This window comes from Pseudomonas sp. RA_5y_Pfl1_P24 (assembly GCF_963970945.1).
GTDB classification, from domain to species: domain Bacteria; phylum Pseudomonadota; class Gammaproteobacteria; order Pseudomonadales; family Pseudomonadaceae; genus Aquipseudomonas; species Aquipseudomonas tritici.
Map to the genome: position 1 here is coordinate 287,788 of NZ_CAXAOJ010000007.1, position 57,671 is coordinate 345,458.

47 protein-coding genes and 1 pseudogene (2 of these 48 only partly in view) are annotated in these 57,671 nt (G+C 61.5%); 19 read left to right on the top strand and 29 right to left on the bottom strand.

Features of this window, described 5'->3' with window-relative positions; translation table 11 throughout:
- Positions 1 to 3,514 carry the 3' portion of a DUF4329 domain-containing protein gene (locus AACY30_RS14250; RefSeq protein ID WP_339540512.1) on the top strand. It extends 1,094 nt beyond the left edge of the window, so only the last 3,514 of its 4,608 coding nucleotides appear in the window; the start codon falls outside the window, past its left edge; it ends in the stop codon at positions 3,512 to 3,514.
- A gap of 18 nt (positions 3,515 to 3,532) precedes the next feature.
- On the opposite strand, the gene AACY30_RS14255 is transcribed toward AACY30_RS14250, so the two are convergent.
- The 9 genes from AACY30_RS14255 to cbiE all read right to left on the bottom strand — a co-directional run bounded on the left by AACY30_RS14255 (position 3,533) and on the right by cbiE (position 11,354).
- Entirely contained in the window at positions 3,533 to 4,915 is a 1,383-nt protein-coding gene (locus AACY30_RS14255) for a PepSY-associated TM helix domain-containing protein (protein ID WP_339540513.1), read from the bottom strand.
- 116 nt (positions 4,916 to 5,031) lie between these two features.
- On the bottom strand, positions 5,032 to 7,101 hold the full coding sequence (locus tag AACY30_RS14260; protein ID WP_339540514.1) for a TonB-dependent copper receptor: 2,070 nt from the start codon (positions 7,099 to 7,101) through the stop codon (positions 5,032 to 5,034).
- 93 nt (positions 7,102 to 7,194) lie between these two features.
- Positions 7,195 to 7,596: a DUF2946 domain-containing protein gene (locus AACY30_RS14265; protein ID WP_339471527.1), complete on the bottom strand. Its 402-nt coding sequence runs from the start codon at positions 7,594 to 7,596 to the stop codon at positions 7,195 to 7,197.
- Positions 7,597 to 7,607: 11 nt separating this feature from the next.
- Entirely contained in the window at positions 7,608 to 8,090 is a 483-nt protein-coding gene (locus AACY30_RS14270) for a copper chaperone PCu(A)C (protein WP_339471528.1), read from the bottom strand.
- A gap of 45 nt (positions 8,091 to 8,135) precedes the next feature.
- Positions 8,136 to 8,531 carry a DUF2946 domain-containing protein gene (locus tag AACY30_RS14275; RefSeq protein ID WP_339540515.1) on the bottom strand — a complete coding sequence of 132 codons (396 nt, stop codon included), beginning with the start codon at positions 8,529 to 8,531 and terminating at the stop codon, positions 8,136 to 8,138.
- Positions 8,532 to 8,807: 276 nt separating this feature from the next.
- Entirely contained in the window at positions 8,808 to 9,131 is a 324-nt protein-coding gene (locus AACY30_RS14280) for a helix-turn-helix domain-containing transcriptional regulator (RefSeq protein ID WP_339471530.1), read from the bottom strand.
- A 5-nt stretch (positions 9,132 to 9,136) separates the two neighbouring features.
- Entirely contained in the window at positions 9,137 to 9,370 is a 234-nt protein-coding gene (locus AACY30_RS14285; protein WP_339540516.1) for a type II toxin-antitoxin system RelE/ParE family toxin, read from the bottom strand.
- 56 nt (positions 9,371 to 9,426) lie between these two features.
- Positions 9,427 to 10,152 carry a cobalt-precorrin-6A reductase gene (locus tag AACY30_RS14290; RefSeq protein WP_339471531.1) on the bottom strand — a complete coding sequence of 242 codons (726 nt, stop codon included), beginning with the start codon at positions 10,150 to 10,152 and terminating at the stop codon, positions 9,427 to 9,429.
- Positions 10,149 to 11,354, bottom strand: a complete 1,206-nt coding sequence (gene cbiE, locus AACY30_RS14295; RefSeq protein ID WP_339540517.1) for a precorrin-6y C5,15-methyltransferase (decarboxylating) subunit CbiE — start codon at positions 11,352 to 11,354, stop codon at positions 10,149 to 10,151. The genes AACY30_RS14290 and cbiE overlap by 4 nt, the downstream gene beginning before the upstream one ends.
- Positions 11,355 to 11,392: 38 nt before the next feature.
- Here cbiE and cobG point away from each other — a divergent pair, with 38 nt between their 5' ends.
- The 5 genes from cobG to AACY30_RS14320 all read left to right on the top strand — a co-directional run bounded on the left by cobG (position 11,393) and on the right by AACY30_RS14320 (position 16,742).
- Positions 11,393 to 12,739, top strand: coding sequence for a precorrin-3B synthase (cobG, locus tag AACY30_RS14300; RefSeq protein WP_339540518.1), 1,347 nt, complete (start codon positions 11,393 to 11,395; stop codon positions 12,737 to 12,739).
- Positions 12,732 to 13,358, top strand: coding sequence for a precorrin-8X methylmutase (locus AACY30_RS14305; protein ID WP_065874298.1), 627 nt, complete (start codon positions 12,732 to 12,734; stop codon positions 13,356 to 13,358). The genes cobG and AACY30_RS14305 overlap by 8 nt, the downstream gene beginning before the upstream one ends.
- On the top strand, positions 13,358 to 14,089 hold the full coding sequence (locus AACY30_RS14310; RefSeq protein WP_339540519.1) for a precorrin-2 C(20)-methyltransferase: 732 nt from the start codon (positions 13,358 to 13,360) through the stop codon (positions 14,087 to 14,089). The genes AACY30_RS14305 and AACY30_RS14310 overlap by 1 nt, the downstream gene beginning before the upstream one ends.
- Entirely contained in the window at positions 14,089 to 15,726 is a 1,638-nt protein-coding gene (gene cobJ / locus AACY30_RS14315) for a precorrin-3B C(17)-methyltransferase (protein ID WP_339540520.1), read from the top strand. The genes AACY30_RS14310 and cobJ overlap by 1 nt, the downstream gene beginning before the upstream one ends.
- A 236-nt stretch (positions 15,727 to 15,962) precedes the next feature.
- Positions 15,963 to 16,742, top strand: a complete 780-nt coding sequence (locus AACY30_RS14320; protein WP_339471536.1) for a hypothetical protein — start codon at positions 15,963 to 15,965, stop codon at positions 16,740 to 16,742.
- On the opposite strand, the gene AACY30_RS14325 is transcribed toward AACY30_RS14320, so the two are convergent.
- The 13 genes and pseudogenes from AACY30_RS14325 to AACY30_RS14385 form a co-directional block, all read right to left on the bottom strand.
- Entirely contained in the window at positions 16,739 to 17,335 is a 597-nt protein-coding gene (locus tag AACY30_RS14325) for a MarC family protein (protein WP_003171467.1), read from the bottom strand. The genes AACY30_RS14320 and AACY30_RS14325 overlap by 4 nt on opposite strands.
- A 103-nt stretch (positions 17,336 to 17,438) precedes the next feature.
- Positions 17,439 to 20,210, bottom strand: a complete 2,772-nt coding sequence (locus AACY30_RS14330; RefSeq protein ID WP_339471537.1) for a hybrid sensor histidine kinase/response regulator — start codon at positions 20,208 to 20,210, stop codon at positions 17,439 to 17,441.
- A gap of 114 nt (positions 20,211 to 20,324) precedes the next feature.
- On the bottom strand, positions 20,325 to 21,617 hold the full coding sequence (gene purD, locus AACY30_RS14335) for a phosphoribosylamine--glycine ligase (protein ID WP_339415755.1): 1,293 nt from the start codon (positions 21,615 to 21,617) through the stop codon (positions 20,325 to 20,327).
- Positions 21,618 to 21,795: 178 nt separating this feature from the next.
- Positions 21,796 to 23,403 (bottom strand): bifunctional phosphoribosylaminoimidazolecarboxamide formyltransferase/IMP cyclohydrolase, encoded by a 1,608-nt coding sequence (purH, locus tag AACY30_RS14340; RefSeq protein WP_339471538.1) that lies wholly within the window; start codon positions 23,401 to 23,403, stop codon positions 21,796 to 21,798.
- An 81-nt stretch (positions 23,404 to 23,484) separates the two neighbouring features.
- The gene (gene fis, locus AACY30_RS14345; protein ID WP_002555375.1) at positions 23,485 to 23,805 is read right to left on the bottom strand and encodes a DNA-binding transcriptional regulator Fis; all 321 of its coding nucleotides are present in this window, start codon (positions 23,803 to 23,805) and stop codon (positions 23,485 to 23,487) included.
- Positions 23,802 to 24,815 (bottom strand): tRNA dihydrouridine synthase DusB, encoded by a 1,014-nt coding sequence (dusB, locus tag AACY30_RS14350; protein WP_339415757.1) that lies wholly within the window; start codon positions 24,813 to 24,815, stop codon positions 23,802 to 23,804. Before dusB ends, fis begins: the two co-directional genes overlap by 4 nt.
- Before the next feature lie 175 nt (positions 24,816 to 24,990).
- A complete protein-coding gene (locus tag AACY30_RS14355) occupies positions 24,991 to 26,241 on the bottom strand; it encodes a DUF3426 domain-containing protein (RefSeq protein WP_339540521.1) in 1,251 nt (416 codons plus the stop codon).
- 30 nt (positions 26,242 to 26,271) lie between these two features.
- On the bottom strand, positions 26,272 to 27,150 hold the full coding sequence (gene prmA / locus AACY30_RS14360) for a 50S ribosomal protein L11 methyltransferase (RefSeq protein ID WP_339471540.1): 879 nt from the start codon (positions 27,148 to 27,150) through the stop codon (positions 26,272 to 26,274).
- 182 nt (positions 27,151 to 27,332) lie between these two features.
- Positions 27,333 to 28,694 carry an acetyl-CoA carboxylase biotin carboxylase subunit gene (gene accC, locus AACY30_RS14365; RefSeq protein WP_339471541.1) on the bottom strand — a complete coding sequence of 454 codons (1,362 nt, stop codon included), beginning with the start codon at positions 28,692 to 28,694 and terminating at the stop codon, positions 27,333 to 27,335.
- 17 nt (positions 28,695 to 28,711) lie between these two features.
- Positions 28,712 to 29,173, bottom strand: coding sequence for an acetyl-CoA carboxylase biotin carboxyl carrier protein (gene accB / locus AACY30_RS14370; protein ID WP_339471542.1), 462 nt, complete (start codon positions 29,171 to 29,173; stop codon positions 28,712 to 28,714).
- A gap of 24 nt (positions 29,174 to 29,197) precedes the next feature.
- Entirely contained in the window at positions 29,198 to 29,653 is a 456-nt protein-coding gene (gene aroQ, locus AACY30_RS14375; RefSeq protein WP_012721999.1) for a type II 3-dehydroquinate dehydratase, read from the bottom strand.
- Positions 29,654 to 29,902: 249 nt separating this feature from the next.
- Positions 29,903 to 30,418 (bottom strand): annotated as a pseudogene (locus tag AACY30_RS27485) (methyl-accepting chemotaxis protein); the annotation flags it as partial.
- A 1,499-nt stretch (positions 30,419 to 31,917) separates the two neighbouring features.
- Positions 31,918 to 33,588: a PleD family two-component system response regulator gene (locus AACY30_RS14385; protein ID WP_339540523.1), complete on the bottom strand. Its 1,671-nt coding sequence runs from the start codon at positions 33,586 to 33,588 to the stop codon at positions 31,918 to 31,920.
- A gap of 299 nt (positions 33,589 to 33,887) precedes the next feature.
- On the opposite strand from AACY30_RS14385, the gene AACY30_RS14390 reads away from it, so the two are divergent.
- From AACY30_RS14390 to speA, 4 genes are all read left to right on the top strand, one after another.
- Positions 33,888 to 34,955 carry a DUF2333 family protein gene (locus tag AACY30_RS14390; RefSeq protein ID WP_339471545.1) on the top strand — a complete coding sequence of 356 codons (1,068 nt, stop codon included), beginning with the start codon at positions 33,888 to 33,890 and terminating at the stop codon, positions 34,953 to 34,955.
- 2 nt (positions 34,956 to 34,957) lie between these two features.
- Positions 34,958 to 35,494 carry an NUDIX hydrolase gene (locus tag AACY30_RS14395; protein ID WP_339471551.1) on the top strand — a complete coding sequence of 179 codons (537 nt, stop codon included), beginning with the start codon at positions 34,958 to 34,960 and terminating at the stop codon, positions 35,492 to 35,494.
- An 89-nt stretch (positions 35,495 to 35,583) separates the two neighbouring features.
- Entirely contained in the window at positions 35,584 to 35,955 is a 372-nt protein-coding gene (locus AACY30_RS14400; RefSeq protein WP_339471546.1) for a translation initiation factor Sui1, read from the top strand.
- Between the two features lie 142 nt (positions 35,956 to 36,097).
- Complete coding sequence (gene speA / locus AACY30_RS14405) at positions 36,098 to 38,011, top strand: arginine decarboxylase (protein ID WP_339540524.1); 1,914 nt, start codon at positions 36,098 to 36,100, stop codon at positions 38,009 to 38,011.
- An 80-nt stretch (positions 38,012 to 38,091) separates the two neighbouring features.
- On the opposite strand, the gene AACY30_RS14410 is transcribed toward speA, so the two are convergent.
- Positions 38,092 to 39,435, bottom strand: a complete 1,344-nt coding sequence (locus AACY30_RS14410; RefSeq protein ID WP_339540525.1) for an MATE family efflux transporter — start codon at positions 39,433 to 39,435, stop codon at positions 38,092 to 38,094.
- 235 nt (positions 39,436 to 39,670) lie between these two features.
- Between AACY30_RS14410 and AACY30_RS14415 the strand changes: the two genes are divergently transcribed.
- Positions 39,671 to 44,569, top strand: a complete 4,899-nt coding sequence (locus tag AACY30_RS14415) for an alpha-2-macroglobulin (RefSeq protein WP_339540526.1) — start codon at positions 39,671 to 39,673, stop codon at positions 44,567 to 44,569.
- 77 nt (positions 44,570 to 44,646) lie between these two features.
- Here AACY30_RS14415 and AACY30_RS14420 read toward each other — a convergent pair whose 3' ends face one another.
- Entirely contained in the window at positions 44,647 to 44,940 is a 294-nt protein-coding gene (locus tag AACY30_RS14420) for a hypothetical protein (RefSeq protein WP_339472097.1), read from the bottom strand.
- Between the two features lie 141 nt (positions 44,941 to 45,081).
- Between AACY30_RS14420 and pbpC the strand changes: the two genes are divergently transcribed.
- The 6 genes from pbpC (at position 45,082) to AACY30_RS14450 (ending at position 51,968) form a co-directional block, all read left to right on the top strand.
- On the top strand, positions 45,082 to 47,394 hold the full coding sequence (pbpC, locus tag AACY30_RS14425) for a peptidoglycan glycosyltransferase PbpC (protein ID WP_339472141.1): 2,313 nt from the start codon (positions 45,082 to 45,084) through the stop codon (positions 47,392 to 47,394).
- A gap of 151 nt (positions 47,395 to 47,545) precedes the next feature.
- Positions 47,546 to 47,854, top strand: coding sequence for a MazG-like family protein (locus tag AACY30_RS14430; protein ID WP_010567659.1), 309 nt, complete (start codon positions 47,546 to 47,548; stop codon positions 47,852 to 47,854).
- Positions 47,847 to 48,596 (top strand): methyltransferase, encoded by a 750-nt coding sequence (locus tag AACY30_RS14435; protein WP_339415772.1) that lies wholly within the window; start codon positions 47,847 to 47,849, stop codon positions 48,594 to 48,596. Before AACY30_RS14430 ends, AACY30_RS14435 begins: the two co-directional genes overlap by 8 nt.
- Positions 48,597 to 48,620: 24 nt before the next feature.
- On the top strand, positions 48,621 to 49,223 hold the full coding sequence (locus tag AACY30_RS14440) for a DUF4136 domain-containing protein (protein ID WP_049710206.1): 603 nt from the start codon (positions 48,621 to 48,623) through the stop codon (positions 49,221 to 49,223).
- A gap of 45 nt (positions 49,224 to 49,268) precedes the next feature.
- Complete coding sequence (locus tag AACY30_RS14445) at positions 49,269 to 49,826, top strand: DUF4136 domain-containing protein (RefSeq protein WP_339415773.1); 558 nt, start codon at positions 49,269 to 49,271, stop codon at positions 49,824 to 49,826.
- A gap of 195 nt (positions 49,827 to 50,021) precedes the next feature.
- Positions 50,022 to 51,968: a pilus assembly protein TadG-related protein gene (locus AACY30_RS14450; RefSeq protein WP_339472100.1), complete on the top strand. Its 1,947-nt coding sequence runs from the start codon at positions 50,022 to 50,024 to the stop codon at positions 51,966 to 51,968.
- Here AACY30_RS14450 and AACY30_RS14455 read toward each other — a convergent pair.
- Positions 51,965 to 54,691, bottom strand: a complete 2,727-nt coding sequence (locus AACY30_RS14455; protein WP_339540527.1) for a PAS domain-containing sensor histidine kinase — start codon at positions 54,689 to 54,691, stop codon at positions 51,965 to 51,967. The genes AACY30_RS14450 and AACY30_RS14455 overlap by 4 nt on opposite strands.
- Entirely contained in the window at positions 54,688 to 55,131 is a 444-nt protein-coding gene (locus AACY30_RS14460) for a TadE/TadG family type IV pilus assembly protein (protein ID WP_339472103.1), read from the bottom strand. The genes AACY30_RS14455 and AACY30_RS14460 overlap by 4 nt, the downstream gene beginning before the upstream one ends.
- A 72-nt stretch (positions 55,132 to 55,203) precedes the next feature.
- Between AACY30_RS14460 and AACY30_RS14465 the strand changes: the two genes are divergently transcribed.
- Both AACY30_RS14465 and AACY30_RS14470 read left to right on the top strand, forming a co-directional pair.
- Complete coding sequence (locus AACY30_RS14465) at positions 55,204 to 55,653, top strand: prepilin peptidase (RefSeq protein ID WP_339472105.1); 450 nt, start codon at positions 55,204 to 55,206, stop codon at positions 55,651 to 55,653.
- A gap of 126 nt (positions 55,654 to 55,779) precedes the next feature.
- Positions 55,780 to 56,568, top strand: coding sequence for a response regulator transcription factor (locus tag AACY30_RS14470; RefSeq protein WP_339472106.1), 789 nt, complete (start codon positions 55,780 to 55,782; stop codon positions 56,566 to 56,568).
- A 4-nt stretch (positions 56,569 to 56,572) separates the two neighbouring features.
- Here AACY30_RS14470 and AACY30_RS14475 read toward each other — a convergent pair whose 3' ends face one another.
- The 3 genes in view from AACY30_RS14475 to AACY30_RS14485 are tightly spaced (at most 10 nt apart) and all read right to left on the bottom strand, a layout consistent with a single transcriptional unit that may run on beyond the window.
- Positions 56,573 to 56,842, bottom strand: a complete 270-nt coding sequence (locus AACY30_RS14475; protein ID WP_339415779.1) for a DUF3613 domain-containing protein — start codon at positions 56,840 to 56,842, stop codon at positions 56,573 to 56,575.
- Between the two features lie 10 nt (positions 56,843 to 56,852).
- Positions 56,853 to 57,563, bottom strand: coding sequence for a hypothetical protein (locus AACY30_RS14480; RefSeq protein ID WP_339472108.1), 711 nt, complete (start codon positions 57,561 to 57,563; stop codon positions 56,853 to 56,855).
- A 10-nt stretch (positions 57,564 to 57,573) separates the two neighbouring features.
- Positions 57,574 to 57,671, bottom strand: partial view of a type II secretion system F family protein gene (locus AACY30_RS14485; RefSeq protein WP_339472110.1) — the 3' portion only. The gene runs 790 nt beyond the window's last position; the window shows 98 of its 888 coding nt (coding positions 791-888); its start codon lies beyond the right edge, outside the window — the gene reads right to left on this strand; it ends in the stop codon at positions 57,574 to 57,576.

Consider the following 57,671-nt stretch of genomic DNA (forward strand, 5'->3'; position numbering starts at 1 on the left):
TCTTGACCTCTACATGCGTGCCCATGACGACGCGTTGCTCAAGCTCAAGGTGCCGTCGACAGCACGGGTCACCGAACTGTTCAAGTCAGATAGCGACGGCGTAATCAGTGACAATGGCGCTCAGGCTGCATGGGTCGCCGGTACGCTGACACCGCGCAACTATTTGCGCAGGGTGATCGAAGCCACTGAACTGTGGGTGGTGCAGGCGGGTAAGTTATGGCGTGATGTCGGGCGTGTGGATACGCACTCGCCGCTGTTGGCCCCGGAGTATCCGCTGGCCTTTGAGCGCTCGTTTCTCAGCGCTCGTGATGCGGCTCTGCACGCCCATGAACAAATCGGCAGCCGACGCAGCCTCTATTACGGCGGGTATGTGCTCAAGGGGGCAGACGGCCGTTTCGTGGTCACGCCGCCCCTGGAGAGCATGGGACATCCGTTTTCGTCCACGCTGTTTTTTCCCGCGGGTGACCAAGGGGCGCTGATCCCGATGGAGGATTATGAGCTGCACGCACGCTACGGCTCGCATACCGCGCTGTCGATGGTCCATCCGAACTGGGTCATGCAACGTGGCTGGACGCAGGAAGAAGCGCTGATCAACCTGCAAGTGTTTTCCGATGACGAGATGTACTCGATCATCTCGGATGAAAGGGTGGCCTACTTGTCCGGGGCGCAGGATTGTTTGTTGGAGTTCGCCCCGAACCATTCGCCCCAGGAAAAGTTGCTGCTGGCCAATATTGGCCCACCGGCCGGGGAGAACCGACTCGGGCGGCGACTTGATCGCGGCGAGATCAGGCCGGCCGATTGGGTGCGGCGACTGGCGGTTGCAGGGGAGTTCAAAATCATCCAGGGCAACAAGTTGTGGGGCCCACGTGGGGCTGTCTACAGTGATTGGTCGCCCAACTTCATCTATGCACCCAGGTTCGGACCACTCGATTATGTCCTCTATAGTGCCGTGTTCTCCAGTGGTGATGATGCTGCGCGTAGCCTGCATGCGCGTTTGCAGGGACGCACAGCTCCCGAGCCTGCCTGCTATGCGTACATCCTTAAGCATAAAGACCTGCCGCAGTACATTGCGACCGAAGCGGTAGGCGCCGTCAACGCAGGTGGGCTTTTTAAGTTCAATCGCTTGTTCTCTCGCAACCTACGTAATGAACCGATATTGCCCGAGGGCTATGAGATGCACGCCTTGTTCCGGTCGCAGCATTGGTCGCCGCCGTGGCTGAAGGGGGCGAATGCGTGGTTGACGCAGTATTTTGTAACGCCGGTAGTGTTGCTGGCCGCGTTGACCGAAGGCCTGCGCGATAGAGCACAGAGTCTGCCGGTTTACTTTTCCAACTTGGACGGTGCGCTTTTGCGCTATCAGCCATCATTGATCGACGTGAAAGTCGGTGGCCTGGCGGACAACTTGCTGGGGCTCGCAAGCACGCAGTTGGAGTCCGGCAAGAAAACGGCGTTGGAGTTTGTCCGGGAATGGATCGCCAAGGGCATGCTTTACGTGGTGCGCGGCAGTCAGCTCTGGGATACGAGCGGGCAGGTCAAGCCGACGTGGAGCGGCTATGAAACACTGGCGCCTCGACGCCTGAGCCCGGCGTTTGCCTCGCCGGATGATGCGGCACGCCATGCCGCGGCTGCGGTTGGCAGCAGGCAACGCCGGACCTACGGCGGCGTCATCCTCAGGCTGACCAATGGCCTGTTTGTGGCGACTGAACCGTTGGTGGTCCCGGCTCAAGGTCCAACACTGGACTGGATCTACCCTGACCCTGTGATTGCGACTGGGCTCTATCCAGGGGGCGCGACCCTTGTGGCTTTCTACCAGTCCCGGGTGGAGCAGGAGGTGCAGATAGTGTTGTCGGCTTCTCAAAAAGCCCTTTATCAAAGCATGATCCCCACGGCGGTTTTGGGCCGGCTGCTGGCTCGTGAAGCGCACGTTAAACGCCAGTACGTGTTCGGGCCAAATGGCACGATCCTCAGTTACCAGTTGACGGACGATGTCGAAGAAAGGCTGTTGAGAAACAAGTTAGTCGCTACAACCCCTGGCGCTGGCGACTTGAGTGATAACTCCATCGAACGACAACTGCGCAGTGGAGCACTGTTACCGCAGGCATTTATCGATCAAGTGGCACGGGCCGGCGATTTGCGTGTGGTGGAAGGCAATGCAGTGTGGGGCAGTCCCAGACGGATACAAATCGGGTTTGTGCCGAATCAGTACCGCGCGGCCCCATTGGAGGTGCGCGATGTTGGAGCCGACTCACCGTGCGGTCCGATCTTTACCCGCGCACTCGATGCGGTTCGACATGTCTACCGTAATTGGAACGCACAGGCTCAGGTTGCCTTCGGTTATGTGCTCAAGGCGTTTGGCAAGGAGCTGTACATGACGACCCTGCCGCTTGTCAGAGACCGTTATGACGATTTGAAACCGGTCTTTGTCAAGGGCCAACTCCCCCAAGGCTATGTGTTAGCGGGTTTGTACTTGTGCGCGTCGACCGAAACCATCGCTGCCGCCGACGATGAAATGGCCCAGCACTTCTTTGCGCCCTCGGCCATCTCCAAAGCGTTGTCATTCATGACGACGCGACGCAACGGCGAGGCATTGCCGTTGTACCTGCTATGCGCTGACCGTGCACTGCTTTGGTATACCGTGCCCAAGACCGCGCCCGTGTCCGAATGGGCAAGCAATGTGAGCCACGATTCGGCGCGACTGCGCGATGGCTCGTTAACCGTACACGACTATGTGCGCCGGCTGGCAGCCATGGGGGAGTTGCATATCCGGGTCACCAGTGAAATATGGGGGCGCAAGGAGCGGGTCACGACGCTATGGTGGCCCAAGAGGCCGCCGCATTCGTTCACTGCCGACCCCCATTTCCATTCATTCTGCGGGCCGTTGTTTTTTTATGCCGATGACGCAGCCCGTTACGCTCAGCGATTGATCGCGCCCTTTGCCGGTAAACCGTATTTAGGCGCGGTGCTGATGCCTGCGAAAATGACCGGGTTTGTCGCGATCGATCCCGTGGAGGACCGGCCCGGTTTTGGTAACAGTACGCTGGAGTTGCTGTTCTGGAAGGGGCATGCCGGGTTCGACGTACCGGCTGAGAATGTGCTGCGCACTTACAAAGTTGCGGCGGTGCATGCCTTCTACAAGTCAATCCCGTCGAGACCCCATCTCAAGCCGCTTGACCTCGTCCTGTTACCTAATTTCATCTCCAACGAAGTACTGAACAGCTACCTGTCTGTGGTGCTGAGTAACCAGCCCGACGCCGAGCGTATTTACCTGTCCTGCCAGGGTGGTGCCCTGCTCAAGTACATACCGGCGCTGACGGCGGCCGAGTCGACGATACTCAGCGCCCGGCCCGCGCCTTCCCCGAGTGCGCTGGTCAGTCGCTTGAGGCAACTGGGCAGCCTGTCGGTGCTGGTCACTGATGCTTTCTGGAGAAAGCGTGGGCCATTGGGTGATGAATGGGCAGCGATAGATCCGGATGCAGGCGAGCCCTGGTACGGCCATCAAAAAGATGAGCTTTGATGACGGCGTTTGTGCGCTTCATCGTGAACCTGAGATAGGTTGATGCTGGCCAAAAAAGCGTGACAGCACCAGGCGATCCAGCGCCCACACGACGATCAGCGATGCACCCACCAGCGGAAAAATGATCGCCAGCCCGAGCATGATCACCATCGCGGTTTTCCATTTCGGCAGGTCATGGCGTAACGGCGGAACCCCCAGGCCGCCCTGTGGTCGACGCTTCCACCAGATCACCACACCGCTGACGGCGCTGAGCAGGATCATCAGGCAGATCAGCAACACGATGATCTGGTTGATCGGGCCGAACATCTTGCCTTCGTGCAGCATCACGCCAGTTTCGGTGGCGCGGGCGACCAGGTTGTAGTGCGCCCAACGCACATCGGCGAGCACCTTGCCAGTGTACTGGTCCACATGCAGGGTGGCGTCGTTGCGCGGGTCGTCGGCGAACACCGCAAGGGTGAACACGCCTTCGGCGGTGGTAGGGAAGGTGATGCTGTAGCCGGGCTCGACCTTGCGCGCGGTGGCCAGGTCGACCACCTGTTGCAGGCGCAGGGTCGGCGCTGCCGGCGCTGAGTGCAGCGCGCCGTGGTTCATGTGCTCGGCGTGGTCGCCGGACATGGGCATCGGGGTGTTTTCCAGGGCCCAGGGCACGGTCTGTTGAGTGGCGGTGTTGAGCACGCGCGCCTGTTGATCGGACTGCGGCACGTCGTTCCACATGGCCGCCGGGAATGTGTTCCACAAGTCAGCGTATTGCTTGCCCCAGAAGCCGGTCCAGGTCATGCCGCTGAGCAGCATCACCAGCAACAGTGACGCGCCCCAGAAGCCGGTGACCGCATGCATGTCGCGCCAGAACACCCGGCCACGACGGCTGAAACGCGGCCACAAAACGCCTGCCGAAGACGTGCCGCGCGGCCACCACAGGTACAGGCCCGATACCACCAGCATCACCCCCCAGCCGGCGGCGAGTTCCACCAGGCGGTCGCCGACGGTGCCGATCATCAGCTCGCCGTGCAGCGCACGGGCGATGGCTTGCAGGTTGTATTTCGAGTCCTGCTCACCGAGCACGGTGCCGCGATACGGGTCGACGAACACCGTTACTTCGCGGCCGCCGTTATGCATCACGAACTGCGCGCTGCTGGTGGCGTTGGCCGGCGGCAGGTATTTGCTGATTGAGCCCTGAGGGTAAGCGGCCTTGGCGCGTTGCAGTTGTTCGTCGGCGCTCAGGGCGTGTTCGGCGGCTGGCACGGTGAGCAGGTTGCCGTACATCAGCGGGTCAAGCTGGGGTTTGAACAGGTAGATGATGCCGGTGAGGGCCAGCAGCACCATGAAAGGGGCGACGAAGAGGCCGGCGTAGAAGTGCCAACGCCAGGCCAGGTTGTAAAAGGAGATTTTTTGAGTGCTCATCAGGTGCTCCGCAAAGGCTTTAAAAGTTTTTCTCAGTTGTGCCGCCTTCGCGAGCAAGCCCGCTCCTACATTTGAAATGCATTCCAACTGTGGGAGCGGGCTTGCTCGCGAGGCTTTTAGAAGCTCATGTCCACCTTGGTCCACAGGGTGCGACCAGGCTCCTTGATGGCCTGCGGGTCATTGGCCGGGTAGCCGAACCCGGCGTTGCCGGCCAGGTTCAAGTGCTCGGCGTAGGCCTTGCCAAACAGGTTGTCGACGCCGGTGCTGACCTTGAAGTGCTTGTTGATGCGGTACGCCGCGTTCAACGAGAACACGCCGAAGCCGCCGCTCTTGTCGAAGTCCTTGCCGACCACGTTGCCCTTGTTCTGGTCGATGCGATTTTGCGCGGCGACCACGCGCCACAAGGCGCCGGCACTCCAGTCATCCTCGCTGTAGGTGAGGCCCAGGCGTGTGTCCAGCGGCGGCATTTGCGGCAGCGCCTTGCCGTCGCTGCTGTTCTTGCCCCAGGCGTAGGCGAGGGTGGCGTCGGCTTTCCAGTTGCGTGTCAGCTTGTACGCCGCGCCCAGTTCGCCGCCCATGATGCGAGCGTCGACGTTGCGGGCCTGGGAAGTCGTGCCCATCATCCCTGGCCGGTAGTCGAACAGGATGAAGTCCTGCACCCGGCCGATGTAGCCCGAGGCCCAGGCTTCAAGCGCCTCGGCTTTGTATTGCGCGCCGACGTCGAGCTGGGTGGTTTTCTCCGGCTTTACACCGTCAAAGGCATTCGCCGAACCAGCCGCACCGGTGTTGGGTGAAAACAGCTCCCAATAATCCGGAAAACGCTCCGAGTGGCCCAGGCCCGCGTAGAGGGTGGTAGGGCTGTCGGCCAGGTCGTGTTCATAACGCACGAAGCCCGATGGCAAGGTGTCGGCGCGGGTGTCGTCGGCGGTCGGATTGGCGCGAGTGCTCATGCCGGAGCCGGTGGTTTGCCGGAAGTCCTTGGCCGAGGCACGATCCAGGCGTGCGCCAGTGATCAGGCGGTCGCGGTCGGCGGCGTACCACGTGAGTTCGCCGAACACGCCGTAGTTGTGGAAGTTGGCATCCTTGACCTTGGGCAAATCCTTGTAGGTGTCGATGCCCATGCTGCTGCGCTGGCGGTGTTCGTTGGTCTGCGCGTCCAGGCCGCTGATCAGTTGCACATCGGCCCAGCGCCAGGTGGCCTTGATCCGCGCGCCAAGGGTACGCCGGTCGACGTTGGAGGCCATCGGCCCGGCCATCATGCCGGTGCCCGACGGTGTGCGCAGGCTGTAGTTGTCCATCACGTGGTCAGCGTAGTTGTAGTAGACCTGGGCCTCGACCTTATCCAGCACGTCGCCGATGTTGGATTTTTCGAAACGCAGCCCCAGGCTTTCGCGCAGGAACTGCGAGCCGTCCATGCCGCGCCCGGCGTAGCGTGCCTCGCCATCGCCACGGCCGGCGGTGAGTTCGAGCAGCGTGTCGGCGTCGGGGGTGAAACCGACCGCTACATCACCGTTCCACTTGTCATAGCGCGAGGCGACGGTGTCGTTATTGCCGTCCTTGTAGTCATCGGCATGCGCCTGGTTGCCGATTACCCGTACATAGCCCAGCGGCCCACCGGCTGCGGCATCGATGACCTTGTCGAAGCGTCCGTTGGAACCGGCCAGCACACTGGCGTTGAGGCGCGTGCCCAACTCGCCGAACTGCTCCGGCTCGCGCTCGAACAGCACGGTGCCAGCGGATGCGCCGGGGCCCCAGAGCACGGTTTGCGGGCCTTTGATCACGGTGAGCTTGTCGTAGGTTTCCGGCGAGATGTACGAGGTCGGCGCATCCATGCGGCCGGGGCAGGCGCCGAGCATCATGCTGCCATTGGTGAGGATATTCAGGCGTGAGCCGAACATCCCGCGCAGCACCGGGTCGCCATTGGTGCCGCCGTTGCGCACCAGCGCGAAGCCTGGGATGGTCTTGAGGTAGTCACCGCCGTCACTGGCGGGCACGGGTTGGCGCGGGTCCTTGGGGTTGGTGACCACGGTCAACGGCGAGCTGGGAGCGATTGCGGTGATCACGGTGGGGCTGAGCTCGTGCTCAGCATGCTCATCGGCATACGCCTGTGGAGCCAGGAGTGCGCCGCATAGAACGGCGAACACAGGCGTGCTTCCCAAACGGGTGTCAGCAGAAAACCTGGACATGAAAAATTCCATCAATCAATCGTAAACAACACGGCCAGCAGCCTGCGGCTGTCTGTCTAAAGTCGGCCGGGGTGAAGTAACGGTGTGAAGTGCTTACGAAGCGATGGGCGGCGCGCGGCTGCGGGCGCCGGGGAAGATGCTCTGCCGGGCGTGGCCCAGGCGCGTTGCGGGGACGAGGGCGTTGGCTGGCGGCGGTGTGCCTAGGGTGACGTGAGAAACGCTGCCGGGCAGGGCGGGGCAGCTGAAGAGCAGGTCGCAATAGCCGCACTTTGCCCAGAGTGCGTGGTGTTCTTCAGGGGCCGTTTTGTGATGGGAATCGCCATGGTCGCCTGGCATGTCCATCGACATGCTCATCGACATACCGGCGTGATGATCCATCGGCATCGCTTGGGAAATCAGCGGACCGATAAAGATCATCAGCATGGCGAACAGGCTGATCCAACTGCCGCGCATTACGCGGTGGCGTGGAGACAGCCTGGCGCGAGGGGCGCCCATCTGGAGTCTGCCTATTGGGCGTGTTTATGCGCGTGTGTGGCCATTGGTGGCACTTTCTGTACCGACACTTGCACCTCGACCTTGCCGGCCTTTTCGAAGGTCAGGGTCAGCGGGAATTGCTTGCCGTCGGCCAACAGGCTGCGATCCTTAAGGCCCAGTAGCATCACGTGATACGCCATCGGCGCAAAGGTCAGCTCGCCCTTGGCGGGGACGGCGACGCTGGGCACCTGCTGCATCTTCATCAAGTCGCCCTGCATCACATGCTCATGCAGCTCGGCCTTGTCGGCCACCGGTGTCTCGACGCTGAGCAGACGGTCCGGGGTCACTCCGGTGTTATGAATCACGAAATACGCCGCGACAGTCGGCGCGTTGGGCGGCAACTCCTGGGACCAGGGGTCGCTGACCAGCAAGTCGCCGGCCGTGTAGTCATCGGCATTGGCAGCACTGAACACCGGCAGCAACAACGCGGCCAGAAGCAGGGAAGATTTAAGCATGGCAGTTCTCCAGAACGGTTCTAAACGCAGTTCACTTGCGAAGGATCAGACCGTTGGAGACGCGCGGGGGTTGAGGCTCGGCCATTGCTGGCGCGGGGTAGGGTATTGCAGCTGGGGCGGCGGCAGGCTTTGCACCGCCTCGAACCGCGTGACATACAACTGCGGCACATGCCCCGGCAACGCCACCAACGGCGCCGAGCCCGAGCAACACCAGCAATGCTGCATGGCGGAGTGATCGTCCTGTTGCGGCGCCTGAATTTCCAGCTTGCCCAGGGCGATGGTCTTCAGGCTGGCACCATTGGAGGAGCAGAAACTGCCCCACATCAAGCGTTTGATCGGATCGTCTGATTGCTGCATCGCGCTGACCATCGGCATGGCAAAGGCGTTGAACAGCACTGCCAGGCAGGCGATCCAGGCGATTGCAAAGCGTTGACGGGCCATGGCGGATAATCCGTAGGGTTAAACGATCAGGGGGATATTTAGCCTGATCGGTGGGGATAAGTAAAAAGTGTGGGTGTGGTTTGGTGTCGCAGTGACTGGTTACAGGATAGACGGGAACCACGGATTGCCAATTTTTGCAGATTAGGCGCGATGCTCAAGGCACTGCGCAAACCAGTGGGAGCTTGCTTGCCTGTGATGGCATCGGGATCTGCGCATTTTTTAATGGCTTAAGAGCAATCTGTAGCGTCGACACAATGGGTGACGTAGAGTCGCAAATTATGCAGTGCGAACTCCGTGGACCTGCATATCAACACCCAGGGCTTTTCTAATCACCGCAAAAATTGCCGCGAGGTTATCCATGCTTGGATTGCCACTGGCCGACAGCATTCGGTGCAGGCTTTTACTCGGTTTGGCCGTTTCTTTCGCAAGGCCTTCAAAGCCTACTGTGGCGTTGACCAGATCACGCAGAATGACACGTGAAACTTCCGGCTCACCATTGAGAAACAACGTAGCAGCCTCATCAAGGAGAGCCTGGGCAAATTCAGGGTCGCGCTGAGCACGTTCGGCGATGGTGTGTTTGTAGCTGCGGGTGAGCGCCATGTCGGTTACCTCTGTTGTTTCAATTTCTTGTCACGCTGATGTTCATTGATCAGCGACTTCACGACTTTGATATCGCGTTTTTGACTGGACTTGTCGCCACCACCGAAAAGGATGATTAATCGGTGGGCTTCTTGTATCAGATAGATTCGCAGGCCTGGTCCCCAGTCGATGCGGTATTCGCCCAACCCATCGAACGGGCTGGACTGGTTATCGCGTCGGTATTCTTCAATCTCAATCATTAGCCGTCCTGAAGGTAACAAATAGGTTACTAATCAAGCAAGCGAGCGATCCTGACTTACTGAATGAAATTTGCCAACGCGATGAGGGTTTCATCAGGCGACAGGAATTCCCGATCTACTTGAGCCAGCACGGGCCGCTTCAACACCAGTACCGGTACTCCGCGCTCCCGCGCCACTTCCAGCTTCGGCTCGGTCGCGGTGCTGCCGCTGTTCTTGCTGATCAACACATCGATCTGCCGTCGCTCAAACAACGCCCGTTCGTCTTCGATCAAAAACGGCCCACGCGCCCCGATCACTTCACACCGCTCATTGCCCGGATACACATCCAGCGCGCGCAGCGTCCAGAACTGGTCCTGCGGGATTTCATCGAGGTGTTGCAGCGGTTCGCGACCCACGGTGAAAAGGGGGCGCTTGAAGGGCTTCAACGCTTCGATCAATTCGGTCCAATCACTGACCTCACGCCAATCATCCCCCGCCTGCGGCCGCCACGCCGGTCGGCGCAGGGCCCAACACGGTACACCGCACACCTTTGCAGCCTCGGCGGCATTGCGGCTGATCTGCGCGGCATACGGATGGGTCGCATCGAGCATCAGGCTAATCCCCTCATCCCGAACAAACTTCGCCAAACCTTCAGCGCCACCGTAACCGCCGACCCGCACTTGGCAGGTCAGGTCAGTAGGCACGCGGCCAACGCCGGCCAAACTGTAGATATGCTCCGGGCCCAAGGTACGTGCAATGGCCAGCGCTTCAGTCACGCCGCCCAGCAGCAGGATGCGTTTCATCGCGGCTTGACCACTTCCAGCAAGGTGATCGGCAACGCCTGGCGCCACGTATCGAATTCCCCCAGCGGCTGAGCCTGAGCGACATGGATGCGCGTCAGTTCGCCGCCATGCTGGACGCGCCAGTTCATCAAGGTCATTTCACTTTGCAGGGTCACTGCGTTGGCGACCAACCGGCCGCCAGGACGCAGGTGTTGCCAGCAGGTGTCGAGCACGCCTTCGCGAGTAACGCCGCCGCCGATGAAGATGGCGTCCGGTGCTTCCAGGTCGAGCAACGCATCGGGGGCCTTGCCGCGAATCAGTTGCAGGCCGGGCACGCCAAGGGCGTCGCGGTTGTGTTCGATCAGGCCTTGGCGATCCTCGTCGGCTTCAATCGCCAGCGCACGGCAACTCGGGTGTGCACGCATCCATTCAATCCCGATGGAGCCGCTGCCCGCGCCCACATCCCACAGTAATTCGCCGGGCATCGGCGCAAGGCGGGCGAGGGTCATGGCGCGGACATCGCGTTTGGTCAGTTGGCCGTCGTGTTTGAACGCCGAATCCGGCAGGCCGGCGAGGCGCGACAGGCGGCGTGTGTCGTCAGACACCAGGCAGTCGATGGCGACGAGATTCAAATCGGCGACCGAGGTGTGCTCCCACGACTGCGCCAGCCCGTCGATACGCCGCTCATTCGCGCCGCCCAGGTGTTCAAACACAGACAAACGGCTAGGGCCGAATCCGGACTCACTCAGCAACGAGGCAATCAACGCAGGGCTGCGCCCGTCATTGCTCAACACCAACACGCGCACACCACTGGCCAGGTGCGCCTTCAACGCCGCCAACGGCCGCGCCACCACGGATAGCGTCACCACCTCCTGCAACGGCCAACCCAACCGCGCCGCCGCCAACGATACCGACGAAGGCGCTGGCAAAATCAGCAGCTCATCCGCCGTTACCTGTCGCGCCAAACTCGCCCCCACGCCGTAAAACATCGGGTCGCCACTGGCCAGCACACACACAGGCTCGCCGCGCCGCGCCAGCACAGGCTCCAGCGAGAACGGACTCGGCCACATTTCGCGCTCGCCACGAATACACACCGGCAACAGGTCCAACTGGCGTTGACCCCCTATAATCCGCGAGGCGCGCAACAGGGCATGCCGGGCATTCCTGCCCAGCCCTTTGAAGCCGTCTTCACCGATGCCTACAACCGTCAGCCAGGGCGACATATGAATTCCTTGAACGACATCCGACGGGCAGGCTTTTCATGCCGCCGGACAAAGCAGGCATAATACCGCGCCTTTACCCGCGAACCGGTAGCCCCGTGAACCAGACGCCCGCTGTGAATACCTTGCGCCCCTCGGCTTGTCCGGGGTTGCTGCGTATTGTCCAGGCGCTGGACGGCGGCATTTGCCGGATCAAATTGGCTGGCGGATCAATCACCGCAGCGCAAGCCCACGCGGTGGCCGACGCGGCGCAGGCCTATGCGGGTGGGGTGATCGAGGCGACCAACCGCGCCAACCTACAGATTCGCGGGATCGGCGCCGAGCAGGACGCGTTGATTGCCATGCTCCTGTCCGCCGATCTCGGCCCGAGCAACGCAGCCGGCGACGATGTGCGCAACCTGATGCTCAGCCCCAGCGCCGGTATCGACCCGCAGATGCTGTTCGACACCCGCCCGCTGGCCGATCAGATCCTCGCCACCCTGCAAAACCACCGACGTTTCCATGAGCTGTCGGCCAAGTTCGCTGTGCAGTTGGATGGCGCAGAGGCCCTGGCGATGCTCGAACATCACCATGACCTGTGGCTTTCGGCGTTTGTACGCGATGGTGAGACGCTGCTCGCGTTCGGCCTGGCCGGTTGCCCGGGGCTGGATGCGCCGCTGGCGGCAGTGCCTCTGACGCAAGGCCACGCGCTGGTGGTGGCCGTGCTGGAAGTATTTTTAGACCTTGCTACCCCAGAGCAGACCCGAATGCGCCATCTGCCTGTGGATACTTTGCTGAGCCGTCTAACTCTGCCGCTGCTGCCAGTCGACAGCTTCTATCGCCGGCCCAGCGGCGCTTTGCTGCACCTCGGCACTTATCCACAGGATCAAAAAAATCAGTTCTACGTCGCCGCCATCGCACCCCTGGGTCGCCTGGATTCGACGATGCTCAACGGCGCCGCGCAACTCGCCAGCGAGTACGGCGACGGCACCTTGCGATTCACCCCCTGGCAGGGTGTGCTACTGCCCTACGTCGAAAAACCTCACGCCGTGACCGAACGCCTGGCGCAGTTGGGCTTTCTCTGCTCCATCGACCAACCCCTGGCGCGCATGACCGCCTGCACCGGTTCCAGGGGGTGCGGCAAAGCCCTGGCCGACACCAAGGCTGATGCGGTGCAACTCGCCGCTCTGAAACCTGATCACGACGTGCACCTGTCCGGCTGCCCACGTTCCTGCGCCGCCGCGCACGTCGCGCCGGTGACATTGCTGGCCGTGAGCCCCGGCCACTACGACCTCTATTTCCGCGAAGCAGCCCATCCCGGTTTCGGCCGGCTGCACGCGCGCAACCTTTCCATTGAAGCGACGGGCGCCTTGCTGCGCGCTCGCCCACGGAGCAACACCGATGATTGATTACATCCGCGACGGTCAGGAGATCTATCGCAACTCCTTCGCCATTATTCGCGCGGAAGCCAAGTTGGACCGCATCCCGGCCGACCTGGAAAAACTCGCGGTGCGCGTGATTCATGCCTGCGGCATGGTCGATGCCATCGACGGCCTGCAGTTCTCCGAAGGCGCAGGCAAGGCCGGGCGCGATGCGTTGGCCGCTGGCGCGCCGATTCTGTGTGATGCGCGGATGGTGTCCGAAGGCGTGACCCGCACACGCCTGCCGGCTAACAATCAAGTGATCTGCACCCTGCGTGACGACAGCGTGCCGGAGCTGGCACGGGCGTTGGGCAACACCCGTTCCGCTGCCGCCCTGGAACTCTGGCGCCCGCACTTGGAAGGCAGCGTGGTGGTGATCGGCAACGCGCCGACCGCGTTGTTCTACCTGCTGGAAATGCTCGATGCTGGCGCACCGAAACCGGCGTTGATCCTCGGCTTCCCGGTAGGTTTCGTGGGCGCCGCTGAATCCAAGGCGATGCTGGCCGCCGACAGCCGCGGCGTGCCATTCGTGATCATGCAGGGCCGCCTGGGCGGCAGTGCGATGGCCGCCGCAGCGGTGAATGCCCTGGCCACGGAGGTCGAATAATGCAGGCACGCGGACGTTTGATCGGCTTGGGCGTTGGCCCCGGTGATCCCGAACTGATCACCCTCAAGGCGCTGCGCCTGCTGCGCGAATCGCCTGTCGTGGCGTACTTCGTGGCCAAGGGCAAGAAGGGCAACGCCTTCGGCATCATCGAAGATCACCTGGTGCCGCAGCAGACCCTGATGCCGCTGGTGTACCCGGTGACCACCGAAGCGCTGCCGGCGCCGATGTCCTACGAGCAAGTGATCAGCGATTTCTACGACGCCGCCAGTGCCGACGTCGCCACGCATTTGGACGCTGGCCGCGATGTGGCGGTGATCTGCGAAGGCGACCCGTTCTTCTACGGCTCCTACATGTACCTGCACGACCGTCTCGCCGAACGCTACGAAGCGCAAGTCATCCCAGGGGTGTGCTCGATGCTAGGTGGCGCCTCGGTGCTGGGGGCGCCGTTGGTGTATCGCAACCAGAGCCTGTCGGTGTTGTCAGGCGTGTTGCCACATGACGACCTCAAGCGTCGCCTGGCGGATGCCGACGCGGCGGTGATCATGAAGCTGGGCCGTAACTTCCCCAAAGTGCGTCAGGTGCTCGCAGAACTCGGCCTGGCCGGGCGTGCGCTGTATGTGGAGCGCGCGACCATGGCCAACCAGAAAATCGTGCCGTTGGACCAGGTGGAGCCGATGTCGTCGCCGTACTTTTCGCTGATCATCGTGCCTGGCGAACGGTGGCAAGGTTGATGCGCCCGGCGATTGTCATCCTGGGGCAGGGCAGCCTGGCCACTGCGCGCCAGATCCAGCAGGTTTACCCTGGCGCAATGATCCACGGCTTGGCCGCACGTGTTGAAGGGGCTGACCAGGCCTATAGCGAGTTTGGCGCGACCCTGCGCCAGCTCTATCAACAAGGCACGCCGCTGATTGCCCTGTGCGCCGCCGGCATCGTCATTCGCACCCTGGCGCCATTACTGCTGGAAAAAGGCGAAGAACCTGCCGTGCTGGCCGTGGCCGAAGACGGCAGTGCTGTAGTGCCGTTGCTCGGTGGCCTTGGCGGGGTGAATATCATGGCCCGCGAAATCGCCGCTGCCTTGAACGTTGCCGCTGCAATCACCACCAGTGGTGAGTTGCGTTTCGGCACTTGCCTGCTCAATCCGCCCGCGGGGTATGAACTGGCGGATCTTGAGCTGGGTAAGCGTTTTGTCTCGGACCTGCTGGCCGGCGAAAGCGTGCGCATCGAAGGCGCGGCGCCTTGGCTGGCGCAGGCCAACTTGCCGCAGGATCAACAGGCGCGTCTGGCGATTCATGTGGGCAGCGCCGAGCGCACGCCGGCGGCCAATGAGTTGCTGATCTATCCGAAGAATGTATGTGTGACCTGCAAGCCAGGCGCTCAGTTGGGTGAGCGTGTGCGCAGGGCATTGCATGAGGCGGGTATCGCCGTGCAATCCCTGGCCTGCTTGCTGGCCAGTGATACGCAGATGGCCGAAGCATCGTTGCATGAAGCGGCTCTGGAGCTCGGCGTACCGCTGCGGTTTGCCAGCGTTACCCAGAACGCCGATATCCTCATCAACGTTGCCGAGCAACCGCTGGACTTGGCGCAAATCGGTCGCCCCCGTGGCCGACTGGCCGTGATCGGCCTGGGCCCTGGAGCTGCCGAATTGATGGTGCCGGCGGTGAAAGCCGAACTGGCGCGTTGCACCGACGTGCTTGGCTACGAAACCTACGTGCGCATGGCCGGGCCGTTCCGCGACGATCAGGTGCAGCACTGCACCGACAACCGCGAAGAAATGCAGCGTGCGCGCCACGCCTTCGAGTTGGCCGCGCAGGGCCGTTCGGTGGTGGTGGTGTCGTCCGGCGACCCTGGCGTATTTGCCATGGCCGCCGCGGTAATCGAGGCCTTGCACGAGTCCAGCGACCCGGCCTGGCATCAGGTCGACCTGGAAATCCTGCCCGGCGTCTCGGCCTCCCTGGCCACCGCCGCCCAGGCCGGTGCGCCGTTGGGCCATGACTTCTGCGTGATGTCGCTGTCGGACAACCTAAAACCCTGGTCGATCATCGAAAAGCGCCTGGACCTGGCGTCCCAGGCCGATCTCGCCCTGGCGTTCTACAACCCGATTTCCCGTTCGCGGCCGTGGCAACTGGGGCGTGCCCTGGAAATCGTCGCGCTGCATCGCACGCCGCACACGCCGGTGGTGCTGGGCCGCGATATTGGCCGTCCGGGGCAGACCTTGCGTGTCACCACGTTGGGGCAACTGACGCCGGACCAAGTGGACATGCGCACCATGGTGCTGATCGGCTCGTCCACCACCTGCACATTCCCCCGTGCCGGTGGCGGTGAATGGGTATACACACCGCGCTGGTACGGCGAGAAACCTGCCTGCTGAAAACGGCCCGCAGGTTGCCGGAAAGCTCCGAATGATCCAGGGATTTTCCTGGCGTTGTTCGGGGCTTTTTCTTTTTTTTGCGACGACGTCTGGAAACTCACCCGTTACGCCGCGCGATTGCTGGACGCGGTGGTTTGACGAGGTGCGTCAAGGGATGTTTGTCGTCTGGCAAGCCCGTCGGTGGGTGGACTAGGGTGGACATAAGCCCCGAATTGGGGTGCTTGTGGAGAATCAAAATGGAGCGACATCACAGAAGGATCAACAGTACAAAAAGGCGCAAATTGATTGCTGCCTACAAACTGCCGGGAGCGCCAGGAACGCTGAAGGCATTGCCGCTGGACACTAGGGACGATTTCAACGCGGCGGTGGTCAACAACAGCGTGATTTCGTTTGCCGATGGCCTGTCGGGCCTGAACCGGGAATACATTCGCAAGAGCTATCTGCTGGCCAGCAGCTACGTCAGCGATGTGTTGAAAATCCAGCGCGGTACCGAGGTCTGGTACGAGGAATTTATCAAGGTGATGGTCGGTTTGGGCTGGCTGCCGGTGCGCAGCCGTTTCGAGCGGGTCTCACGTTCGGGCAAGGGGCTGACCGTGCAGTTGGCGGTGTTGAATATCATCGGCGCCATGTTGGCGTCGACGTCATTGTCGGCAGCGTTGCTCGCGGCTTTGCCTAAATTGGCCGCCGATGCATTGGAGGCATTGAAGCAGACGCCTGCGAATTTCGAGCTGTTCAAACGCAACAGCGCGGTACACCAAGGCGGTGATTTCGGCCTGGCGTCCTGTGCCGAAACAGAGGGTGAATTGATGATGGTGCTGGTGACCTACAGCACCCAAAGCGTGAGTAAACAGGTAGGGCTGCCATTCCTGGAGTGGGACAGTTCTTCGTTCGAGGCCTTCAGCGGGCAGACGTGCCTGGTGCTGAATACCTCGGTGGTCAACGAAAAGACTCTCCAATTGATGCGCGAGAGCGCGGGTGACAAGGTGCAACTGGCGATCGCCAAGTACCGGATCTAGGGCACCAGGTAGCCGCGCACCCCGGTAAAGATGATTTGCGCGGCCAAGGCGCACACAAACAACCCCATCAACCGACTGACAATCTGCAAGCCCTGGTCACCGAGGATGCGTTCGATACGGTTGGACAGGTACAGCACCACGCCGACCGTGAGGCTGGCCAGGGCGATGCTGAGGATGGCGGTGAGCTTGTCATCCCAGTGCGGCTGGCTCACACCCATCACCAACAGTGCGCCAATGGTGCCGGGGCCGACGGTGAGGGGAATGGTCAGCGGTACGATGGTCACGTCCTGCTGCACGTTGTCGGTCTGCACAGCCGATTTGCCTTGGGCCATGCCCAGGGCCGAGATAAACAGCACACTGCCGGCGCCGATGCGGAAGGCGTCGACGGTGATGCCGAACACGCTGAAAATCACCCGGCCGAACAGGTAGAGCAACACGCTCGAGACCAGGGTCGCCAGCGCCACTTTCCAGGCCAAGCGCCGCCGCTCTTTGCTGGAGTAGCCGCGAGTGAGGCTGATAAAGCAGGACAGCACGAAGAACGGGCTGTAAAGCACCAGCATTTTCAGGTAGACGCTGAATAACACGTGGAGCATGTGAGTGGCTCGCGGGCGGAAAAAGTGTTGAGAGTCTATCAGGCGACAGAGACCAAATGTGGGAGCGAGCAAGCCCGCGCCTACATGGGGACTGCATTACAAGTCAGGAGGGCGCGTGCTCTGGACGCTGCTGACGCTGCGCCACCCAAAACTCCACCAACTCACGCAACTGCGACAACTCCACCGGCTTGGCCATGTGCCCGTCCATACCAGCCTGGCGTGCGCGCTCTTTATGTTCCGAAAGGATATGCGCCGTCAGCGCCACCACGGGTGTGCGAATGCGCTGGTGGCTGACTTCCCACGCACGCAGTTGCTGAGTCGCCGAGAAGCCATCGAGGATTGGCATTTCGCAGTCCATCAACACCAGGTCATAACGCTGGGCTTTCATCGCCTCCAGCGCTTCTTCGCCGTTGCTGGCGGTGTCCGGGTTGAGGTTGAGCTTACCGAGCATGCCACGGATCACTTTGGTGGAAATGCTGTTGTCTTCGGCCACCAGGATGCGGAAATCGCTGGGTACGGTGACGGCGGCTGGTGCGTTGAGTACCGCGCGCGGTTGCACGTTGCCCTTGCTGCGCTGGGTCAGTTCATCCGCCAAGGTCGTCTTGAGTGTGTAACCGGCGACAGGCTTGGCGAGGATACGTTTGATCCCGCAATTGCGTGCGATGATCTTGCTCGGCGCATTGCTGATGCCGGTGAGCATGATCAGCAGGATGTCGTGGTTCAGGCTTGGGTCTTCCTTGATCTTCGCCGCCAGTTGCATGCCGGTCATGCCGGGCATGTTCTGGTCCAGCAGCACCACGTCGAAGTAGTCACGCAGGTGCGCCTTGGTGCGCAGTAACGCCAGGGCTTCCTTGCCCGATGGCACGGCGCTGACGTTAAGGCCCCAGGCCGAGCATTGCTGCACCAGCACTTTGCGGCAGGTGTCGTTGTCGTCCACCACCAGCACCCGCGCGCCTTTGAGCGGGCCGTCGAGGTCGGAGGTCGGGTGTTCCAGGCGTTCCGGGTCCAGCGGCAAGGTCAGCCACAGGGTGCTGCCCTGATGGCTGCCGCTCTTGATGCCGAACTCGCCGTTCATCAGCAGGATCAACTGGCGGGCGATAACCAGGCCCAAGTGGCCGTTCAAGCGGGTGGCCGAGAAGAAATTCTTGCTGTGCAGTTCGCTGTGCAGCAGGGCGTCGCGCTCGGCCGCTTCCATCGGCAGGCCGCTGTCCTGGACGGCAATGCGCAGGCGTGGCGTGGTGCTGCGGTCGTCCAGGGCAACCACGATCAGCACTTCGCCTTCGTCGGTTTTTTGCAGGGCATTTTCCAGCAGGCTCAACATGGCCTGACGCAGGCGCGTTGGGTCCCCGCTGATCACGCGGGGCACCTGGGGCTGGATAAAGCTGATCAGTTCGACGTTCTGCTGTTCCGCCTTGGCGCGGAAGATGCTCAGGCAATCTTCGATCAGCGCGTTGAGGTCGAACTGCACGTCGTCCAGTTCGATCTGGCCGGACTCCAGCTTGGAGATGTCGAGGATTTCGTTGATCAGGGTAAGCAGTTCATTACCCGCGCTGTGGATGGTTTGCACGTAGTCGCGCTGTTTCACCGACAGCGGCGTGCCCAGCAGCAGCTCGGTCATGCCTAGCACGCCGTTCATAGGGGTACGGATTTCGTGGCTGATCTTGGCCAGGAACTCGGCCTTGGCGGCGATCTCGGCATTGCTCGCTGCCAGGTCGCGACTGAGGCTGAAACGTGCCTCGACAAGCGCGCGCTGGCGTTCGCCCAACGCCAGGCTCATCAACAAGCCGCTGAGGCAGATGAACGCCAGCAGCGTGACGATCAGGCCCTGGGGCGAAATCATCGTCAGGCCAAGCAGCGCCGGCAGGATGATCAGCGTACCGATGTTGAATACCACCATTGCCGCCACGAACAAGCGTGCCGGGCGGTAGCCTTTCTGCCAGTGATAGGCCGAGATAAACAGCATGCTCAAGCCAGCCAGGGCCACCAGCGCGTACGTGATGATGTTCAGCGGCAGGGTGTTGACGAACAACAGCAGCAGGCCGCACAGCACGATGACCAGAATGTCGGCCATCAACAGCTTGTTCAGTGGATGTGGGCCCAGAGGCATGAAGAAACGGTAGGCAAACATCAGCCCGCAGGGCGCGGTCAGCAGCAACGCCAGGTAGGCGCCCGGTGTCTGGATTGCATGCCAGTTCGGCAGCCATGGGCCCATCAGGTTCAGCAATAGCGCCAGGCTGAGCATCAACAGCGCTTCGCAGGCCGCCAGCCACAGGCTGCTGCGCGAGCGGTGGTAGGCGAAGCGTGTGAGGTTGTGCAGGATCAGCATCAGCAGGCAGCCGAACAATAGGCCGTAGATCAGCGTCTGGGTCTGGTCGGCGGCGGCGAGCACAGCCGGTTCCAGGGTGATATACGGGCGCAGTTCGTGCTCCGAGACCAGGCGCAGGTAAACCTCTAACGGTTTCTGGCTCTGGGGCATCGGCAGCATGAAGTCGCTGCTGGGCAACGGCCGCTCAGTCTGGGGCTGGCGCGTGCCGGTGCTCTGTTGTTCCACCAGAGTATCGCCGTCCAGTACATAGAGGTTCAGGTGGGACAAGTCCGGGGCAAATACCCGCAGCACTTGCTCGTGCTTGCCGGGTTGCAACTTAAAACGTATCCACAGCGCGCCGTTCGGTTGCGCAGCGCTAATGCGGTCCAGTTCGATGGGGCTGAATTGATTGGTGTAGCGTGGGGAGCGGATGTCGCTCAGCTGCAGGTCGGCCTGTTCATCAAGCAATACTGCCCAGCCACTGCCTTGCGCGGCGGCCTGGGCCGGGAGCAGGCAGAGCAGCGTCAGCAGGCTGACAGTAAAACCTATGGCGATCCTGAGCCAGCGCACGGCGAAATCCCTTCGTAGGTTGAGGCACGGCGTAACTATGCGCGGGGAGGCCTGTATACGGCAAGGGCCTGAGGCCCTTGCCTAGCCGAACGGATAGCTACTGACGTCGGCTGCTTAGCTGTTTTCGCCACGTTCGCGGGCGATGGCGCGGTAGCCGATGTCCTTGCGGTAGAAGCAGCCTTTCCAATCGATCTTCGCGGCCAGCTTGTACGCTTGTTGCTGCGCAGCGTCGACACTGGCGCCCATGGCGGTGGCGCACAACACACGGCCACCGGCGGTCACGACCTGACCATCCTTCAGCGCGGTGCCCGCATGGAACACCTTGCCTTCCAGTGTCGCGGCAGCGTCGAGGCCTTCGATGACGTCGCCCTTGGCGTAGTCGGCAGGGTAACCACCGGCCGCCAGCACAATGCCAACGCTGGGACGTGGGTCCCACTGCGCTTCAACCTTGTCCAGGGCCTGGGCCAGAGCCGCTTCCACCAACAGCACCAGGCTCGATTGCAGGCGCAGCATCACCGGTTGGGTTTCCGGGTCGCCAAAGCGGCAGTTGAACTCGATGACTTTCGGGTTACCGGCTTTATCAATCATCAAACCGGCGTACAGGAAACCGGTGTAGACATTGCCCTCATCGGCCATGCCACGCACGGTTGGCCAGATCACCAGGTCCATCACGCGCTTGTGCACGTCGGCGGTGACGACCGGGGCAGGGGAGTAGGCGCCCATGCCGCCGGTGTTCGGGCCGCTGTCGCCGTCGCCGACGCGTTTATGGTCCTGGCTGGTGGCCATCGGCAATACGTTCTTGCCGTCTACCATCACGATAAAGCTGGCTTCTTCGCCGTCGAGGAACTCCTCGATCACCACGCGGGAACCTGCGTCACCGAAAGCGTTACCGGCGAGCATATCGCGCACGGCGTCTTCGGCTTCTTGCAGGGTCATGGCGACGATCACGCCTTTACCAGCGGCCAGGCCATCGGCCTTGATCACGATTGGCGCACCTTTTTCACGCAGGTAAGCCAGGGCCGGCTCGATCTCGGTGAAGTTCTGGTAGTCGGCGGTCGGGATCTTGTGGCGCGCCAGGAAATCCTTGGTGAACGCCTTGGAGCCTTCCAGCTGGGCAGCGCCGGCGGTTGGGCCGAAGCAGTCCAGGCCACGGCTGCGGAACAGGTCCACCACGCCGGCAACCAATGGGACTTCCGGACCGACGATGGTCAGGGACACATTCTTTTCAGCAAAGTCGGCCAGTTGCTCAAGGGCGAGCACGTCGATAGCAACGTTCTCGCACTTGGCTTCAATGGCGGTGCCGGCGTTGCCGGGTGCAACGAACACTTTCTGGACGCGCGGGTCCTGGGCAACTTTCCAGGCCAGGGCGTGTTCACGGCCACCGCTGCCAATGATAAGGACGTTCAAGTCAGACTCCTTCGGAGGAAGTTACAAGCTGCAAGCTACAAGTTAAAAGCAATCTGCATTGCTCTGAAGTGCAGCATGCGACTTTGAATTTTAGAGGCTGCAAGCAAGATCAAAAGCGGCAAAGTCCTGCTTTTACTTGTCGCTTGCAGCTTGAAACTTGCCGCTCCACGCTAGTGGATTAGTGACGGAAATGGCGCATGCCGGTGAAGACCATGGCGATGCCGGCTTCGTCAGCGGCAGCGATGACTTCAGCATCACGCATCGAACCACCCGGCTGGATGACGGCGGTAACGCCGGCTTTTGCGGCATTGTCCAGGCCGTCACGGAACGGGAAGAACGCATCGGAAGCCATTACCGACCCCACGACCTGCAAACCGGCGTGTTCAGCCTTGATCGCGGCGATACGCGCCGAGTTCACGCGGCTCATCTGGCCGGCGCCGACGCCGATGGTCTGGCGGTTCTTGGCGTAGACGATGGCGTTGGATTTAACGTACTTGGCCACTTTCCAGGCGAAGATCAGGTCGTTGATCTCTTGCTCGGTCGGGGCGCGCTTGGTCACCACTTTCAGGTCTTCGCTACCGATCATGCCGATGTCGCGGCTCTGGACCAGCAGCCCCCCGTTGACGCGCTTGTAGTCCCAGGCAGCGGCGCGGTCAGCCGACCACTCGCCGCAGGCCAACAGGCGCACATTGGCCTTGGCGGCGACGATGGCGCGGGCTTCTTCGCTGACGCTTGGCGCGATGATCACTTCGACGAACTGACGCTCGACGATCGCCTTGGCGGTCTCGGCATCCAGTTCACGGTTGAAGGCGATGATGCCGCCGAAGGCCGATTCGGTGTCGGTGGCGTAGGCCAGTTCGTAGGCCTGGCGAATGCCGCCTTCAGCGTCCGGGCTCACGGCCACGCCGCACGGGTTGGCGTGCTTGACGATCACGCAGGCCGGTTTGACGAAGCTTTTTACGCATTCCAGCGCGGCGTCGGTGTCGGCCACGTTGTTGTAGGACAGCTCTTTACCTTGCAGTTGGGTCGCGGTGGCGATGCCGACTTCGGCCGGTTTTGCCTCAACGTAGAACGCCGCGCTCTGGTGTGGGTTCTCGCCGTAGCGCATCTCCTGGGCCTTGATGAACTGGCTGTTGAAGGTGCGCGGGAACTGGCTGCGACCTTCGGTCGAGAGTGTTGCAGCGGCCTGGTTCACGGTGCCCATGTAGTTGGCGATCATGCCGTCGTAGGCGGCGGTGTGTTCGAACGCCTTGAGCATCAGGTCGAAACGCTGGGCGTAGGTCAGGCCACCGGCTTTCAGGCTTTCGAGCACCTGGGCGTAGTCGCTGGCGTTAACCACGATGGCCACGTCTTTGTGGTTCTTGGCCGCCGAGCGCACCATGGTTGGGCCGCCGATATCGATGTTTTCGATAGCAGTCGGCAGGTCGCAGCCTGGCTTGTTGATGGTGGCTTCGAACGGGTAGAGGTTAACGGCCACCAGGTCGATCGGCTTGATGCCGTGCTCGGTCATGATTGCGTCGTCGATGCCGCGACGGCCGAGAATGCCACCGTGGATTTTCGGGTGCAGGGTCTTGACCCGACCGTCCATCATTTCTGCGAAACCGGTGTAGTCCGCCACTTCCACTGCGGCCACGCCGTTGTCCTGCAGCAGTTTGAAGGTCCCGCCCGTGGAGAGGATTTCCACACCCAGGGCTTCCAGCTCCCGGGCAAATTCGAGGATCCCGGTCTTGTCGGAAACACTGATCAAGGCGCGGCGGATCGGCAGGCGGGTAGTCTGGTCGGTCATTTCAATTTCCATCAAAAGCAAAGGAGTCAGCAAAAAAGGCGACCGGTTTTACGCGGGCGCCTTTCTGGTTGGATTGAATGCTTACAGCAAATCGTATTGTTTGAGCTTTTTGCGCAAGGTGCCACGGTTGAGGCCCAGCAGCTCACTGGCTTTGGTCTGGTTGCCCTTGACGTAGTTCATCACGCTTTCGAGCAAGGGCGCCTCGACTTCGGAGAGCACCAGGTTGTACACGTCCGTGACGGAGGCACCCTCAAGGTGGGCGAAATAATTGTGCAGCGCCTTCTCGACACTCCCGCGAAGGGTTTGGCCTTCTTCGCTCGGCGTGTTGAGGTGCTGTTTCAAATTGACGTTGTCGCTCACGGGTGTTGTTCCACTCACTAAAGTCTCGGTCATCATCGTCATGCGGCCACCCCCTTTGCATCCCCTGTTTCCAGGCTGTTGTCACGTTCGGCGAAGAACTCACGAACGGTGGCGACCTGTGCCTGCGTTTCATCCAAACGATTGAACTGGGCGCGAAACTCCTTGGCGCCCGGCAAGGTTGCGAGATACCAGCCGACATGCTTGCGAGCAATGCGCACGCCCATCACGTCTCCGTAGAAGACGTGCAGGGCATTCAAATGCTCTAGCAGAATACGTTCCACCTCGACCAACCCTGGCGCCGGTAACACTTCGCCGGTACGCAGGAAATGCTCGATCTCACGAAAAATCCAAGGACGCCCCTGGGCGGCCCGGCCAATCAACAAACCATCGGCGCCGGTTGCGTGCAGTACGCGCCGGGCTTTCTCGGCTGAGTCGATGTCGCCATTGGCAAACACCGGCATCGACACCGCCTGCTTGATCGCAGCAATGGTGTCGTACTCGGCTTCACCGGTGTAAAGGTCGGCGCGGGTGCGGCCATGCACCGCCAGCGCTGTAATTCCTGCCTGTTCGGCGATCTTCGCCACCGTCAGGCCGTTCTTGTTATCCCGGTCCCAACCGGTACGAATCTTCAGGGTGACCGGCACATCCACTGCGGCGACAACGGCCTGCAGGATCTCGGCAACCAACTGCTCATCTTTCAATAGCGCGGAACCGGCGGCCTTGTTGCAGACCTTTTTGGCCGGGCAGCCCATGTTGATATCGATGATCTGCGCCCCCAACTCCACGTTGGCCCGGGCCGCATCCGCGAGCATCTGTGCATCTCCCCCGGCGATCTGTACCGAGCGTGGCTCGGGATCACCTTCGTGGATCATGCGCATCCGCGATTTGCGGGTGTTCCACAAGCTCATGTCGCTGGTGACCATTTCCGAGACTACTAGACCCGCGCCCAAACGTTTGCACAGCTGACGAAAGGGCTGGTCAGTGACGCCCGCCATCGGGGCGAGAATCAAGCCGTTCTGCAATGTGTATGGGCCGATGCGTACCGCCGACATAGGACTTCCCTGTTGTGGGGCCGGATCATTAGAGTTCGAAAAAGGGTTGGCATGATACCCGCTCTCGATGACTGGATAAAGGCTGAATTGGATAAAATCTGAACAGTTATTTTCTTATCGCCACCGGTTTGGTTGCCGATGGTCCAGCCATTCAATCCAAGATGCGGGCCTTGATTTACTCGGGCGAGTGAAAGCTCAGGCTGTAATTCACGGCTTTATTGCCCGGATCGAGGATGTCCAGGGAGATATGAATCGGGACCTGTGATGGCATTTCGCTAACGCCGGCCAATTCGCCGCTGAGGTATTCGGCGGGCTTGAAGCGACGACTGGCAATCAGGCCGCCGTTCAAGTCGGCAAAACGCAGCTCCAGCAGCGGGAAGGGCTGGGAGAACGTCGCGCGGTTGTAGATGATCGCGTCCACTACCAGCGCCCCGGCGAAGTCCGGATGGCTGCGCACCACCAGGTTGCTGCTCTTGATATGGGCAATATCGACCCGCGACGGCACCGTGCAGCCCAGTGTAGGGCACAGTTCCTGGAACCAGGGGCGATAGGCGTCCTGGCGGGCCAGATCGTCGAATTGGTAGGCGATGTACTGGCCTGCGAGACTGGCGGCAGCGATCAGTACCAGCAACAGCCAGATCAGGCGACGGCCCAGGCTGGCCGGACGCTTTTGCGCGTAGAGGTGCAGCGGGTCGTCTTCGAGATCCAGCAGTTGGTCGTCGTGCACACTCGTTTCGGCGCGCGGGCGCTTGCGCCGGGGTTTGGGGCGTTCTTCGGGTTCAACGTCATCGGCCGACTGGGTCAATGGCGTGAACGGCGGATCGGTGTCGTCATTTTCTGGCGTTGAACGCAGTGGCGGCTCATCGTCGATATCGTCGGTGTGGAACGACATGGACGGTTCGGTGCGCTGCTTGGTCGCAGGTGCGTTCGTCGGCTCGGCTTTGGCTTCAGTGCTTTGGGCGCGCTCTTCAGGCGGGTCGCTGAACAGGCTGGCGGCCCATTTTTCTTCTTCGGTTTTAACCGTGTCGCGGCTGGCGCTGAAGGATTCTTCTTTTTGGCGACGCTCGGCGCCGGGCTGGCGACGTTCTGCACCCGCCGGCGGCGTGTGCTGAATCTCGCGACGTTCCAGCTTGGCCAGTTCTTCGTCCAGGTCAAGGTTGTCCAGGTCGAGCTCTTCGGCGGCCCACTGCTTCTGGCTGATTGCCCGCGGTGCCTCAAGTGTGATGTCTGGAACAGGCTCGGCAGCGGGCAGATCAGGCTGCGGCGCCGGCACTTGGCCGCGCTGCTCCAGCAACTGGCGAACCGCATTGAACACTTGCAGGCACGAGCCGCAGCGCACCACGCCGCGTGCCACGCTCAATTGGGTGTGGTTGACGCGAAAGCGCGCTTGGCAATGCGGGCACTGGGTGACGAAACTGTCGGTCATGCGGCCATCCGATTCAGGCAAGCGCTCATTCTAGCGCCGACGACCACTGATGCGTACCCAGCCATCACGGTTAGCGATGGGGTCCAGTTCGAAATCCCGTGCGTAGGCAGCGGCGACGTCTTCGCCTTGCTCAGCGAGGATGCCCGACAGCGCCAAGCGGCCGCCCGGCTTGACCAGGCCGGACAGCTGCGGCGCCAGGGACACCAGCGGCCCGGCGAGAATGTTCGCCACAAGCACATCGGCCTGCACCTGGGGCAATTGCTCTGGCAGGTAGAGCGGGAATTTGCTTTCAGCAATGTTGTTGCGTCCGGCGTTATCACGGGAGGCTTCCAGGGCCTGTACGTCGATATCGGTGCCCACAGCTTCCTTTGCGCCGAGCAGCAGGGCGGCAATCGCCAGGATGCCCGAGCCGCAGCCGAAGTCCAGCACGTGGCTGTCGGTCAGGTCCTGGCCGTCCAGCCATTCCAGGCACAGTGCGGTGGTCGGGTGGGTGCCGGTGCCGAACGCCAGGCCTGGGTCCAGCAGCAGGTTGACGGCATCCGGCTCAGGCGCGGCGTGCCAGCTTGGCACGATCCACAGGCGCTGGCCGAAACGCATCGGCTGGAAGTTGTCCATCCAGCTGCGTTCCCAGTCCTGGTCTTCGATCACTTCGCTGTGATGCTCCGGCAATGGGCCGCCGGTGAGCAATTCCATGTGGGCCAGCACGGCGGCAGCGTCGGTGCCGTCTTCGAACAGGGCCAGCAAATGGGTGTGGGACCACAGCGGGGTGGTGTTGAGTTCGGGTTCGAAGATCGGTTGGTCTTCGGCGTCCATGAAGGTGACCGAGACAGCGCCCACTTCGAGGAAAGCGTCTTCATAGGTTTCGGCTTGTTCTGGGCTGATGGCGAGACGGACTTGCAGCCAAGGCATGGCGGGCACCTTTGAGAAAATGAGTGTGCAGCGGGGTGGGGCTGCGAAAGGGCGCAAGTTTACGCCAGCGGCGGGCAGAAGACGACACCACTGACTGCACGGCGTTCAAATGTGGGTCCACAAAATCCAGGTGACCCAGAAACAACAAAACCGCCCGAAGGCGGCTTTGTTGGGTGGAGCACTTACTGGTTGGCCAGCTTGTGTTCCAGGTAGTGAATGTTCACACCACCCTCGCAGAAGCCTTCATCGCGAACCAGGTCCCGGTGCAGCGGGATGTTGGTCTTGATGCCGTCGACCACGATTTCGTCCAGGGCGTTACGCATACGGGCCATAGCCTCGTCGCGGGTAGCGCCCCAGGTGATCAGCTTGCCGATCAGCGAGTCGTAGTTGGACGGAACCTTGTAGCCGCTGTACAGGTGCGAATCGACGCGAACGCCGTTGCCGCCGGGCGCATGGAAATGCTTGACCAGGCCTGGACTTGGCATAAAGGTTTTCGGGTCTTCGGCGTTGATCCGGCACTCCAGGGAGTGGCCGTGGATCTTCACGTCGTCCTGTGTGAAAGACAGCACGTTGCCAGCGGCGATGCTGAGCATCTCCTTGACGATGTCGATACCGGTGACCATCTCCGAAACCGGGTGCTCTACCTGCACACGAGTGTTCATCTCGATGAAGTAGAAACGACCGTTCTCGTAGAGGAACTCGAAGGTACCGGCGCCACGGTAGTTGATGTCGATGCACGCTTTGACGCAGCGAGCCAGCACTTCCGCGCGGGCTTTCTCGTCCAGACCCGGTGCCGGCGCTTCTTCCAGCACCTTCTGGTGACGACGTTGCAGGGAGCAATCGCGGTCGCCCAGGTGGATAGCGTGGCCCTGGCCGTCGGACAGTACCTGCACTTCCACGTGACGTGGGTTGGTCAGGTACTTCTCCAGGTAGACCATTGGGTTTCCGAACCAGGCGCCCGCTTCGGAGCGCGTCTGCTTGGCGGCCTCGATCAGGTCTTCTTCCTTGTGCACCACGCGCATGCCGCGACCACCACCGCCACCGGCGGCCTTGATGATCACCGGGTAACCGACTTCGCGACCAATGCGCAGAGCGGTTTCCTCGTCTTCAGGCAGCGGGCCGTCGGAGCCAGGAACGGTGGGCACGCCGGCCGCGATCATGGCGTCCTTGGCTGAGACCTTGTCGCCCATCAGGCGAATGGTTTCGGCTTTAGGGCCGATGAAGGCAAACCCGGATTTTTCCACTTGTTCGGCGAAATCGGCGTTTTCCGCGAGGAAGCCGTAACCCGGGTGGATGCCATCAGCGCCGGTCACTTCTGCCGCGGCGATGATGTTCGAGACTTTCAGGTACGAGTTCGTGGCCAGTGGCGGGCCGATGCAGATGCTTTCGTCCGCCAGTTTCACGTGCATCAATTCGGTATCGGCCGTCGAGTAAACAGCGACGGTCTTGATGCCCTCTTCCTTACAGGCGCGCAGGATACGCAGCGCGATCTCGCCGCGGTTAGCGATCAGGACTTTTTGCAGTTTCTTCGCAGGTTTCAACATCGAAGGCGCTCCGCGGTTCAAACGATGGTGAACAGCGGCTGGTCGTACTCAACCGGCTGACCGTTTTCTACCAGGATGGATTCGATGACGCCGGCTTTCTCAGCGGTGATGTGGTTCATCATCTTCATCGCTTCAACGATGCAGATGGTGTCGCCCACTTTCACCGTCTTGCCGACTTCAACGAAGGCTGGCGAAGTGGGTGCCGGGGTGCGGTAGAAAGTACCGACCATTGGCGACTTGACCACGAAACCGTTCAGCGTAGGCGCTGCGGGTGCTGCAGGTGCAGCGGCAGCAGGTGCGGCGGCCGGAGCAGCAGCGGCCGGAGCCGGCGCTTGCATCTGTGGCGCGTAGAACTGTTGGGCTGGCGTCTTGCTGTGACGGCTGATCCGTACGGACTCTTCGCCTTCCTTGATTTCCAGCTCGTCGATACCGGATTCTTCCAGCAGCTCGATCAGTTTCTTAACTTTACGGATATCCATGAATCATCAACTCCCAAGGGTCGGTCAGGGGCGCTTGGCCGGTTGTTCAAGCTGTTCCAGGGCGGCCTCCAGGGCCAGTCGGTAACCGCTGGCGCCAAGGCCGCAGATCACTCCTACTGCTACGTCGGAGAAGTAAGAGTGATGGCGGAAAGGTTCACGTTTGTGCACGTTCGACAAATGCACTTCGATGAATGGGATGCTCACCGCCAGCAGCGCGTCACGTAATGCAACGCTTGTGTGCGTAAAAGCGGCGGGATTGATCAGGATAAAGTCCACGCCTTCGCCGCGCGCGGCATGGATGCGATCAATCAATTCGTACTCGGCATTGCTTTGCAGGTAGAGCAGATGGTGGCCGGCTTCACGCGCCCTGCGCTCAAGATCGAGGTTGATCTGATCCAGGGTAACTGCCCCGTAGACGCCCGGTTCGCGGGTGCCGAGCAGGTTCAGGTTGGGTCCGTGAAGAACCAGTAAGGTCGCCATCGGCTGTTCCTTGTTATTGATGTGAGTACGGCAGAACCCGGCGACTATGCCGCAAAGCCTTTGTGACTGTCCAGTTCTATGCAGTAGGCAGCACGATTAGCGAGGATAGCGAAAAGTATGTGACCAAGTAGTGGGTTCTGGTCATTGATAATACGGTTCTGAGTGCACTGAAGATCAAATGTGGGAGCAAGCCCGCACACATGTCTGATCTCCATATGATTTTGGATCGTCGTGAGGTGGGAGATCGGATTAGACGCGGAAGGCTTGCACCGCAGTATTGAGCTGCCCACCGAGGACCAACAAGTGCTCGCCCTGGCAGCGTCCCTGACCAATGCGCAGCAAGTTATCCTCACCCATCTGATGAATCCGCTCGCTGTTATCGCGAATCTCACTCACGGCCCCACTCTGCTGCGCCGTCACATCGGCGATGCGCACGGCCGTGTCGGAAATGGTCTGGATCGCGCCGACGATCTCATCCAGTGCACCGTCCGCCGCCTGGGCCTGCTGGGCGGTGGCTTCGGCGTGTTCGACCTGGGCGCGCATGCCTTGCACGGATTGATGGGCGGCGCTTTGCAGGCCGGCAATCAGGGTCTGGATCTGCGCCGTGGCGCCAGCGGTGCGTTGAGCCAGGGAGCGGACTTCGTCGGCGACTACGGCAAAACCACGTCCGGCTTCACCGGCACGGGCGGCCTCGATGGCGGCGTTGAGGGCCAGCAGATTGGTCTGGTCGGCAATCGCGCGAATCACCGTGAGCACGCCGCCGATGGTGGCGGATTCTTCGGCGAGTTTTTCGATCATCTGCGCGTTTTGCTGCACTTCGCCCACCAGGGCGTGCAGCCCGGTCAGGCTCAGGCCGATCACGCGTTGGCCTTGCTCTACCGCTTGGCCGGCACTGCGACTGGCGTCCGCGGCCTGGCTGGCATCGCCGGCGACTTGCTGGATGGTCGCTTCCAGTTCCCCCAGCGAGTCGCGGATCTGCGCGGTATCGCCGGCTTGGCGTTCGGCGCCGTCATGCAGGCCGCTGCTCAGTTCGGCAAGGGCGCGGCTGCTGCCGGCAACTTCTTCGGCGTTGCCGCGAATAGTGCCCACCAGGTCCACCAGGTAGGCGCGCAGACGGTTCAAGGAGGCTTCGATATCGTGCAGCTCGCGGTTGGTCTTGCCCAAGGCAATCGGCTGGCTGAAGTCGCCTTCGCCCCAGGTCGATAAGGCCGGTGCCAGGTTGGTCAGCACCCGCGCCAGGCGGCGTTGCAGGGTATCGATGAGCAGCGCGATCAGCAGGATCAGGCCGATCATCACGCCTTGCATCAGGCGCACTTCGCCCTGGATTTTGCCGTGCTGCGCGCGCACCACGGGCTCCAGGCCTGCGATGGCTTGCTGCACGGCGTTGATTTTCAGGTGGGTCGCGGTAGCGAGGTCGGCGCGTTGTTGGATCTGATCACGGGTGCGCTTGAGTTCGGCGGGGTAGCGGGTCAGCAGGCTGTTGAGTTCGCGCTTGAGGTCGACGCCGGTGTCTTGGATTTCGGTTTTTTGCGTGTTTTCCAGGCCCATCAGCGCGGAAAAATCATCCGCGTTGGATTCGGCGCTGGCCTTCACGCCCAACAGCGGCAGTTGTTCCAGCACATCCGCCTGCCTGCGGATATTGCCGACTTCGCGCTCCACATCATCAGCCAGTTCCGCACGCCCGCTGCTCACCAGTTTGTCGCGGGCCAGGGACAGTTTGGCCAGATGCTGGGACGCCGCCAGCAGTGGCGGCAGGTAACGTGCGGCCTCTGCAGAATTGACGCCGATGGCGTACTGGCTCAGTTGCTCCAGGTTCGCGCCGAGTTCGCGCTCGGCTTGCAGCAGCAGGGCCTGTGGGTCACCCGCTAATTTGCCGGCGGCGAGCAGATCGGTCTTGCTGAAGGCATCCAGGTCCACCAGGCTGGGGCGCAGGTTTTGCGCCAGGTCGACGGGCACTTGATCCAGATCCAGCAACAGGCTTTCCAGGCTCTGGCTGGCGCTGCTCAGGCGCAGGGCGTCGCCGCTGGCCAGGTAATCGTCAATATTGCGCGCGGCCTGGTTCTGAAATGCCTGCGACAGGCCCAGGTAGCGCTCCATCAATAAATACGGCCGTTCCAAAGCGCGCTGCGACCACCACAGCGTCGCCCCGAGCGCCAGGCACACGGCCACCAGAAGAAGGGTATTGAGATTGGTCAGCAGCTTCAGGCGCATGCGTGGTTTCAACCGACAGCAAAAGATAAGTGCCTGAAGTTATTGCGTTTCTATTACAGCGTTATGACTGAATCGGTGAATCCAGGTGAAAAGATGGCACTTTGCCTTGGCGTGTGCGCCGCTTGCACGCGGTTACGCCCGGCATTCTTGGCACGGTACAGCGCTTCATCGGCCTGGGCGGCCATCATCAGGCTGTCGGACCCGTCGCGCAGTTCCACCAGCCCGGCACTGAAGGTGCACCACAAATCCTCGGGCTGGGCCGGGTAGTGGATTTCCGCAAAGCGCTCACGGATTTCATCCAGCACCTTGCAGGCCGATTCCAGGTCGGTGTCAGGCATCACGATGGCGAATTCTTCGCCGCCGTAGCGCCCGATGTAGTCGGTCTTGCGCAGTCGCTGCTTGAGAAACAGCGCCAGGCTCTTGATCACTCGGTCGCCCATGGGGTGGCCGTGGCTGTCATTGACCCGCTTGAAGTGGTCGATATCGAGCATGGCAAAGCTCAGCGGCTTGTTTTCGCGGCGCGCGCGGAAGCTGCAGTCTTCGAGCAATTGCAGGATATGGGTATGGTTGTACAGGCCGGTCAGGCTGTCGCGCACCATCCGTGCCTTGAGGTTGCGCGCACGTGCCGCGCGGTTGCGCACGGTGGTGATCAGGTGGCGCGGCTTGATCGGCTTGGTGAGGAAGTCGTCGCCGCCTTCACTCATGGCGTCCAGTTGCTTGTCCAGGTCGTCCTCGGCCGAAAGGTAAATGATCGGCACGCTGACGTAGCGGTCGTTATGCCGGATGACCTTGGCCAGTTCGGTACCGGTGCAGGCTGGCATGTACATGTCGAGGATGATCAGGTCCGGCTGGAAATCCGCCAGCTCGGCCATGGCCTGGATCGGTTCGATCAGCGTGCGGGTGACGATGCCTGCACTGTTGAGCAGCCGCTCGGTGTGCAGCGCCTGGGCCCGCGAGTCATCGATTATCAGCACTTTATACGGCTCGTACTGAGCGACGCAGGTCAGTACTTCGATTTTTTCCAGCAGGCTGGAGGCTTCCAGGGTGCCGGTAAGAAATTCCTGGCCCCCGGCGCGCACGGCGGCCAGGCGAGTCGGCGTATCGGTTTCGTGCAGGCTGAAAAACAGCAGCGGCAGCTTGTGCTCCAGGCCTTCCTGAGCTTCGGCGGCAAGCTTGAGCCCCAGCCCTGTGCCACAGAAATCCACATCCATCACAATCGCCGAAGGCAAGCGCTCGGCCATGGATGCGCGAAATGCCGCCATGCTGTCGAGGGATTGGGCGCTCATGCCAAAGAATTCCAGCTGCTTGGCCAAGCGCTCAGCGCGGTCGTGATCGGCCAGCATCACGTAGATTGGCTTGCGCATCGGCGGCAGGAAGGTGTGTTCGAACTGGTCGCCCTGGCGCAGTCCAGTGCGCGACAGGCGCTGCATCAAGCGGTTGAGTTCGGTGATCAGTTGGCTGCTCAGGCGGCCACGGTTGTCGTCCACCGCTTTGAGTGATTCGCCGATATGCCGCGCCAACTGGCCGTGCTCGGGTTGTTCGAAGCGCTCGGCAAAGCGCAGCAGGCGCAAATTGGCTTCGCTGAGTTCGCAGAGGTCGGCGCCGGACCATTCGCTGCGTTGCAGGCGCTGCCAGATCTCAAGAATTTGACGTGCCTGATGAATTACCCGCTGGGCAAAATGCTGCTTGAGACGCTCACGGCTGGGGTCTTCTGGCTCGGTCATATCCTGACTACTAGTTAGGGTGCACGCTGAGGTCCAATAATGGCTCTATGCTAGCACTATCTTTCCGTTGGGATGAGTGTCTTGCGTCAATAAACTGCTCTTCCCTGATAGTCATTTGCTGACCTGGTGGTCGCACAGCGGAAAAAGCGTGCATCCTTTATAGTCGAACTCTCCCTGTTCGCCAGTTTGGCGAAAAGCCCCGCATGGGCGGGCACGATGGGGTAGGGTTGTGGTCGGAGTGTTTGAACGCACGCCATCAATTCAAGTGCATGAACTCAAGTGATTGAAAGGATATCGCCATGCTGGACTGGAAAAACCGTGCAGGCAGTGCCAAAGGCCCTGCGCCTGAGCCCAAGTCGGCCAACCGCAGCTACTTCCGTACGCTGCTGCTGAGCCGTGCGTTGCTGAGCGTCCTCTGCCTGTACCTGTTGGTCACCGGCGCGCTTGGCTGGTACTGGAGCGAAGAGCCGGCGCTGTTTCCGGTCCAGCAAAATGCGCAGATTGCGGCCGAAAAAGACGGCAAGCAGATGGTGTTAGGGTTTACTACCGTCGAAACCCTCAAGACCGTGGCCGGCACCTTGCTGAACAAGCCGGGTGGCTACATTTCCAATGACCGCTTCCCGCCTGGCCTTTGGATGGACAACATGCCGAGTTGGGAATATGGCGTGCTGGTGCAGGTGCGCGACCTGACGCGCGCCCTGCGTAAGGACTTCGCCCGTTCCCAGTCGCAGTCGGCCGAAGACGCCGATTTGGCTAAGGCCGAGCCGCGCTTCAACTTCGACAATAAGAGCTGGGTGCTGCCGTCCAGTGAGTCGGAGTACCAAGAAGGCATCAACTCTCTGAGCCGTTATGAAACACGTCTGTCCGACCCGAATCAGCGCGGTGCGCTGTTCTATGCCCGTGCCGACAACCTGAACAACTGGCTGGGCGACGTCGCGACCCGCTTGGGTTCGCTGTCGCAACGCCTGTCGGCCAGTGTGGGTCGGGTGAAATTGAACACCGCTCTGAAAACCGAGGCCCTGGCGCCGGGTCAAGTACCGCAGGTCGATGAAGAAGTGGTGGAAACCCCATGGATGCAGATCGATAACGTGTTCTACGAGGCTCGCGGTCAAGCTTGGGCCCTGTCCCACCTGCTGCGTGCCATCGAAGTCGACTTCGCCGACGTGCTGGCCAAGAAAAACGCCACCGTCAGCGTGCGCCAGATCATCCGTGAGCTGGAAGCTTCGCAGGAACCGGTTTGGAGTCCTATGATCCTTAATGGCAGTGGCTTCGGGGTACTGGCGAACCACTCGCTCGTCATGGCCAACTACATTTCCCGGGCAAACGCTGCAGTGATCGACTTGCGTCAGCTCCTCAACCAGGGTTGATGATGGACGCTATTCAAAAGGAGGCCGCGCACCGCGCGGCGTCCGATGCTGAACTGATCTGCTGGGTCGACGAGCAGGACAACCTGCTCGGCACCCTTGTCAGGTCCGATTTGCGCCAGCGCGGCCTGATCGGCCGGTGCACCTTTATCTTTCTGTTTAACTCCCAGGGTGAGCTGTGTGTGCATCGGCGAACCCTAAGCAAAGCCATGTATCCCGGTTTCTGGGACACGGCAGCGGGTGGGATGGTGGCGGCGGGCGAGTCCTACGCCTTATCGGCGGCCCGCGAGTTAGAGGAAGAGTTGGGCGTCAGCGGTGTGGCGTTAACTGAGCACGATCATTTCTACTTCGAAGACGGTGACAGCAAACTCTGGTGCAAATCCTACTCCGCTGTATGGGACGGGCCGCTGCGCCTGCAGCCCGAAGAGGTCATGGAAGCGCGCTTTTTACCTATTGAAACAGTCCTGCAGGAGGCTGAACAAAAGCCTTACTGCCCGGACGCCCAAGAAGGCTTGCGGCGCTATCTGGCGTCACGTCGCTAAAGTTGCATGAAATGGCGCCATTTGGCCCTTAGCAAGTGGACTTTTTGCCGTTACACTGCGCCACTTTTCTGCCCCCAAGAGGATTGCCGGTGGCCAAAAAAGCCGCATCCTTCGCCGCCCTGGGCGGCCTGGTATTTTCCACCGACGCAGGTCGACACTGCCCGGACTGTCGCCAGCCCGTGGACGCGTGTACCTGCAAACAGACCCTGATCCCCGAAGGCGACGGTATTGCCCGCGTGCGACGCGAGAGCAAGGGCCGTGGCGGCAAGACGGTGACCACCATCACCGGCGTGCCGCTGGCAGAAGACGCGCTGAAGGAGCTCGCCACCACGCTGAAAAAGCGCTGTGGCACCGGCGGCGCGTTGAAAGAGGGCGTCATCGAGATCCAGGGCGATCACGTTGAATTGCTGTTGGCCGAGCTGATCAAGCTCGGTTACAAGGCCAAGAAGTCCGGCGGCTGAAAGCCTCTTCCCGACCTGTGTCTAAACTCTGTCCTGCGAATGAGGTCTACCTCCCTCGCAGGCAAATCGTCATTTTCATTCTTTAGACTGCGCCAGCCTCCGCGAGAGGTGGCGCCTTCGCCTTCATTTATAGGGGACTTCGATGTCCGTACGACGCACACGCAAAGACGATGGCAGCCAATGGACAGTTGCGGACAGCCGCAGTGTTTACGGGATCCGCCATTGGGGGGCCGGGTATTTCGCGATCAATGAAGCCGGTCGCGTTGAAGTCCGTCCGAACGGCCCGAACAGCACGCCCGTCGACCTGTACGAGCAAGTCGACGCGTTGCGTAAAAGCGGCCTTTCGCTGCCGTTGCTGGTGCGCTTCCCCGACATTCTGCAAGACCGTGTACGCCAGCTGACCGGCGCCTTCGATTCGAACATCGAGCGCCTGGAATACCAGAGCAAGTACACCGCGCTGTACCCGATCAAGGTGAACCAGCAGGAAGCGGTGATCGAGAACATCATCGCCACCCAGAACGTGTCCATCGGCCTGGAAGCCGGCTCCAAGCCTGAGCTGCTGGCTGTACTGGCCCTGGCGCCGAAGGGCGGCACCATCGTCTGTAACGGTTACAAAGACCGTGAGTTCATCCGCCTCGCGCTGATGGGCCAAAAGCTCGGCCACAACGTGTTCATCGTGATCGAGAAAGAATCCGAAGTTGAGCTGGTGATCGAAGAGGCCGCCAGCCTCAAGGTCAAGCCACAGGTGGGCCTGCGCGTGCGCCTGTCGTCCCTGGCGTCGAGCAAGTGGGCTGACACCGGTGGCGAGAAGTCCAAGTTCGGCCTGTCGGCGGCGCAACTGCTGTCTGTGGTCGAGCGCTTCCGCGCGGCGGGTCTGGACCAGGGCATTCGCCTGTTGCACTTCCACATGGGCTCGCAGATCGCCAACCTGGCCGACTACCAGCACGGGTTCAAGGAAGCCATTCGTTACTACGGCGAACTGCGCAACCTCGGCTTGCCGGTGGACCACATCGACGTCGGCGGCGGTTTGGGCGTGGACTACGACGGTACGCACTCGCGTAACGCCAGCTCGATCAACTATGACATGGACGACTACGCCGGCGTGGTCGTGGGCATGCTCAAGGAATTCTGCGACGCGCAGAGCCTGCCGCACCCGAACATCTTCTCTGAAAGCGGTCGCTCGCTGACCGCCCACCACGCCATGCTGGTGGTGCAGGTCACCGACGTCGAGAAACACAACGACGAAATCCCGACCATCGAAAACAAGGAAAGCCTGCCGGAAACCGTGCAATGGCTGGTGGACCTGCTCGGCCCGACCGACATCGAGATGGTCACCGAGACCTACTGGCGCGCCACTCACTACATGAGCGACGTGGCCACCCAGTACGCCGACGGCAAGCTGACCCTGGCCGAAAAAGCCTTGGCCGAGCAGTGCTACTTCGCCGTGTGCCGTCGCCTGCACAACTCGTTGAAAGCCCGCCAGCGCTCGCACCGCCAAGTGCTGGACGAACTCAACGATAAGCTGGCCGACAAGTACATCTGCAACTTCTCGGTATTCCAGAGCCTGCCGGACACCTGGGCCATCGGCCAGGTATTGCCGATCCTGCCGCTGCACCGCCTCGACGACGAGCCGCTGCGCCGTGCCGTACTGCAAGACCTGACCTGCGACTCCGACGGCAAGATCAAGCAGTACGTCGACGAGCAGAGCATCGAGACCAGCCTGCCGGTTCACGCCTTGAACGAAGGTGAGGACTACTTGCTGGGGATCTTCCTGGTGGGTGCCTACCAGGAAATCCTTGGTGACATGCACAACCTGTTTGGTGACACCGATTCGGTGAACATCTACCAGCGTGAAGATGGGTCGGTGTACAGCGCGGGTATCGAGACCCACGACACTATTGAAGACATGCTGCGGTATGTGCACTTGTCGCCGGAAGAGTTGATGACGCATTACCGCGACAAGTGTGCGAGTGCGAAGATCTCTGCATCTGAGCGTACCCAGTTCCTGGATGCGCTGCGCCTGGGCCTGACCCGTTCTTCGTACCTGTCCTCTTAAGCTGGATTGACACAAATCCCATGTGGGAGCGAGCAAGTCGAATCGTCGCACCGCCGCTCCCACATTTGGGTCTCATTCCTTCAGTTGCTGCCCAGCCAAAGCCCCTGCCGATTCAAACGCCAGGCAATCGCCCACAGCGTCAAACTGCGGACCGCCATAAACACCAGGAAGGTTACCCACAGCCCGTGGTTACCCAACCCTTGCAACGCCCAGGCAATGGGCAGCACCACAACCACCGTCAGCAGCATCCCATTGCGCATCTCCCGTGCGCGTGTCGCGCCGATAAACAAACCATCCAGCAAGTAACTCCACACCGCAATCAACGGCAATACCGCGAGGTAAGGCAGGTAGCTGTCGGCGGTTTCGCGCACGCTGGGAATATCGGTCTGCATGGCGATAAACACGTGGCCAGCGACGGTGAACAGCAGCGCGAAACCGACGCTGGCGATCAGCGACCAGCCGCCGGCCACCACCAGCGAACGGCGCAGCGCTGGGCGGTCATGGGCGCCGATAGCGTGACCGCACAGGGCTTCGACGGCGTGAGCCAATCCATCCAGGGCGTGGGCGGTCAGCAACAGGCCGTTGAGCAGCAGCGCGTTGGCGGCCACGGTAGCGTCGCCCAGGCGGGCGCCTTGCACGGTGATCATGAAAAACACCGATTGCAGCGCGAGGCTGCGGATGAAGATGTCGCGGTTGACCGCCAGCAGTGGACGCCAGCTTTCCCACAGCTTCAGTGCCGCCCAGGCGATGTGACCGGGGTAGGCGCGCAGGGCTTTTTGCGTCAGCGCGAGGCCCAGCAGGGCGCCGGTCCATTCAGCAACAACCGAGGCGCGCGCGGAGCCGACCACACCCCAATCCAGACCCAGTACGAACCACAGGTTCAGGGCGATGTTGACCAGGTTGGTGGTCAGCAGAATCGCCAGCGGCGCGCGGGCGTTTTGTGTGCCGAGGAACCAACCGACCAGCGCGTAGCTGGCCAGCGCGGCGGGCAGGCCGAAAAGACGGGTGTGGAAGAAATCCTGCGTCAGTTGATTGAGCTCGGGGGAGGGCTGCATCCACTGCAACGCCAGATGGCTCAGCGGGATGCCCACGGTGCCGAGCAGCATCGCCAGGCCCAGTGCCAACAGCAAACCTTGCAGCAGGATTTGCCGCAGCGCCGCCCCATCATTGCGCCCGGCAGCTTGGGCGGCGAAACCGGTGGAGCCCATGCGCAGGAAACCCATGGCCCAGGCGAGGAAGGTATACAGGCTGGCACCGACGGCCACGGCACCCAGTTGGTGGGCGTGGGGCAGGTGGCCGATGACCATGCTGTCGACCAGCGCTACGAGCGGCACCGAGATGTTCGACAGGATCATAGGCGCGGCCAGGGCCCAGACGCGGCGGTGGGTGGGGCGGTGGCGCCAGTCGGTGAGCAGGGTGGTCATGGGGGCTCCTTGCGAGAGCAGTAGTGTAACTGGCCGTCAGACACGCCGCAGAACCAATGTGGGAGCAGCCAAGCCAGGTCCCACATTTTGCTCTTCAGTGCTTGTGGGATTTGGCTTGGGCTGGGGGGCGCTCAGAACCAAATCACCCTCCGCCGGTCAATGTGACCAGCAGCTCATCGTCCCCACTCGGGCTGATATATAGTTAGCCTTCGGTCCCTCACACTACGAGTGCCTCATGCTTAACAAAGGATTGTTCCTGGCCTGCGCGCTGGCCCTGCTGAGCGCCTGCGATTCTTCCGATAAACCGACTGCCCCGACCGCTCCTGCGGCGGCAACGGTTGCACCCACGCCGGCTAAAGCGGCGGTGGATGTGGCGGCGTTGAAGCAACGCTACGCCGGGCGTGAGTTGAGCGTGGTGGACGTGTCAGAAGTGCAGCTCGATGGGGCCAGTACCTTGTCGGTGAGCTTTTCCATTCCGCTGGACCCCGATCAGAAGTTCGCCGACAAATTGCACTTGGTGGACAGCAAGTCCGGCAAGGTCGATGGCGCCTGGGAAATCTCCGACAACCTCATGGAACTGCGCCTTCGCCACTTGGAGCCACAGCGCAAACTGGTGCTCACGGTGGATGCCGGTGTGAAGGCGGTCAACGACAACACGCTCGCCGCCGAGTACATCGCCCGTCTGGAAACCCGCGACCTGCAAGCCACTGTCGGCTTCGCCAGCCGTGGCACCTTGTTGCCGACGCGCCTGGCCGAAGGCCTGCCAGTGATCGCGCTGAACGTCGACAAGATCGACGTCGAGTTCTTCCGCATCAAGCCCGAATCCTTGCCGTCATTCCTGGCGCAGTGGGGGCGTAATACCAGCCTGCAAAGTTATGAATCCCGCGAACTGCTGCCGCTGGCCGATCTGGTCTACGGTGGCCGTTTCGACTTGAACCCGGCGCGCAACACCCGCGAAACCCTTTTACTGCCGATCGCCGGCCTCAAGCAATTGCAGCAGCCGGGCGTGTACCTGGCGGTGATGCGTGCGTCGGGCACCTACAACTATTCGCAACCGGCCACGCTGTTCACCTTGAGTGACATCGGCCTGTCGGTGCACCGCTACGCCAACCGATTGGATGTGTTTACCCAGGCGCTGGAAGGCGGCAAGGCACTGGATGGGGTTGACCTTGAAGTGCTCGACGCCGAGGGCCGGGTGTTGGGCCAGGGCAAGACCGAGAAGGGCGGCCACGCTGAGTTGCCGCTGCCGAAAAAGGCCCAGGTGCTCCTGGCCAAGCAGGGTGAGCAGACCAGTCTGTTGCGCCTCGACAGCGCTGCACTGGACCTGGCCGAGTTCGACATTGGCGGCCAGCCTTCCCACCCCTTGCAGTTCTTTGTATTCGGCCCGCGTGATCTGTATCGCCCCGGTGAAACGGTGCTGCTCAATGCATTGTTGCGGGACAAGGATGGCCATGCCGTCAAACCGCAGCCGGTGAGCGTGGAAGTGCGTCGCCCGGACGAGCAGGTGAGCCGCAAATTTGTCTGGGATGCGGATGCCTCCGGTCTTTATCAATACTCGCTGCAACTGGCCGGCGAAGCGCCGACTGGGCGCTGGCAGTTGGTGTTCGACCTGGGCGATGGCAAACCGCAGTTGTATGAATTTCTCGTTGAAGACTTCCTGCCCGAGCGCCTGGCGCTGGAACTCAAGGGCAGCGACACCGCGCTGAGCCCCGCGGACAACCCGGTGATTCAGGTTAACGGCCGTTACCTTTACGGTGCGCCAGCATCGGGCAACCGCGTCAGTGGTCAGGTTTATGTGCGCCCGTTGCGCGAAGCGGTCAAGTCGTTGCCGGGCTACCAGTTCGGCTCTGTTACCGAAGAAGAGTTGAGCCAGGATTTCGAACTGGATGAAAGCGTGCTCGACGCCAAGGGCCAGGAAGCGCTGACCCTGGAAAGCAAGTGGGCCGACGCGAAGTCGCCGTTGCAATTGATCGTGCAAGCCAGCCTGCAAGAGTCCGGCGGGCGCCCGATCACGCGGCGTCTGGTGCAGCCGATCTGGCCCGCCGAGCAGCTTCCGGGCCTGCGCGGGTTGTTTGACGGCACCGAAACCAATGGCGATGGCCCGGCGGAATTTGAAGTACTGCTGGCCAACCAGAATGGGCAGAAACTCGCCGCGCAAAACCTCAAGGTGCGCCTGGTGCGCGAGCGCCGTGACTATTACTGGAACTATTCAGAGAACGATGGCTGGAGCTATCACTTCAACGAGAAATTCCTCAACCTCGACGAGCAGACCCTGACTATCAAGGCTGGCGACACCGCCAAGGTCAGCTTCCAGGTGGAGTGGGGCCCTTACCGCGTCGAGGTCGAAGACCCGCAGACCGGGTTGGTCAGCAGCCTGCGCTTCTGGGCCGGTTACCAGGCCCAGGACAACACCGACGGCGGCGCCGTGCGCCCCGATCAGGTCAAGCTGGCGCTGGACAAACCAGCGTATGCCGATGGTGACACCGCCAATGTCTCCGTGACGCCACCGGCAGCCGGTAAAGGCTACCTGCTGGTGGAGTCCGCCGAAGGGCCGCTGTGGTGGCAGGAAATCGACGTGCCGGCCGAGGGCAAAAGCTTCGCTGTGAAGCTCGACCCGAAATGGTCGCGGCATGATTTGTACGTGAGTGCCCTGGTGATTCGCCCAGGCGAGCGTAAAGCCAATATCACCCCCAAACGCGCAGTGGGCCTGCTGCACCTGCCGCTGGATCGCACCCAGCGCAAACTGGGCGTGACCCTCACTGCGCCGGAAAAAATGCGCCCCAAACAACCGCTGACGGTGAAGATCTTGGCTAAAAATGCCGATGGCAGCGTGCCGAAACAGGCGCACGTACTGGTGGCCGCGGTGGACGTGGGCATCCTCAATATCACCGAATACCCGACCCCGGACCCGTACTCCAGCCTGTTCGGCCGCAAGGCGTATGGCGTGGACCAGTTCGATATCTACGGCCAGTTGATCGAGGCCGGCCAGGGTCGCCTGGCCAGCCTCGCGTTTGGTGGTGACGCGGCGCTGGCCAAGGGCGGCAAGCGTCCGGACACCAGTGTGACCATCGTCGCCCTGCAAAGCGCGCCGGTGACGTTGAATGAGCAGGGCGAGGGCGAAGTCAGCGTCAACATTCCCGACTTCAACGGCGAACTGCGCCTGATGGCCCAGGCCTGGAGCGATGACCGCTATGGCATGGCCGAAGCCAAGACAGTGATTGCCGCGCCGCTGATTGCCGAACTGTCGGCGCCACGCTTCCTGGCCGGTGGTGACCAGACAACGTTAGCGCTGGACCTGTCCAACCTGTCGGGCAAGGCGCAGAAGCTTGATGTGCAACTGACTGCCGAGGGGCAGTTGGAACTGGTCAACAGTGGCGCGCAAACCGTCGAGCTCACACAAGGCCAGCGCACCACGCTGCGCATCCCCGTAAAAGCCTGGGGCGGGTTGGGGCAGGGCAAGGTCAAGGTGACCGTCAATGGGCTGGACTTGCCAGGTGAGCACCTGCCGCCGTTCACCCGTGAATGGACCTTGGGCGTGCGGCCGGCCTATCCGGCACTGCTTAAGCATTATCGCGCGGTACTCAAGGATCAGCCGTGGACCCTGCCACCGGGTACCCTGGATCAATTCGATACCTCGGGGCGTCAGGCGCTGCTGAGCCTGTCGAGCCGGCCGCCGTTGAACCTCGGTGCGCAGATCAGTGCACTCAAAGCTTACCCTTACGGTTGCCTGGAACAGACGGCAAGCGGCCTGTACCCATCGCTGTATGCGGACGATGCGTTGCTCAAGCGCCTGTCGATAAAGGGCGAGTCGGACAGCGAGCGCAAGCGCAAGATCGAGCTGGGCATAGAGCGTTTGCTGGGCATGCAGCGCTACAACGGCAGTTTTGGTTTGTGGGGCGCCGACGGTGAAGAGGAGTACTGGCTGACCGCCTATGTCACCGATTTCCTGTTGCGCGCCCGAGATCAGGGTTTCGCGGTACCGCCTGAAGCCTTGAAAAAGGCCAGCGAACGCCTGCTGCGTTATGTACAGGAGCGCAACTTGATCGATGTCGACTACAGCGATAACGCTGATCACACGCGCTTTGCCGTGCAGGCCTACGCCGGCATGGTGTTGGCGCGCAGTCAGCAGGCGCCGTTGGGTGCGTTGCGCAGCATTTTTGAACGACGCAGCGACGCGCGCTCCGGTTTGCCGCTGGTGCAGTTGGCTGTCGCGTTGCAGAAGATGGGCGACCAGCCGCGCGCGGACCAAGCCTTGCTGGCGGGGCTGGCGGCGCAGCGCAGTGCCAATGAATGGTTGGCCGATTACGGCAGCCCGCTGCGCGACCAGGCAATGATCCTGGCGTTGCTGGAAGAAAATGACTTGGCCAAGGGCCAGCGTGAGGAGCGCTTGTTTACGCTGTCGGATCAACTGGCGGCCAGTGCGTATCTGTCGACCCAGGAGCGTAATTCGCTGTTCCTGGCGGGGCGCCTCGGTTTCGCCAAGCCGGACTCGAACTGGCAGGTGTCGCTCACCGGCAGTGGCGGTGTGCAGGCGTTGAATAATCAGCAGTCGACGCTGGCGCTGGAAGGCAAGCTGCTTTCCAGTGATTTAACCTTGAGCAATCAGGGCGAAACGCCGGTGTATCAGCAACTGACGATTTCGGGTTATCCACAGCGGCCACCGGCTGCCGGCGGCGACAACCTGAGCATTCGCCGTGAGTACCTGGGCATGAATGGCCAGCCGTTGAATCTTCGTAACCTCAACAGTGGGGATCTGGTGCTGGTGCATCTGGCGGTCGGTGCCAAGCAACGTGTGCCGGATGCTTTGGTGGTGGATTTGCTGCCCGCTGGACTGGAGCTTGAAAACCAGAACCTGGCGCAGAGTGCCGCCAGCCTGGAGAACGCCAGCAGCCAAGTGAAGGCGTGGCGTGAGTCGATGCAGAACGCGTCGCTCAAGCATCAGGAGTTCAGGGATGATCGGTATGTGGCGGCGATTAATCTGGAGGGGGCTGGCACCACGCACCTGCTGTATCTGGCGCGGGCGGTGACACCGGGGACTTATCGCGTACCGCCGCCGCAGGTGGAGTCGATGTATCGGCCGAATTGGCAGGCGGTGGGGGAGACGCCGGCAGATTTGGTGATCAAGGGGCGCTGATATTCCAATATAAAATAGGGGCTAAATGTGGGAGCGGGCTTGCTCGCTCCCACAGTAGTTTGGGGATACTCTGGGGGTTAGTGGACGACCCAGCTCAGGAGCCATAGGCCGAGCAGTAGCCAGATGATGCCCATGATGACCGAGGCGCGCATGAAGGCGCGTACGGCTGAATACAGGAATAGCAGGCCGACGATCAGGGTGATGATGCTGATGATCGAGGTGTCCATGCCCAAGGTGCGGGACAGGCCTTCGACGAAGTTGCCGCCGGCGTTGCTCAGGGCACCGAACAGGCCGCTGAGGCCGTCGACGATAAAGCGGATGATGGAACCGAGCGCCTGGCCCAGCCATTCGAAAAAGCTTTCTACCTGCATGTGTGTGTCCTGATGAAGAGTTGGGCGTATCCGTGTCTTTGGTTGTTATTGCGACTGGCTAGTTCCCTACAAGCATAGAGGTTTGCTCGGTTGAATTTGCGATTAAGTTGCGTCATTTGCGGGTGTACGCTCCCACATTTACTGCGCTGGGCTCTGGGGGCAGTGGTGTTGGTGGTGGTGTTGTTGTGGGGAGCGGATCGGGTTTGGCCGTTGCCGTTGCCTCAGGATGATTTGGCGCGGGTGGTGTTGGCTGAGGATGGCACGCCGTTGTGGCGGTTTGCCGATGCGAATGGGGTGTGGCGCTATCCAGTGCAAACCAGCGAAGTGTCGCCGTATTACCTGGATGCGTTGCTCACCTATGAAGACCGTTGGTTCTATCAGCATCCCGGCGTAAACCCACTGGCGCTGGTGCGGGCCACTTGGCAGAACTTGACCGGGGCGCGCGTGGTGTCGGGGGGCAGTACGTTGTCGATGCAGGTGGCGCGGTTGTTGGATCCGCATTCGCGCACCTTCCACGGCAAGTTGCGCCAGTTGTGGCGCACGGCGCAGTTGGAATGGCACCTGTCCAAGGAGGAGATCCTCAACCTCTACCTGAACCGCGCACCGTTTGGCGGAACATTGCAGGGCGTGGCGGCGGCCAGTTGGGCGTATCTGGGCAAGTCTCCATCAGAATTGACCCATGCCGAAGCCGCCTTGCTCGCGGTTTTGCCCCAGGCACCCAGCCGTTTGCGCCCGGACCGTCACCCGCAGCGTGCCCAGGAAGCGCGCGACAAGGTGCTGCGTCGTCTTGCCGAGTTCAAGGTGTGGCCGCAAGCCGCCGTCGATGAAGCCCTGCAGGAACCGCTGCTGCTCGCCCCGCGGCGGGAGCCGAGCTTGGCGCCCCTGCTCGCGCGTCGCCTGAACCGCCCCGACAGCCCGCCGCTGATCCGCACCACTCTCGATGCCACCCTGCAACGCCGCCTCGAAGACCTGCTGTTGGGTTGGCGTGCACGCTTGCCGGAGCACACCTCCGCCGCGATCCTGGTGGTGGAGGAAGAAACCATGGCGGTACGCGCCTACCTAGGCTCGGTGGACATCAATGATGCCAAGCGTTTTGGCCATGTGGACATGATCCGCGCACTGCGTTCGCCGGGCTCCACCTTGAAACCCTTTCTCTACGGCATGGCCCTTGATGACGGGCTGATTCACTCTGAGTCCCTGCTGCAGGACGTGCCGCGGCGTTACGGGGATTACCGGCCGGGCAATTTCTCCCTGGGTTTTACCGGCGCAGTGCCGGCGAGTACGGCGCTGTCCAGTTCGCTCAACCTGCCGGCGGTACAGTTGCTGGAAGCCTATGGGCCGAAGCGGTTCGCCGCCGAGATGCGTATTGGCGGCGTGCCTTTGGCGTTGCCGGCGTTGGCCGAGCCGAACCTGGCCTTGATCCTGGGCGGCGCAGGCAGCCGTCTGGAAGATCTGGTGAGCGGCTATAGCGCCTTCGCCCGGAACGGCAGGAGTGCAACTATTCGATTACAGCCGGACGATACGCTTAGGGAGCGACCATTACTGTCGCCAGGGTCCGCCTGGATTGTGCGGCGCATCCTCAGCGGCCAGGCGCGTCCCGACCGCGACCCGCGGGCCGAGCTGGTGCAGCGCCCGATGCTGGCCTGGAAGACTGGCACCAGCTACGGCTTTCGTGATGCCTGGGCGATTGGGGTGGGGCCGCGTTACTTGATCGGCGTGTGGATCGGCCGCCCGGACGGCACACCGGTGCCGGGCCAGTTCGGGCTGGCCTCGGCGGCGCCGTTGATGTTGCAGGTGCACGATGTACTGAGCAACCGCGACAGCCAGCGCGGCATCAGCGCGCCGGTCAACCCGGTGCCTGCCAATGTCGGCGTGGCAGCGATCTGTTGGCCACTAGGCCAGCCCATGAGCCGCAGCGACCCCAATTGCCGCCGCCAGCGCTTCGCCTGGACGCTGGACAACACCACGCCGCCGACCTTGCAGGCACTGGACCAACCGTTGAGCGTGGGCCTGATGGAAAGCGTATGGGTCAATGCCAAAGGCTCGCGGGTCGACGCCCATTGCCCGGGGGCAGAGCCGAAAAACATCGCCCTGTGGCCTGCGCCCTTGGAACCCTGGCTGCCAAGGGCCGAACGCCGCGAAGCACGCATCCCGCCCGCTGACTCCGATTGTCCGCCACCGGCGCTGGCCGCGTCTTCACCGCTGTCGATCGTTGGCGTACGCGAGGGCGACCAACTGCGCCTGCCCGCCGCCAGCCAGCAAACCTTGCGCCTGAAAATCTCCGCCCTCGGCGGCAGTGGTCGGCGCTGGTGGTTCCTCAACGGCGCGCCACTGGGCGACAGCGCCAACCAGGACTTCATCAACGCCAGCTTCGAACACCTGGGCCGCTACCAACTCAGCGTCCTCGACGAAGCCGGCCAAACCGCCCGCCTAGAATTCAGCGTCATCGACTAGAGCCTCATCGCAGGCAAGCCTACATTTTGATTTGCAAACCCATTCCAATGTGGGAGCTGGCTTCCCTGCGAAGGCGTCCTCGAACACACCACAGATTCACTTGCCTTAACCGCCAATCCCCCCGAAGCTACCCATCTTCAGGAGCCCCCGCATGAACCTCGAACACCTCACCGAACGCCTGCACCGCATTCGCGATACAAATAATTGGAAACAATTCCACAGCCCAAAAAACCTGGCCATGGCCGCCAGCGTAGAAATGGCTGAACTGGTGGAAATCTTCCAATGGCTGAGCGAAGACCAATCGCGCCAGCTCCCGGCTGAGAAACTCGCCCACGCCGGCCAGGAAGTCGGCGATATTGTGCTGTACCTGCTGTTGCTGTGCAGCGAACTGGGCCTGGACATGAACGAGGTGGTGCGCGCCAAATTGGCCGACAGCGAACGGCGGTTTGCCCATGAGTGATCGTCATTTCGACCAACTGGCCACGCGCTTTGCCGAAAAAATCTACGGCGGTGCCAAAGGCGCGATTCGCCTGGCGGTGCTTCAGGCCGACCTCACCGAAGCCCTGCCCAAACGCCCCTTGCGCGTTCTGGATATCGGCGCAGGCCTGGGCCACATGTCGCTGTGGCTGGCGGAGCAAGGCCATCAGGTCACCCTGGCCGAACCTGCCGAACCGATGCTCGCCGGCGCCCGCCAACGTTTTGCCGACGCCGGGCAGACCGCGACCTTTATTCATGCGCCCTGGCAAGACCTGCTCGGCCAACTCACCGAACCCTACGACCTGGTGCTGTGCCACGCCGTGTTGGAATGGCTGGCCGAACCTCATGCGATCCTGCCGGTGCTGCATCAGCTCACGCTGCCTGGCGGCTGGTTGTCGTTGGCGTTCTACAACCGCGATGCGCTGATTTACCGCAACCTGCTCAAAGGCCACTTCCGCAAAATGCGCAAGAACGACATGGCCGGCGAAAAGCAGAGCCTCACCCCGCAGCAGCCGCTCGACCCACGTGAATTGGCGGCGCAACTCGAAGGCCTTTGGCAGGTCGAAAGCCAAAGTGGCGTTCGCGTATTCCACGACTATATGCCGGTGGAATTCCAGGCCCGCGCGGATTTGCAGGGCCTTTTGGAGATGGAACTCGCTCACCGTCGTCACCCAAGCTTTGCCGGACTTGGGCGTTATTTGCACTGGGTCTGCCGTCCGGTTTAAACGGCCCAGTCTGCGGAGGTCGAAATGCGTCGTCTCTGTTTGATCCTGTTATCTCTCGGCTTGGGTGCGTGTTCGAGCCCCAACCCTTATGTCTCCGCTTCGGCGCCGATTCCACCGGCGCCGCCGCAGGCAGCCAATACCTTTGATGCCAGCGCCTATCCCGCGCCCGTGCGCGACTACGGCGCCTACCGCAACTGGGCGTGGCGCAATGGCCAGCTCCCGGCGGGCACGGCCTGGGCGGATTCGGCGCAAATTGCCGAAGCGGTCAGCGGCGCGCTTGACCAGCGCGGTCTGCGTCCCTTGCACGACAACCGCCCGGCAGACCTGCTGGTGAGCGCCGATGTGCGCCAGGAAAAGCGCCTCAAGCAGGTCCAGGATGATTATGGCTACGGTTACGGCGGCTACAACCGCTATGGCAATGGCTATGGCATGTACAACTCGGTGCCGATCGTACGCACCTATGAAGTCCAGGTCGTGGTGGTGCGCGTCAATCTATTCGATGCCCGCACGGGGCAGCCGGTGTGGAGTGCCAGCGCGGAAACGGGCAGCCAGGGCAGCCTCAGTGAACGGGGAGATGCCTTGCGCCAGGCGGTGCAAAAGGCAATGACGGCGTATCCTCCCAGTTAACAGCTATTCTCATCCTGAGCGCGGGTCGCTTTTTGGAGAAAACCCATGTTTTGTCGTATCGCTATGCTCGCTGTTGTCATGTTGCTGGGCGGTTGCCAGACCAGTCAGGTCAACCACGATTTTGACGCCAGCCGTGATTTTGGCGCCTACCGCAGTTGGGCCTGGAAAGACCCGGCCTTGCAATATCGCCCGGATGACCCGCGCATCAAGAGCGACCTCACCGAACAGCGCATCCGTCAGGCGGTGGGCGAACAACTCGACCAACGCGGCCTGCGCTCAGCGGCACCGGGCAGCAAGGCCGACTTGAACGTACAGGCCTACCTGATCGTCGAAGACCGCCAGCAACAAGTCACCACCAACTATGGCGGCGCATGGGGCGGCCCATGGAACGGCTATTGGGGCGCGCCGATGTACAATGAAACCCGCAACATCACCTACAAAGTCGCCACCCTCCAGATCGACCTGCTCGACGGCAAAGACGGCAAACTGGTCTGGCGCGGCAGCGACGAACAAATGATGGCCAACTCGCCCAGCCCGCAGGACCGCAACAACGCCATCCGCACCACGATCACCCGAATCCTCTCCAGCTACCCACCCCACTAAAACCACCGCTGAACCCTGTGGGAGCTGGCTTGCCTGCGACAGCATCACCTCGGGGCATCTGAAAAACCGAGGTGCCTGCATCGCGGGCAAGCCCGGCTCCCGCACAAGCCAGCCCCCACATTGATTTGTGGCGACTGGCCAGCCCTTGTCTACACTCAATACCAACTAAGGAGAGTAAGCGCTAAGGAGTGCCTGATGTCTCCCCGACTTGGTTCCCGTCAGCGTGGTGCGATTGGCCTGATGGCTGCGGGCACCCTCGCAGTGGCCCTGGTGTTCATGCTGCTCGCGGTAGACAGCGGCCGCCTCCACCTGGAAAAGCGCAAATTGCAATCCATCGCCGACACCTCGGCCCTAGAAGCCGCCAGCCGTGGTGGCCTGTGCACGCCCACCACCAGCGCCAATGACTACGCCAAGGAAAACGCCACGCGCAACGGCTTCACCGTGGTCGCCGGCGACAACAGCCGTGGCCTGGCCGTGACCTGCGGCACATTGACCACCAATGCCAGCAATATCCGTGTATTCACCGCAGACGCCACCAAAAACGATGCCGTGCGTGTGGTGGCCACGCGTAGCGTGATGACCAGCATTGCCGGTGGGATCTGGAGCATGTTCAGCGGCGGGCCAATGTCCACCCAGATGATCTTGAGTGCCACCGCCGTTGCTGCATATGCGCCACCGGTGGCGCAGCTGACGATTCGCAGCAGCCTAGGAACGGTCGATGCCAGTAAATCTCCTATATTGAACATGGTCATCGGCAATCTTTTGGGCGGCAACCTGTCCCTGACGGCGGCGGCCTGGAACGGCTTTTTGACGACGAACGTTAATCTGCTCAGCTACTTGGATCAGTTGGCGATTGAATTGAATGTCAAGGCAGGTGACTACGATGCATTGCTCAACACCGCTGTGTCCGCCAGCCAGTTGATCGAAGCCGCGGTAAAGGTGCTGCAAAAAAATGGCTCGGTGGCCACGGCGATCATTAACGACGTGATTTCAGTGAAAGCAATCGCGCCCACCACACAGCTGTTGAAGGTCGGAGACCTGCTGAAGGTCGCCACTGGAACACCGGCCGCTGCCTTGAATACCAGCGTGCAGTTGTTTCAACTGCTTGAGACTGTGGCGCAACTGTCCAATAGCAAGAGCGCGGTGAGTGCCGCAACGCAGGTGAATATTCCACTGGTGGGCAATGTCTCGATCCAGACCAAAGTCATCAAGCCGCCGCAACTGTCGGCGATTGGCAATCCCGCAAAGGCCAAGGCCGGACTCCTGAATAACCCGCAGACAGATCAGATTTTTGTACGAACCGCCCAAGTGCGCACTTTGGTCACCATTGATGCGCCGGTAATCAAGATGGTTTCTGGGGTTTCACCGATTCTGACCGGGCTTGCGACGCCAGTGTCAAAGGTGGTCGGCGGTTTGTTGAACCTGAACCTTGTTGATACGGTGGCCGGTGTCGTGTGCTTATTGGGGTGCAATCTCACTGACGTGGATATCACCCAGCCCTTGAGCATCTATATCGAGGCGGCCAGTGCGCAAAGCCATGTAACCGACTTCAGTTGCGCCACACCGGCCACTAAGTCTTTGACGGTGCAGGCCACCACCACACTCGCTACCCTGGGCGTTGGTTATGTGGATCCGGTGGCGGCATTTTCATCGTCTGCGCCTGTCAACGTGCAGCCAGTGAGGCTGATCGACTTTGGCCAGCGCTTTTGCCTGCTGACACTGGTTTGCGGTCCGCGCACAGCAGGCGTCGGCGGCGGCTTGAATCTGAGAGCGTTGTCCACGGTGGGCGCGCAGACTAATACGTTGCTGTTTTCTCCGGTGAATGACATCAACGCGGCGACGATCTATAAAAGCCCACCTGGCACCGCCAATATCGTCAGTAGCCTGGGGGCTACGTTGAACGGTCTAGAGGTCACCTACGTACCGCCCAGCGGCAGCACACCCGGTGCGGCGAACGGCACTGTCACAAGTGCTATGGCTACCATCATCAGTTCGGTGATCACGCTTGTAAAAAGCGTCCTGACTCCGATACTCGACCCCATCGTCAACACGCTGCTCTTAGCCCTAGGGATCAGCCTCGGCAACGCCGAAGTCGGCGCCAACCTCAGTTGCCACATGGGTCGCGCCTACCTGGTGATCTAACTGATCGGCAACTCCACACAAAACCGCGCACCGTGCTCCCCCCTGGCAACGCTCAACCGTCCGCCCATGTTGTCCACAATCCCGTAGCTCACCGACAACCCCAACCCCGTGCCCACGCCAATCGGCTTGGTGGTAAAGAACGGCTCGAAAATTCGCTCCAGCAACCGAGGGTCAATGCCACCCGCGTTGTCTTCCACCCAGATCCGCGCATGCCGACTGTCGTGCTCGCAATGCACTGCGATCCAGGGGCGGAACGCCGGGTCCTTGTGCTGTTTGCTCAACAGCGCATCACGGGCATTGACCACCAGGTTGATCAGCACCTGCTCAAGCTGGTCGACGTAACCTTTGACCTGCACCGCAGCGTCCGCCGGCGTGACACGCACCTCCACACCTTTGCCGCGCAAGCCTTCGCCGAGCAGTGACAGCGTGCCTTCTACCGCCTGTGACGGGTCGAAGGGCTGTTGTTCGATTTCCGAGCGGCGGCCAAACACGCGCATATGGTCCACCACCCGCGCCGCGCGCTGCACCTGGGTGTCGATGCGCTGGAGCTTGTCAGTGAGGTAGTCGATTTGCGCATCACCAGTGCTTAGCCGCTTGAGCACATTGACGATCGCCATGCGCATCACGTTAAGCGGCTGGTTGATCTCATGGGCGAGGCCCGTGGCCATTTCGCCAAGGGTGGCCATCTTTGCGCTTTGGGTCAGCTGCTGCTGGGAGCGGCGCACTTCGGTGTTGTCGCGGCCCACCGCTTGCACTTCCACCAGCGTGCCCTGTTCATCGAACACGCCACGGTCTGACCATACCCACCAGGCGTGTTCGCGGCCGGGCAATTCCAGGCTGATTTCGGCGGTGCTGACCGGAAATTCCGCGCTCAATTGGCCGATACGTTGCACAAAGGCCTGGTGTTGTTCTTCCGACAGCCAGTGACCCAGGTTCTGCCCCGGCAGCTGTGCGGGCAGGCATTCCAGGTAATTGGCCAGCGGCGTGTTGCCAAAGGTCAGGGTCAGGTCCGGGCGGTAGCGGCAGATCATTGCCGGGGAGTCTTCGACGAGAATGCGGTAGCGCTCTTCGCTTTGTTTGATCTGCTCGGCAGCCTGGGTTGTCTCGGTGACGTCCAGCCACAGCCCGACGGCTTCCAGCGGCAATCCAAGGTCATCGCGCAGTAATTTGGCCTCATCCAGCAGCCAATGGTATTGGCCTTGTTTGTCGCGCAGGCGGTAGCGGCTGCGCACGGCGCCTTCGCGCAACAGTTGGCGGGTGCGTTCGAAGTACAAATCGCGGTCTTCGGGGTGAATCAGCGATGCCAGGCTGTCGTGGTTACACTCGGCCAACGTCCAGCCCAGCAGGGGCAGCAGGCTATCGCTGAAGAACGCAGGGTGCAGGGCGCCGCTGACATAGCGCTGCACATAGATCACTGCTGGTGAACTGGCGATGAGGTTGTCCAGGCGCGCATGGGCGGCGGCGGCTTGCAGTTGTTGGTTCTTGATGTCGCTGATGTCGAGCATGAAGCCGACCCAGCGGCGGTCATCGCCCATGCCCAGCACCTGGCCCTGTACGCGGTACCAGAGGGGGTTGTGCTCGGCGTCGGTGCGTTGCAGGCGTACGGTGGTCAGCAGCGGTTTGCCCAGGGCTTGTAGATCGTGCAGGCGGCTGTTGAGTTCCTGGCGGTCGGCGGGGTGGATCAGTTCCAGCCACAGGCCCAGCGGTTGGCGGGTGGGACCGTCTTCCGGGCTGAGGCTGTGCAGCAACTGCGGGGCGAGCTGGATTTCTTGGGTAGCCGGCAGCAGCTCCCACCAGCCGGTGCCGAGCAGGCCTTGCAGGGCTTCCATGCGGTCGAGCTGTTGATGATAGCGTTGCTCGCGCAAGCGGCTCAGCAGTGGGGCGGCGAGGGCGGCGGTGAGGTCCAGCCAGTCCTGTTCGCGGGTGTGTTGCTGGCCGTTGTAGAGGCCGCAGAGTAACCATGCGGCGACGCCCTGGCTGTCACGGTAGGGCACCAAAAATCCATCGGCGTTGCCGAAAATGCTCTGCAGGCGCGGGTTGTCGCTGCGCTCTTGGGCCAGGCTCAACGGCGTGTTGCCACTCACACTGTCGAGGCTGGTGCCCAGGTGTTGGCCGGTCCGCCACAAGGCGGGGGCATCGTGGGCGGTGTAGTGGCTGTAGATCCGCCAGCCCTGGTCTTCTTCATCGAGCAACGCCAGCGCGAGGCAGGGCATGCGCCAGCGCTGCGCCACGCTCCGCAGGTGCTCGTTGAACACCTCGGGCAGTCGGGCCAGGCTGCACACCCGCAACTGGCCGCTCATCTGGCAGGTCAGTTGATGGTTCTGCTCACGGTGTTGGGCCAGTTGCGAGCCAGCCAGCAAGTCGCTGACGTCCAGCAGGCGCAGGCTCCAGCCGTCACCCTCGGCTTCGATCCAGCCGCGGGTGTGCAAGACCTGGCCGGTACCACCCTGGAAGTCCAGGTCCAGGCTCTGGCGCTGCCAGTCGGCCGGGCGACCTTCAATGCTCAAGGTGCTGCTGGCGCACAACAGTTCACGCAATAGCGGCCGGGTTTCGCCCACTCCATGCGACGCGAGCTGCGGGCGCAGCGTGCCGCTGATGCTCAATACGTGGCCCTGGTGATCCAGTTGCAGGTGCAACCCTGGCGTGGGTGCGCCGGGCGTGTCGAGGGGCGTTGCGTTGGTGCGGCCGAGCAGGCGCCCGAAGAGGCTATCCCCCGAGGTCAAAACTGCAGACTCGAAATGGCTGTCAGGTCGGCCGGCAGATTCGGCACGGTGCCTATGCCCGGCACTACCAACGCCGGAAACACTGAATAGAGGCGGCTGGTGGGGTATTTAATCGTCACAGTCAGCGTAGTGCCGTTGTAGGCGGCGGTGATTAAATCGTCGGTAAATTGGAAGCTGGGTGGAATCCAGTCCAACTGCAGGATCGCCGTGGTTTTGGCGCGATCTCTCAACTGCGTGCCATAGGCAGTGCCCGCAGCGACCGGGTCCACCGCCATCGCCTGGCGCACGGCCTCCGCTGCCGCCTGGTTGAACGACTGCATCAACAGCATCGGCAGGCTATAGCTGATCAATCCATAGAACACCGCAAAAAAGATCCCGAAGACCAGCGCGAACTCAATCGCCGCCGCACCTTTTTGCTTTCTAGGGAGGCTTGTTTTCATGACTGCGTCTACCCTGACGGCTACTACTTGATATCAGCATAGAATCATTCAGCAAAAAGGGATGTTTTTTACGTGATCCATGGCGTGGTGATACTGCTCTGGTTGGGGCTCTGTGCGTGGCAGGACATGCGTCAACGGCAAATCGCCAACGGCTTGACCCTGGGGGCGGCGCTGCTGGCGCTGTTCTACCTGTCATGGACGGGCACCACCTGGCTCGGAGCGCCCGCCGGCGAAGGTGGCGGGGCCTTTGCCGTGGCGCTGCTGCTGACCTTGCCCGGCTATGCGCTGGGCCGCTTTGGCGCGGGTGATGTGAAGCTGCTGGCCGCCCTGGCGCTGGCCAGTACGCTGGACTATTTATTGTGGTCTTTGATCGGCGCAGCGCTGTTCCAAAGTGGCTGGGTGATTGTGTGTCAAAGGCTTAGTGCGCCTCTTCTAATCGCGGCTGCGGGAGCGTCAACAAAACAGCCTTTTGCGCCCTTTGTATTGACTGGGTTTGGGCTATATTGGTTTTGGATCGATTAGGCTGGCGAGGCCTCTGTCGCTGTGTACAGAGTCAGAAAGTAGGTCTACGTTTATCAACTGGATGTGTAGGATTTTTTGTCAAAAGGGATAGGTCAATCTTTTGGCTTTCCGGGCATGGAGTGGCGCGTGAACAAGCTTACCTCGGCGGTGAAAGTGCTCGTTGTCGACGATCAGCCGATGATCGTGGAAGAACTCTGCGAATTTCTTGAAGGCAGTGGTTACCGCTGCGTCCCTTGTGAATCCAGTCGGCATGCGTTGCAACGCTTCGGCGAGGATGCCGACATTGGCTTGGTCCTGTGCGACCTGCATATACCGGACATGGATGGCATCGAGCTGGTGCAGGCCATGCAGAAGGTGGCGGGCAAGCAGCGGGCGTTCGAAGCGATCATGCTGACCGGGCGTGCCGACAAGCAGGACGTGATCAAGGCCCTGCGCGCAGGGATCTCGGATTACTACCAGAAGCCGATCAACCTCGATGAGTTGCTCGAAGGCCTGCAACGCCAGGAAGCGGCGTTGGAAGAACGGCAAAAAGAGCTGCAACTGGGGCACTTGAACCAGAAGCTGCAATACCTCTCCGAATCCATCAATGACCTGTACCAGGACCTCGATAAAGTGCGCCGCAGCCCAAGTCCCGGCTTGGTGGACGATGGCGAGCTGGTCGCCGAAGAGGCTGGGCCAGTGGAGATTCCGACCATTTTCAACCATCTGTCGCCGCGCCAGCTTGACGTTGCACGTCTGGTGGGCAAGGGCCAGACCAACTACCAGATTGCCTGTGAGCTGGGGATCACCGAGAACACCGTCAAGCTGTACGTGTCCCAGGTGCTTCGCCTCACCCACATGCGCAACCGCACCCAGCTGGCGTTGGCCTTGTCACCGAATAACTCCGCGATTCGCCAACGGGTCACCGCCCACTAGGGTGTCACTGGCTCTTCCCGCCTTGGGCAGACCCTCCCGACTCCGATTCAAAGAACTCCGGAATCGGATGCTTATTACTGTCCAGCCAGCGCTGCAAGGCTTGCTCCCGTTCTGCGGGAGTGGTCCTTTGCGGCGTCGCCGAAGCAGCCCGACCATTGACCTGCAAGGCCAGCCAGTTTTCCGTCTCCGCTTGTTGCGGGGACGACGGGCCGGGTTCGAGGGCCAGTGCGCTCAGCGGTAGCATCGCCAGGCCAATAAGGTAATGTGCTTTCATCAATCACTCCTTACTTGAGGGTCACCGGCAGGGCATCGCTCACCGCCGCTACTTTGCGCGTCGCCGCGCGGGAGCCCTTGAGTTTTTCCGCGCGTGCCTGGGCAACGGTGACTTGCTCGGGGGTCAGGCCCAACTGGCTGACCACTTTCGCCGCTTGACCCCAGTCGTCCTGATAGATCAACAGCGTCACCAGGTTGACGGCAGCCAAGGGATTGCCCTGCTTGAGCTCGATGGCGGTCATGAATTCAAAGCGGGCGTCTTCCAGGTGCAATTGGTTGAGGTACACCACGCCCAGGTCATTGCGGATTTTTTCGTCCGTTGGCGCCAGCCGCGCCGCTCGCTGCATATGCGCCATCGCCTGGTCGTTGTCGCCCTTGGCCGCCGCCAATTGCCCCAAACCGTGTTCGCCTTCAGCGGTCATGCAGGTGCCGAGCAGGCTGCGGTACAACGGCTCGGCCTCGCTGCGCCCCAGCAAGCGGTAAGCGCGTGCCTTGCGCTGGCGCACCTGGGGCAAGGACTCGGGCAGGTTTTGCAGGTTGGCGAGGCTGGCGTGCAGCTTGCCTTCGTTGGCCAGGTCGTCCGACAGGTTGAGCGCCAATCCCTGGTCTGAACTCGGCTTGGCGCAACTGCCGGTCGAGATCAACGCGGCCCAGGGTGATTGGCCGTTGGTGGCGCAGCCGCCGAGCATTAGCAGGGCCACGCCGGCAATCAGTACTTTCATCAACGTCTCCTCAAAAGTGATTCAAAGCGCGGGCGATGCCGATAAACGCAGGGCCACCGAGCACGATCAGCAACGCGGGGAACAGAAACACCATCATCACCACTGACA

Excerpts from the sequence above, each read along its gene's own strand:
- AACY30_RS14280 (WP_339471530.1), bottom strand. The coding sequence starts at position 9,131 with ATGGCGCTCACCCGCAGCTACAAACACACCATCGCCGAACGTGCTCAG.
- AACY30_RS14410 (WP_339540525.1), bottom strand. The coding sequence starts at position 39,435 with ATGACCACCCTGCTCACCGACTGGCGCCACCGCCCCACCCACCGCCGC.
- purH (WP_339471538.1), bottom strand. The coding sequence starts at position 23,403 with ATGACCGACCAGACTACCCGCCTGCCGATCCGCCGCGCCTTGATCAGT.
- AACY30_RS14270 (WP_339471528.1), bottom strand. The coding sequence starts at position 8,090 with ATGCTTAAATCTTCCCTGCTTCTGGCCGCGTTGTTGCTGCCGGTGTTC.
- speA (WP_339540524.1), top strand. The coding sequence starts at position 36,098 with ATGTCCGTACGACGCACACGCAAAGACGATGGCAGCCAATGGACAGTT.
- AACY30_RS14290 (WP_339471531.1), bottom strand. The coding sequence starts at position 10,152 with ATGAAACGCATCCTGCTGCTGGGCGGCGTGACTGAAGCGCTGGCCATT.
- AACY30_RS14390 (WP_339471545.1), top strand. The coding sequence starts at position 33,888 with ATGCTGGACTGGAAAAACCGTGCAGGCAGTGCCAAAGGCCCTGCGCCT.
- AACY30_RS14305 (WP_065874298.1), top strand. The coding sequence starts at position 12,732 with ATGATTGATTACATCCGCGACGGTCAGGAGATCTATCGCAACTCCTTC.
- fis (WP_002555375.1), bottom strand. The coding sequence starts at position 23,805 with ATGACGATGATGACCGAGACTTTAGTGAGTGGAACAACACCCGTGAGC.
- AACY30_RS14310 (WP_339540519.1), top strand. The coding sequence starts at position 13,358 with ATGCAGGCACGCGGACGTTTGATCGGCTTGGGCGTTGGCCCCGGTGAT.
- dusB (WP_339415757.1), bottom strand. The coding sequence starts at position 24,815 with ATGTCGGCGGTACGCATCGGCCCATACACATTGCAGAACGGCTTGATT.
- prmA (WP_339471540.1), bottom strand. The coding sequence starts at position 27,150 with ATGCCTTGGCTGCAAGTCCGTCTCGCCATCAGCCCAGAACAAGCCGAA.
- accB (WP_339471542.1), bottom strand. The coding sequence starts at position 29,173 with ATGGATATCCGTAAAGTTAAGAAACTGATCGAGCTGCTGGAAGAATCC.
- AACY30_RS14460 (WP_339472103.1), bottom strand. The coding sequence starts at position 55,131 with ATGAAAACAAGCCTCCCTAGAAAGCAAAAAGGTGCGGCGGCGATTGAG.
- AACY30_RS14430 (WP_010567659.1), top strand. The coding sequence starts at position 47,546 with ATGAACCTCGAACACCTCACCGAACGCCTGCACCGCATTCGCGATACA.
- AACY30_RS14450 (WP_339472100.1), top strand. The coding sequence starts at position 50,022 with ATGTCTCCCCGACTTGGTTCCCGTCAGCGTGGTGCGATTGGCCTGATG.
- AACY30_RS14415 (WP_339540526.1), top strand. The coding sequence starts at position 39,671 with ATGCTTAACAAAGGATTGTTCCTGGCCTGCGCGCTGGCCCTGCTGAGC.
- AACY30_RS14480 (WP_339472108.1), bottom strand. The coding sequence starts at position 57,563 with ATGAAAGTACTGATTGCCGGCGTGGCCCTGCTAATGCTCGGCGGCTGC.
- AACY30_RS14325 (WP_003171467.1), bottom strand. The coding sequence starts at position 17,335 with ATGCTCCACGTGTTATTCAGCGTCTACCTGAAAATGCTGGTGCTTTAC.
- AACY30_RS14395 (WP_339471551.1), top strand. The coding sequence starts at position 34,958 with ATGGACGCTATTCAAAAGGAGGCCGCGCACCGCGCGGCGTCCGATGCT.
- AACY30_RS14265 (WP_339471527.1), bottom strand. The coding sequence starts at position 7,596 with ATGGGCGCCCCTCGCGCCAGGCTGTCTCCACGCCACCGCGTAATGCGC.
- cobJ (WP_339540520.1), top strand. The coding sequence starts at position 14,089 with ATGCGCCCGGCGATTGTCATCCTGGGGCAGGGCAGCCTGGCCACTGCG.
- AACY30_RS14440 (WP_049710206.1), top strand. The coding sequence starts at position 48,621 with ATGCGTCGTCTCTGTTTGATCCTGTTATCTCTCGGCTTGGGTGCGTGT.
- AACY30_RS14275 (WP_339540515.1), bottom strand. The coding sequence starts at position 8,531 with ATGGCCCGTCAACGCTTTGCAATCGCCTGGATCGCCTGCCTGGCAGTG.
- AACY30_RS14445 (WP_339415773.1), top strand. The coding sequence starts at position 49,269 with ATGTTTTGTCGTATCGCTATGCTCGCTGTTGTCATGTTGCTGGGCGGT.
- accC (WP_339471541.1), bottom strand. The coding sequence starts at position 28,694 with ATGTTGAAACCTGCGAAGAAACTGCAAAAAGTCCTGATCGCTAACCGC.
- AACY30_RS14475 (WP_339415779.1), bottom strand. The coding sequence starts at position 56,842 with ATGAAAGCACATTACCTTATTGGCCTGGCGATGCTACCGCTGAGCGCA.
- aroQ (WP_012721999.1), bottom strand. The coding sequence starts at position 29,653 with ATGGCGACCTTACTGGTTCTTCACGGACCCAACCTGAACCTGCTCGGC.
- cbiE (WP_339540517.1), bottom strand. The coding sequence starts at position 11,354 with ATGTCGCCCTGGCTGACGGTTGTAGGCATCGGTGAAGACGGCTTCAAA.
- AACY30_RS14255 (WP_339540513.1), bottom strand. The coding sequence starts at position 4,915 with ATGAGCACTCAAAAAATCTCCTTTTACAACCTGGCCTGGCGTTGGCAC.
- AACY30_RS14320 (WP_339471536.1), top strand. The coding sequence starts at position 15,963 with ATGGAGCGACATCACAGAAGGATCAACAGTACAAAAAGGCGCAAATTG.
- AACY30_RS14420 (WP_339472097.1), bottom strand. The coding sequence starts at position 44,940 with ATGCAGGTAGAAAGCTTTTTCGAATGGCTGGGCCAGGCGCTCGGTTCC.
- AACY30_RS14435 (WP_339415772.1), top strand. The coding sequence starts at position 47,847 with ATGAGTGATCGTCATTTCGACCAACTGGCCACGCGCTTTGCCGAAAAA.
- AACY30_RS14285 (WP_339540516.1), bottom strand. The coding sequence starts at position 9,370 with ATGATTGAGATTGAAGAATACCGACGCGATAACCAGTCCAGCCCGTTC.
- cobG (WP_339540518.1), top strand. The coding sequence starts at position 11,393 with ATGCCGCCGGACAAAGCAGGCATAATACCGCGCCTTTACCCGCGAACC.
- AACY30_RS14385 (WP_339540523.1), bottom strand. The coding sequence starts at position 33,588 with ATGACCGAGCCAGAAGACCCCAGCCGTGAGCGTCTCAAGCAGCATTTT.
- AACY30_RS14355 (WP_339540521.1), bottom strand. The coding sequence starts at position 26,241 with ATGACCGACAGTTTCGTCACCCAGTGCCCGCATTGCCAAGCGCGCTTT.
- AACY30_RS14260 (WP_339540514.1), bottom strand. The coding sequence starts at position 7,101 with ATGTCCAGGTTTTCTGCTGACACCCGTTTGGGAAGCACGCCTGTGTTC.